The following is a 42,884-nucleotide window of genomic DNA, read 5'->3' as shown; positions in this document are numbered from 1 at the left end:
ACTGACACAAACTTAAATGCACAATTTAAAGTTGGTTCTGATACGACCAAAAGATTATTTGGTAAAAAAGCAAGAGGAGCTTGGCTTCCTGAGTGTGCGTATCGTCCGGCTTACAAATATATTGATAAAAACGGTAATGAGCAATGGCGCAGCGCTATTGAAGTTACCCTTCAAAATAATGATATAGAATATTTCTTTACAGAATCACATGTAATCGAAGGTGGAGTGTCAGTTGGGAACAGAAGAGTTATAGGGGTTTACGGAAACATCGAATATATTCCCCTTCCAGCACGTGCGGCAACTGGTTGTTCTACTTACGAAGCCTATTGGTTACCTGATGCTCAGGTAGCAGTGATGGGCAGAAATGACAGAGCAGGCTACCAAGTTTGGTCGGCGGCAGATGGATATCCGGGGGATGGATGTTTCCGTGAATTTCATAAAAAAGATGCGAATTCCGGCATGCATTACTGGAGAGTTACAAGCCCGACTACGGACTTAGGCGATAAAATGCTTTATGATCCTGTGCTTGCAATGTCAAAAATCAATGAAAATTCTGACCACTACACTACGCTGTTGTATCATTTGCTAAATGATTACAAAAATTCTACGGGTGAAGACGGTTTGGTAATGGTTTCATTCGATACCGAACTGTTCGGACACTGGTGGTTTGAAGGAATTGAATTTATTAAACAGGTAGTAAAAAAACTTGCAACTTATCAAGCTGATACTGTCGAAAGATATACTGCAAGTGAATATCTGGATAAACATCCGCCGAAAAAAGCTATTGCTATCCCTGAAAGTTCTTGGGGGCAAGGCGGACATTTCTGGGTATGGCAGAATCAACAGGTTGAATGGATGTGGCCCATTATCCATGCTTGCGAAAAACGCATCATAGAAATTGTTGCAAAATACGAAACACAACCTGAAGACAAGCTTCTTCTAAGAGCGTTAAATCAGCTTGCAAGAGAAAATCTGCTTATCCAAAGCAGCGATTGGCCGTTCCTTGTTACCACATGGCAAGCCAGAGACTATGCAAGAGATAGATTCAAAGAACACGTTGAAAGATTTGAAACTATCGCTGATATGATAGAATCAGGTCATATAGACAATGATAAATTAGTACAAATCGAAGCGGTAGATAATTGTTTCAGTGAAATAGATTACAGAATTTATTCACCTATTGAAGAAGGCAAAATTCCTCAACAAGAAGCAAAATTAGCGCCCCTGTACGTTGAATAATAAATTATTACATTATTATAGGAAGAGGCTGTTTTTATAAGCAGCCTCTTTTTTGAAATATTGAAATTTATCCAAATCGCTAAATTATTTTTCTACTGCAAACAAATGAGATTTTAAAAAAACCTGTAAAGTTTTGCCAAAAAATGCCGATTAATAATGCGTAGACTTATGGATAAGTCTAGTAAGAACGGACTCATACTCAACATTATCAAAAAGGAATTTGTAGTGAAGAATGTTTATGTCAAGGATGGCAGATTATTCATCGAGCCAAGAGGGAACTTTAACGCAGAAAAAACCGTTTACGAAATAGAGCAATTAGCGCAAGAAACCGAAAATTCAAATATTTCTTTGGATTTAAGAGGGTTTAACATGTTTGTTGCTTTGAGGATAGGAATTTTAGCATCGACTACAATTTTTATCAGCAGCATTAATTCAAGTTTTGAAATTATTGTAGATTCTATGGAAACTAAGAAATATCTGGATTCTTTAGCGCTTTCAAACTTACAAACAAAGTTCAGCATGCCCCAACAAAAACTGGCTTTAGCGTGCCGTTAGGTACTTTCGGTTGCTTTCAATGAATTTAACGGCAGTATCTACGGGTACAGCGAAGCCTATTCCAATATTAGATTTGTTATTATCAGGGTTATAGATTGACTGATTGATACCTATAACCTCGCCTTCGGTATTAAGCAAAGGACCGCCGGAGCTGCCGGGGTTAATAGCTGCATCTGTCTGAATTTTATTTCTGGCAGCGTCAACTCTGCTTACGATACCTGTAGTTAACGTATTATTGAACCCAAACGGGTTGCCCAGCGCCAAGACTTTTTGCCCTACTTTAACTTTGCTTGAAGAACCGAATGTAATAGGGGTCAGGGGTTTTTTAGCGTTGATTTTTAAAATCGCCAAATCATTGCCTTCGCCTACACTTTTTATAATTTTAGCATCCAAAACAGAACCGTCGCTTAAAGTTACTTTTATTTCATTAACGCCGTCAATAACATGTCTGCTTGTTAGGATATAACCTTCGGGGTTGATGATACAGCCTGTTCCGCTTGAAAACTCTTCTTCTGTAATAGCCCCGTCAACCGCTACAATGCAAGGGTTTATTTTTTCGTAGATAGAAATATTAACAATCTCATCGCCGCTAAAAGCTAATGCAGGACTTATCGGCGAAAAGGCTAAACTTACACTCAGAAGGCAAACGCTGAAAATGCCTTTAAAAACACTTGTTCTCAAATTACTCATAATCCACTCCTAATATGTTCTTGAAATTGTTATCAATAATTTAAACATTTTTCATTGTTTAATTAATTGCCCGAACAGTTAGTTAGAAGAATAATATGAAAAATTAAATCTAAAATGAATTTTTTTAAAAATTCATAGTTCGCCGTCCTTATCGAAGGTGAATAGCATCCTATTCTATAGCGTCAAGCCTGCTTTGATTTGTTTTTTACATTTGATTTTTGATTCTATATCCCATAAATTAATTAATTCATCTTTTTTAATTGCATTAAATATAATCTTGTATAAAATATATGCTTTTCAACTTGTAAACCGATTGTTAAATCCCCACAAAATTGCTAATATAAGCTTATGTTTTTAGAAAACCTTTCAAATTACATAGATTATCTTTATTTGGAACGGGGACTTGCTTCTAATACAGAAGAAGCTTATCGCCGTGACCTTGTTGAGTTTATTGATTTTTTAGACTCTAATCAAATTGCTTCGTTTGATGAAATTAAACGTACTGATATTAATTTGTATATAAGGGAATTGAGGAAAAAAGAGCTTGCTCCCGCTTCAATAACAAGAAAAATAGCTTCTTTAAGAAGCTGGTTTAAGTGGATGATGGGTCAGAACATAATCAAACATGACCCTACGGTTTCGCTTGAACATCCCAAATTAAGCAAGCGTTTGCCTAAGGTTATATCCGTTGCGGAAGTGGATTTGCTTTTGGAATCACCTTTGAATATTCTTGAGAAAACTATTTTTGAAGTATTATACGCTACAGGTTTAAGAGTAAGCGAAATCACGAGTTTAAGACTTGATAGTATTAACCTGAAACACAGCTACATCAAATGTTTTGGCAAAGGCTCAAAAGAACGGCTGGTTCCTATGGGAAAAGTCGCCAAAACGGTTTTGACAGCCTATCTTGAACATCGGGCGGAAATACTGGCTAAAACAAATAAAGAAACTTCGTTTATTTTTATCTCGGAAAAAGGCAAAAAAATAACCCGTCAGGATATTTATAATTTGATAATCGATGCAGGTCAAAGGATTTTGCAAAAGCATATTACACCTCATACTTTGAGGCATAGTTTTGCAACACATATGCTTGAAAACGGCGCTGATTTAAGAGTGGTACAGGAGCTGTTGGGGCATAGTGATGTTGCCACAACACAGCTTTACACCCATGTAAGCAAAAAACGGCTTAAAGAAGTTTATTTTTCTATTAATAAATAATTCGCTTCATTTCTTTACCTCTTAAACTCAATCTCAGCTTCTCAACTTCTTTCCTATGGATTGCTTCAAATGCTTGCGCATTTTCGCAATGACGGCAAAATAACCTCTTCACCTCTTAAACTCAATCTCAGCTTCTCAACTTCTTTCCTATGGATTGCTTCAAATGCTTGCGCATTTTCGCAATGACGGCAAAATAACCTCTTCACCTCTTAAACTCAATCCCAGACTCCCAGCTTCCCAGCTTCTTTCCTATGGATTGCTTCAAATGCTTGCGCATTTTCGCAATGACGGCAAAATGACCTCTTCACCACGTAAACCATTACATTTCAAGGAAGTTTTGCAAAATCAATTTCCCGTCTTGGGTCAGGATTGATTCGGGATGAAACTGCACCCCGTAAACAGGATATTCTTTATGCTTGATTGCCATATTGACCCCGTCTTTGGTTTGGGCAATGTTTTCCAAGACGTCGGGGATGTTTTCAACCGCAAGAGAATGGTATCTTGTTGCCTGAAAACCGTTTTGAAGTCCTTTAAAAAGTTTGTTTTCTTTGAAAAAAATCTCTGAAGTTTTACCATGCACAGGCGGGTGTGCTTTTGTAATTTTTGCTCCGAAAAATTGTGCGATACACTGATGCCCCAGGCAAACACCGAGGATTTTTTTTGTTTTATAAAATTCTTCCGCAACTTTTAAACTAATTCCTGCGGTGTCAGGATTTCCCGGTCCGGGAGAAATTATAATGCTTTTAAACCCGATTTTTTTTAGTTCGTTGGCTGTTATCTCGTCATTTTTAAACACCTTAGGCTCGCAGCCAAGCTCCAAAAGATATTGTACAATATTGTATGTAAAGGAATCATAATTGTCGATTAAAATCATATAAGTTTAACCTCCTTTAATCCTCTCACGGAATTTGCACAGTAAATTTTATCTGCTTTTAGCAAGTCTTCTCTGTACAATATTTTTTCTGCACATTTGTTTTCGTTGAGGAGTTTTTGGCGGTAAATCCCGTTTAAAAGTCCGCAATCCAGGGGCGGGGTGTATAAAATACCGTTAATTTCAAGAAAAATATTTGTTCTTGAACCTTCTGTAAGTTCGCGTTTTTCGTTAAAGTAAATTTCATCGTAAATTTGTGAATAATTAACGCTGTAATACGGTCTGAACGTTGTTTTGAAGTACAAAAACTCATCTTGAGAATTGACAGTTTTGTCAGAAATTTTTATTTTGTCGATACTGTTGTCTGTAATTTTTTTGTATTCTATTTTGACATATCCTTTTTGGCTTAGCAAAATCCTTGCCATACAGTCGTTTTCAAGGTTCAATTTTATCCGATTTCTATCAAAAGGCACGCTATAATATTTTGCCGCTGCTTCCATTCTTTGCAAATGTTCTTTTTCAAAAAGAGCCGTTTTGTTTTGTATGCGGATTGTTTCAAGAATTTCAAAATCGGGGGTTAAAAACTTAGCTTTTGTGATAGTTTCCTCCCATTCGTCTTTTGCGGTAGAGTCCCAAACAACAGCACCGCCAGAGCGATACCTGAAAATATTTTCGCCTGTGCTTTTTTGCAAAATTCTTATAGGAACATTAAATAAAGCTCCCTGAGGAGAAATCAGTCCTATAGCTCCGCAGTAAATATCTCGTTGACCGATTTCAAGCCTGTCAATAATATTCATTGTGCTGATTTTTGGCGCACCTGTAATAGACCCGCAGGGAAAAATAGCCTCGAATATTTCCAACAGAGAGGTGTCATCTTTTAAATCGGCTTCTACCTGCGAAATCATTTGGTGCAAAGTCGGATAAGTTTCAACCGCAAATAGTTTCGTTGCTTTAACGCTTCCTGCCACAGCTATTTTGCCGAGGTCATTTCTTAAAAGGTCTACAATCATTGTATTTTCGGCGCGATTTTTCTCATCATTCTGCAAAAATGTTTTCAACGCCAAGTCCTCTTTTTCGCTTAAACCTCTTTTAACCGTACCTTTCATGGGTTTTGTTATTATGTGGTTTTTATTATCCAGTTCAAAAAACAGCTCAGGCGAAAAACACAAAACTGTATCGTATTTATTCTTTAAAAAAGCGCAGTAGGGGGTTTTTTGCCTGTACAGAAGATGGTTGAACAGTTCAAAATCATCGCCCTGATACTTTACCGGAAAATCGTGGGTAAAATTAACCTCGTAAGTATTGCCTTCCTGAATTTCGTATTTTATTTTTTCAATTTTTTCTTTATATTCGCTAAAACCCATAACAGGCTTGGGGTTTATATAAATATTTTCCGCTTGTTTCGGGATAAAGTTTTCATACTTTTCAAAAACTTCAAAATAGAGCAGAGGCGCTTTGCTTTGCAATTGTTTTTTCAGAAAAATTTCTTTGGCTTCATATCTTATATATCCCAGCAAGAAATGTGTTTGGCGGTATTTTTCTATTTTTTTAAAAGCTTCCGCAAACTCTTCGTTATTAAAAGCTTCAATTGTTTCCGATTTATTTTTAAAAATTTTATCACCGAATATTTGCATAGTTATTTCAAATCTGTTAAAGCGGGAAAATCCTTCAACTCCAACTTAAAAACTGCCTCTGCGCCGAGGTCTTCAAATGCTATGACCTCTGATTTTGTAATACATTTTTGCAGCAGGCAGGCAGCTCCGCCCGTTACCGTAAAATACACTCCGCCATTGGCTTTTATAGCTGCGGCAGCTTCTTCGCTGCGCCCGCCTTTGCCTATTGTAGCCAAAACCCCTTTGCCGTAAAACACAGGAGCGTATTTATCCATTCTTGATGAAGTCGTAGGTCCAATCGGACCCGTGATTTCACCGGGTGCGCAAGGCGCAGGACCCGCATAAAAAATCACGGCATTTTTAAGCTCGAACGGTAATTCTTCGCCCTTATCCATCATTTCAAGAATTTTTTTATGCGCCGCATCTCTTGCTGTATAGACAGTTCCGCTAAGCAGTACATTCTGCCCTGCTTTTAAATTTTTAACAGCTTCTGTGTCTTGCAGATTAACGCTTACAAAATCCTTAGCGCTTAAATCAGGGAGGTTTTCAGCTTCAAAATCTTCATGCAAATAACTCACCGAATCGTCTTTGATTACAGCTGCCGCATGCCTTGCACTATGGCAGTTAACGCTTATTGCAACCGGCAAAGACGCCATATGGCAAGGAACGCTTAGAATATTAACCCCAAAACAGGTGCTGTTGCCGCCCAGCCCCATTGCACCGATGTTTGAAGCATTTACCTTGCTTAAAATTTCCCGCTCTAAGCTTTTGAAAGGTTCTTTTGCCTTTGATTGCAACGGCTCAAGCAAAGCAAGTTTTGATAAAATCATAGCTTTTTCGGATGTCCCACCAATTCCTATACCGAGCCTGATTGGCGGACAAGGCTGAGAGCCTGCTTTTTGGATTGTGTCCGCAACAAATTCTACTATCCCGTCTTTACCTTTGGCAGGTGAAAGCATACACAGCGCATTCATATTTTCGCTGCCTGCGCCTTTTACCATAACAGAGATTTTAAGCTCGTCAGAATAATCGTGGATAGTGTAAATAACAATAGGGGTGTTGGTTTTTGTATTTATTCTGTCAAAAACCGCATCCGATACGATGGATTTTCGGTAAAAGTTTTCCGTATAAGCTGCTGCAACTGCTTCATTAATAACTTTTTCCAAATCATCTTCAAAAATAATATTCTTTCCTATATGCAAAAATACGCTCACAATCCCCGTATCCTGACAAAGCGGACGGTTGGTGTCTTTTGCGATTTTTGCGTTTTGAAGAATTTGCAGGAGTGTGTTTTTTGCATTTTTATTTGTTTCGTTTTTATAAAGCGCCAAAAGAGCGTTGTAAACTTCCTTGCCAAGAGCAGTGTTAGCTGTTATGCAAAGGTCTTTAATAATTTTTTGCAATGTGGAAGTCTTTATAATATTCATTAAATTAGTCACCGATAATTCTTACGTAGTAACCTTGATTTCTGAGTGATTTGGCAAATTCGTTCGCAGTGTCGGGAGTTTTAAAAGACGCTACCTGCAAGGTAAATTTGTCATTGTACATTTTTATGAACGGAGGTTCGCTGAATTGATTTTTTATTTGTTCCAGCGCGGTTTGTGCTTCCTGTTTGGAATTATAACTGCCTATAACTACTTTTATGTTGAGGGGAGATTTTGAAACAGGCTCTTTCTTGAAAGGTATTTCTTCTGTTGGTTCCCCTTCAATGCTTGTAGTTTCTTCTTCTTGAGCATCTTTTTTCTTAAATTTTTCGTTATATTCCGTGAACTTTGAATTTTTTACTTCTTCGGGGGTATAAAAGAAGGATACTTCCATAGCAGGGTCAACATCTTCTATATTTGATGGAATATTGTTGATTTTGTCATTATCCTGCATTGCAATAAAGCGAAGTCTGTCGTCGACCGTTCCTTTTTCTTCTTCACCGGTTGTTTGGGTGTCATCTTCAAATTGAGGCACCTGTACAAACGAATCCAAAACCAAAGCCCCTATAGCGGTAAAAAGTACCATTAACAAGGCAAAAGTAATCAAAAACATGTTTGTTAACTTTCTTTTTTCTTCCGGACTTGGTTTTTTTTTGTTTTTGGGTTTTTCCACTCTAATAAACTCCTCTTACCTTGCAAGAAGCATCGATTATTTGTTCACATTCCAAGATATACTTGTTCATAACATCTTCGGCTATTTGTTTGATATTTTCCAATTGCATATCAGATATAAGGCTGGCAATTTTAACAGGGGCATTGCCTGATACTACATTTACACCTATATGCATTAAAACGGAAGTAATAGACTTGGTGCATATAGAAACGCTTAACTTGCCGCCGTTATAAAATAAATCATCACCGTTTCTTGTGATTTTATTATCTTTAGGCAAATAGGATAAAATCACATCCCGTAAAATACACATAAACAGACGCTGCCTCACCACTCCTTCAACAAGCGACATGTTAAAATGCTCTATTATGAAGTGCAGCATTCTGTCGCTATAAATCGGGCAGTTATTAAGATAGTCCTCAATATCTACCATTTCGTCTATTTTTACATCACAAGGACCTGTAAAAGAAACCATAGCATCGCCTTTAATCCAATAATTTTTATAAATCCATGACGGAACTAGTTGGCGGCCCGTGTATTCTATTTCTTTATCTAAAAAACGGCTTTTCATACTATTACTCCTTAGTTGAACAGTAAGTTAACAATATCAAATAAATTTTCTCTTTCAAGTCCCCTTTTTAAACGCAGACAGGATTCGCATTTTCCGCAGTGTAGAGGATTGGTGCTATAACAACTCCTGATAAGTTCAAACGGGAATTTTAATTCCTTTGCTTTTTGTATTATCTGATATTTTTCTAAATCGATTAAAGGCGCAACGACCTTTGGTTTACATAACGTTGATAACTCCAAACCTTTAGTCATTGCTGTTATAAAATCCTTTGAATTATCGCTGAAAGTTACGGCTTCTTCTTTATTCGCACCGAGTACAACGGCGCCGTAACCGAATGCATCACAATAGCAGCCTGCAATGTTTACAAAAAGCCCGTTTCTGTTCGGAACCCAAACGGCTTTTGCGCTTTTTCGTGCGGCTTCAAAATCATCCAGCTCTTCATTTTTTAATAACGGCAATTCACTATCCGCCGCAGTCAACGCATTGTTTGTTATTTTTTTCAGCCAATCAAGTTCTATGCATTGGAATTTTGCACCAAAATAATCTGCCAGTCTTTCAGATGAAAGTTTTTCGAACTCCGCTGATTTTTGTCCGTAGTCAAAAAACAAACACAAAATATCCGCGCCCGGATTGTCATTTCGTACCTGCGCTAAGCTTACAGCACTATCCAGCCCGCCTGATAAAAGTATTATAAACTTATTCATTCTCACCTGCGCTGTCTAATAATTCTGCCTCTTCTTCTTTTATGATGTTTTGAATTTCATCTTTGCAGCATTCCTGCAGGTGGGTTGAAGTGAGCAAAGACTTGATATAAGAACAACCTAAAAGTTCATACAGAGCAAAAATAGCTGTTCTTGCCACTTCTTCGTCTTTGTCTTCCAGCATATTTTCAATGAGAGGAATAACCCTGTCATCATCAATCTCAACCAATGCCTCGACCGCTCCGCACCTTATATATGAGGCATCATCCTCAAGCGCGTTTTTGAGCGCTTTTAATGACCGCTCATCACCATTGCTGCCCAGCCTGCCTAATGTTTCTATGATACGTTCTTTTAAAAATGTAAATTTATCAAACAACCCGTTTTTGTTCTCCAAAATATTTACAAGCGGGTCTACCGCCCGCATATCACCCAGCATTCCCAGCGCTTTGGCGGCGGATTCTCTTAAGTACATCGATTTTTCTTCGTCATCCGATACCAGGTTTATAAGCGGTGTAACAGCATAAGAACTTCCTATTTTGCCTAAAGCTTCGGCACACGCTAACCTTACTTTATAATGTTCATCTTTGCTGTTTAGTACGTACAAAAGCGGCAGCACCGCGTCGTTATTTTTAGAATTGCCTAAAGCATTGGCAATAGTGATTTTGAGTTGAATATACTTTTCATCGTTTTTGGATATATTTTTGCTCAAAAACAAATCTATCAGAATATCCATGGTTAAATCATTTCTGAACCTTGATGCCAGTTTGATAATATAGCTGAGTACCTCAGGATTTGTTTCCAAAGTCATAAAATAATTTAAAATAAGGATAAGTTTTTCTCTTTTGACTTTTTCAAGTTTTTGCAAAATCCTTATATGTTCGTGCGTAGGAAGCCCTTGAGCAATTTTAAATTGTTGCGCCAGTTCGTGAAGATTGTCATTTTTATTAGACATAGCAGACTTCTAGGTTAGGATACACCTATATGATTATATCAAAGATAAAGAAAATTCAACATATTTTTTATGTTTATGCTATTTTATTATTGTCTGATGTTATTCTGGCATGTGGCGAACGGTTAGAAGCAACAGCTGCCTTAGGGGTTGACCTTTTTGAGGGGTTGGTCTTTTTTAGGGGGTCAGGCTTTTTAAAGGGGGTCGGACTTTTTAAGAGGGTTAGGCTTTTTAGGGGTCAGGCTTTTTTATTAGGACACCGGTGTTTTGTTAAGATGTTGGTGTTTTATTAGGGGGTCGGACTTTTTAAGAAGGTTGGGCTTTTTAGGAGGTCAGGCTTTTTAAGAGGGTTAGGCTTTTTAAGAAGGTTGAACTTTTCATCAAAAAAGCGGACTTTTATCAAGATATTGGTACCTTATTAAGCCCCAAAGTTCCCAAAGGTTAACTGTTTCGTTTCATCTTATAACAACAGAACGTGTAATAATTATTTGAAAGGACAAATCATGCCAACAGCAACAATGGTAGAATTACTTGAAGCAGGTGCCCACTTCGGACACCAAACCCAAAGATGGAACCCCAAGATGAAAAAATATATCTATGGGGAAAGAAACGGTATTTACATTATTAACCTTGAAAAAACAACAGGTATGCTTGATAAAGCTTATGAAATCGTTAAAACCTATGCTTCAAAAGGTAAAAATGTAGTATTTGTAGGAACAAAAAAACAAGCGGTAGATGTTATAAAAGAAGAAGCACTGAGAGCAGGCGCTTTTTTCATTAACAGAAGATGGTTAGGCGGCACTCTAACAAACTTCGAAACTATCAGAACAAGAATCAACAAACTAAGAGAGTTAGAAGATTTAAAAGAACAAGGTTACTTTGAAAAATTGCCTAAAAAAGAAGCTGCTGCGCTAAACAAACAACTGGAAAAACTGCAGGCAACTTTAGGCGGTGTAAAAGAGATGAGAGGTATGCCCGACTTGCTTTTCGTTATCGACCAAAAGAAAGAACTCATAGCTATTAAAGAAGCTAATAAAATCAACATCCCGGTAGTATGCGTAGTTGATACAAATTCAGACCCTGACGGAATTGATTATGTTATCCCTGCAAATGATGATGCAATCAGAGCAATCAGATTAATTGCCTCAAAAATGGCAGATGCCGTATTGGAAGGCAAACAAATCAAAGAAGCAATGGGCGTAGATGCTATCTTGGAAAAACCTGAAAAGAAAACTAAAAAAGAAGTTAAAAAAATAGTTGAAACCACGGAAGAAATACAGGAAACTGTAGTTGAAACAGAATCTGAAACCGTAGTGATTGTTGAGGCAACAGAAACTACAGTTGAAGAAGTAACAGAAACACAAGAAGTTTAATAATAAAAAAGGATAAATAAAATGGAAATAACAGCATCATTAGTTAAAGAACTTAGAGAAAAAACAGGTGCAGGCATTATGGACGCTAAAAAAGCCTTAATCGAAAATAACGGCGATGTAGAAAAATCAGCCGAATATCTTCGTCAAAAGGGTATTGCATCTGCAGATAAAAAAATGAGCAGAATAGCAGCGGAAGGCTTGGTTGATTCATATATCGACGGTAGCGTAGGTGCTGTGGTTGAAGTTAACTGCGAAACAGACTTCGTAGCCAAAAACGATGACTTCAAGGCTCTTGTTAAAGACGTTGCAAAATTCGTAGCGTTAAATAATCCTGCTACAGTAGAAGAACTTTATGCCATCAAAACAGAAAACGGAACAGTGGAAGATTTAATAAAAGAAAAAATTGCTAAAATCGGAGAAAAAATTACCGTAAGAAGATTTGAAAGATACGAAGGCAACGTTGCAACATACGTTCACAACGGCAAAATCGGCGTTCTTTTAAATACAGACAAAACTGACAATGATTTAGCAAAAGATGTTTGTCTTCATATAGCAAGTAGTGCTCCCGAGTTCATCTCAAGAGAAGAAATCCCTTCATCAGTTATTGAAGAAGAAAAAAGAATTGAAATGGGTAAGGAAGACTTGGCGAAAAAACCTGAAGAAATCAGAGCAAAAATCGTTGAAGGCAGAGTTAATAAACTTATGGCTCAAAAATGTTTGCTTGAACAACCTTTTGTTAAAAATCCTGACGTAACTGTAGGACAATTAATCGAAGGTAAAATTAAACTTTTGAGCTTTGCAAGATTTGTACTTGGTGAAGGCTTGGAAAAAAGACAAGAAAATTTTGCTGATGAAGTGCAAGCACAATTAAGCAAATAATAATTGTTTAATAATAAAAAAGAGGGGTGTTTAGCCCCTCTTTTTGTGTAAGGAAGTTTGGAAGCTAAGAGGCTGGAAAGTTTAACTATACTGTCAGTAGGAGGCAAAGCCTCATGATGAGCCTTTCGGCTCATTTATAAATTAAGTTGCTAAAAACTGTCTTTGCGAGCGTAGCAAAGCAATCCAGTATTTTATAAATTGCCACAAAAATGCTACGCATTTTTTCGCAAAGACTTAATCTCTCTAAATATGAAAGGAACTGGTTGTGGGTTAAGATTGATCACCCAATTTTAGTTATCTATAAGGACATGATTGCCATTTATAGTTACCCAATGCCCATCATCACTACCTGAATTGTTGGAAGTATCATTAGACTTAGAGCCATTGGCATTAGATTTATCCTTCATTGGCATACCTTTGTCCTTTATTTGTTTCATAATTTCTTGTTTATGTAATTTGAATTCTTGTGAGGTCATTTTTTCAATCTCTTCTATTGTGTATATATGACCATTATAGTAACTATTCTCAAAAAGTCTTTTATCATTAAATGGATCTGTGATTAAGTCGCCTTTTTTCATTCTATTAACAACTTTTTGGGCAACAATGTCATCCATTTTATTATTCAATATTAAGTATTTTATTGTTATTGAATCTATTTCATTTTCTATTTCTTGAGCAATTTCACGTCCAATAGCATTATTCCATTTATCCATATTTTCTTCCTTAGGATTTTGTCCCGTTTTTCTTCCCTTGCTTTCATGCCAATCTCCCAAAAATTTACTTATTCCAGCCGTTGTCTTTAAAGCCAAGTCAGCCTGCATAAAAGTATGTTTAAATGCATCTGATTCATTGTTCCAAGTATCTTGTTTTCCTTTTCCTATTTTAAAACCATATTGTTTTTGATATTTTTTTGTTTTTTCATATATTTCATTTCCATATATTTTTGATGGGTTTAATTGATTAAAAAAATTTTTATTATTGTCCATATTTTCTCCATTTTATAGTATTATGAGTAAATGATAAATTTTAAAAAGTATATTTCACTAAATTTATTATCTTTATTAGGGCACTTATTTTTTATATTGTGCCTAGTAGTAGTCCTTTTCTTATTTCCACAAGCTTATAACTACGATGCTGCCAATTATCATTCTGAAGCATATACTCAATATGAGCTTTTTAATTATTTTTTTAAAATATATAATTTTACAGCACTTTTTGAATTATTTTTGTTATTAATTTTTATAACGGAATTTTTATTTTATAAATTAATCAAGAAGACTTATTTAAAAAGTTTTGAAAACAAAACTTTTGATAAAATTTATTCAGTTTTATTTTTTACGGGTATATTTTTTGCACTAATTCCTTTGTTATTATTTTTCCTACCGTTTTTCTAAACTACACCTCCTTCGAACATATAAATTTTTTAGCATATTTTAAAAAATCTACCAATAGGTTGGATTTAAAATGAACTTAATCATCTTGACAAAGTATAATGATAATATCACAATCTTAATGAGGAGGGATTATGAAAGTAGATATGACAACCCCAAAACATACACCGCTTTATCAAAAACATCTGGATTTAGGCGCAAGAATGGTAGAATTTGCCTCTTACTACATGCCTGTACAATACAGCGGCATTCTGGACGAACACAAATGCGTACGTGAAAATGCCGGAATTTTCGATGTATCTCATATGGGTGAAATATTTGTATCGGGCGAAGATGCGCTTGATTTACTGCAGCTTCTTGTCCCTCAGGATGTAGAAAAGTTATCGGCAAACAGAGCTGTATATGCGCAATTAACCAATGAAAACGGCGGGATTATCGATGATTTAATCATTTACAGGCTGGCAGATGAAATTTTCCTTCTTGTTGTTAATGCTTCAAGAATTAAAGAAGATTTAGCCTGGATTGAACAAAATGTTCAAAGAGAAAAATTTAAAGTAACCGTAGATAACCAATCAGAAAACTTTTCCCTGCTTGCTCTTCAAGGACCAAAAGCCGCGGAAATAGTGACGGAGTTGGGTTTGCCTGAAGAAGAACATCCCGAATATTTTTCATTTATTGAAAAAAACCTTTTCGGACATGACCTTTTTATCTCAAGAACGGGTTATACGGGAGAAGACGGCTTTGAAATCATGGTGAAAAATGATTTTGCACCGCAGCTTTGGGACAAAATCCTGGAAGCAGGCGGCAAATATAACATAAAACCGATAGGCTTGGGGGCAAGAGATACTTTAAGGCTGGAAGCCGCATTATTGCTCTACGGCAATGATATGGATGAAAGTGTTACCCCTATAGAGGCAGGGCTTGCCTGGTCTGTTTCAAAATCTAAAACTCATAACTACAACGGCAAACATGTTATTAAACAACACCTTGAAAACAAACCCGCAAAACGGCTGGTGGGTTTTGTAATGCTGGATAAAGCTATTGCAAGACACGGTTATGAAGTTTATAATAACGAGCGTCAAATAGGCGTGGTAACAAGCGGAGGGGTATCACCGACGTTAGGGGTAAATATAGGACTTGCATATATTGACGATTTGCTTAAAATAGATGATGAAATATCAATTAAAATACGAGATAAATTCTTTAAGGCGCATATTACAAAACGCCCGTTTATACAAAAAGTTAACAAGATAGTGAAATAAAGGAGAAAAAATTAATGAGTTTTGAAATTCCTGAAGGACTTTTATGTACAAAAACCCATGAATGTGTATACCAACAAGACGGTACTTATTTTATAACCATAACTGATTTTGCTGTAGAACAGCTCGGGGACGTTGTGTTCGTTGAATTGCCCGAAGCCGGCACTGAATTTGCGGCAGAGGAGGTCTTCGGTACTATTGAATCGGTAAAAGCAGCATCAGAACTATATGCACCTGTAGGGTTTAAAGTTCTTGAAGTAAATGACGGGCTTGTCGCGCAGCCTGAACTTTTAAACAAGGACCCTTATGCTGACGGCTGGTTATTAAAGGTTGAGCTTACTGATGTATCAGAACTTGACACACTGCTTGAGTATGACGATTATAAAACAGAAGTTCATTGATTATGGCGGGGTTTTTAGTACATAATGACGAAATTCGCAGACAAATGCTTGATGAAATCAATTGCAGCTCAATTGATGATTTATTTGCCGATGTTCATTCAGGCATAAGATTGAGGGAAAGCCTTGACCTGCCTAAACCGATAGGTGAAATTGAAGCAAAGCAGAAACTCCAAAGCTTAGCGAAGAAAAATGCTTCTTCAAGCGATTTTGTGTATTTCATGGGTGGAGGAATTTATAACAAATTTGTTCCCTCATGTGTATCAACTATCACAGGTCGAAGTGAATTTCAAACAGCGTACACCCCGTATCAGCCTGAAATTTCGCAAGGTACACTGCAATCGATATATGAATTTCAAACAATGATTTGTAATCTTACGGGGATGGATGTATCTAATGCGGGAGTATATGACGGCGCTGCAGCCTGCGCTGAGGCGCTATTAATGGCATGCAGGATTAAAAAAAGAACCAAGGTACTTGTCGCGGACTCAATAAATCCGCAATATGCCGCTGTTATAAAGACTTATGCTGCAGCGGGCGATATTGAGGCTGATTTCATTCCGCTGAATTCAACTAAAGTTAATACGGATTGCCTGGGTTGTCTGGATGATGATTATGCCTGCATATTGGTGCAATACCCGAATTATTTCGGCTCTGTAGAAGATATGCAAAAAATAAACGAAATAGCAAAAGAAAAGAACATTCTTTTCATTGTGTGCGCTGACCCTTCCATGCTTAGTATTTTGACCCCTCCGTCTGAACTGGGGGCGGATATAGCGGTGGGTGATATTCAAACGCTCGGGATTCCTATGAACCTTGGCGGACCGTCGGCAGGATTTATGGCTGTAAAGACCGAATATATGCGTCAATTGCCGGGTAGAATTGTCGGTATGACAAAAGATAAAGATGAAAAAAGAGCCTACACCCTTACCCAGCAGGCAAGAGAACAGCATATAAGACGTGATAAAGCAACCAGTAATATTTGCTCTAATCAAGCCCTGATGTGTCTTTCTGCTACGATTTACCTTTCTGTTGTAGGAGCTAAAGGGTTAAGGGAAATTTCTCAAAATGCCATAGAAAAGGCACATCTTTTAGCTAAAAAATTATCTCAAATTGAAGGGGTAGAAGTTCTTAACGAGGCGTTTTTGAATGAATTTACCTTTAAACTCCCTGATTATATTAATGCCAAAGAATTTTTGGCAATGCTTGAAACAAAAAATATATTTGGCGGGATTTATTTGGGCGATGAATTTGCGCAGTTTAAAAACTGTATTTTAGTTGCGCTAACCGAACTCAATACCGTTGACGATATTTACAAATACATCAGTGAATTAAAATCCGAATAACTTAAGGAGAAATATTATGCAAAGACTAAAAGCATTTAACATGACTGAATTAATGTTGGTTATGATGATACTTGGGGTTATTTTGGTGTTAACGCTGCCTCTTGCTATGAATATTAAAGATGACGATAAAATTTTTGCGGGTTATAAAGGTAAGGCAAATAAAGACATAGCCGATGCTTCTCAGTATGCGTTGCTGAAGAACAGAGCTAAAAGTTATAGCAATATTAAGATGAACGATAAAGATACAGGTTTACCTTTAACAAACGATAGCCAAATTTTAAGGGAATTTTTGTCTTCAACCATATCTTACAAATCAAAATGCCAAGGATTTGGCAATACAGAAGCTAATTGTTTAAAAATAGCGGTTGCTGATTTTGAAAATACTTATGGGTTAAAAATTCAAAATGGTGAAGTTATTATGTTTAATTATGATAACCCCGGCTGTGTAGAAACTGCCTGCGGCAGGATTTTAGTTGATATGAACGGGGATAAAAAACCTAATACAATAGGTCAAGACAGATATACTTTCACTTTATTCAGGGATAGAGCCGTTATAGATGACTAACTTGCGTCTTTGCTGCCCTCATCCCGGCAATGGCTGCTTCTCAACCTAAATATAAGAAGCTATCATATCACCCATTTCAGAGGTGCCGACGAGTTTTTTGCCTTCGCTCATAATATCTTCTGTCCTATAACCTTCTTGAAGCACTTTTTTCACTGCAGTTTCAATAGCAGCAGCTTCTTTGTTAAGCGTAAAGCTGTATTTAAGCATCATTGCAGCAGATAAGACGGTTGCTATAGGGTTTAAACGGTTTTGACCTTTAAAGTCAGGTGCGCTGCCGTGAATGGGTTCATACATTGCAACGCCCGTTTCAGACAGACTTGCACTCGGGAGCATTCCCAAAGAACCCGAAAGCATAGAAGCTTCATCAGACAGGATATCACCGAACAAATTACCTGTTACGATAACATCAAACTGTTTTGGATTGCGGATAAGCTGCATTGCCGCATTATCAACGTACATATGTGAAAGTTCGACTTCGGGATAATCTTTGCTTACTCTTATTACAACTTCTCGCCATAATCTTGAAACATCAAGCACATTAGCTTTATCAACAGAGCAAAGTTTTTTGCTGCGCTTCATCGCAACTTCAAAAGCCATTTTAGCAATACGCTCAACTTCTGATTCTGTATAAATCATGTTGTTGAAACCGATTTTTTCGCCGTTTCTAACTTCAATACCTTTAGGCTCGCCGAAGTAAACATCACCTACAAGTTCTCTTATAATCATAATATCAACGCCGCTTACGATTTCTTTTTTTAATGTGGAGCATTGTGCCAATTCTTCGTAAACAAAGGCAGGACGAAGATTTGCGTATAATTTTAAAGCTTTTCTTATGCCTAAAAGCGCCTTTTCGGGTCTGATTGAGGGATCAAGGTTGTCATACTTCCAATCGCCTACAGCGCCAAGATAAACCGCATCAGCGCATTGTGCAAGCTGTATTGTTTCATCAGGCAACGGAGTGCCTGTTTGTTCTATTGCCACGCCGCCTATTAAGGCTTCGTTGAATTCAAACTTATGACCGAATTTGTTTTCTATGGCTTTGAGCGATTTAATTCCCTGTTCTATAACCTCAGGACCGATACCATCGCCGGGTAGTACAGCTATTTTATAATTTCCCATAATTTTAGTTACTCCTGTTAATTAATTTTAGGTACTCTGAAAAATCCGTCTTCTTCTTCGGGGGCATTTTTCAAAAGTTCTTCCCTGGAAAAATCAACCACTACGGTGTCTTCTCTCATTACGTTGGTAATTTTAATAGAATGTTCCATAGGCGCTATGCCTGACGTGTCGACTTCATTAAGTTCGTTCATGTACTCCAAAATAGAGTTAAGCTGTTTTGCAAATTTTTGCTTTTCTTCTTCACTTAATGCTAAACGAGCCAGTTTTGCAACATGTTCTACGTCTTTTATCTCTATCATTTTTTTATCCTAATCAGATTACAATTATAATCATATAGAAAAAGCAAAGAAACTTCAACAGGGAAGCCGGGAAGTTAGGCAGCTGGGAAGCTGAGCTTATGCAGGTTGGGTTTTAACCCAACTTGTTTGGTAGTGAAGCAGTTTCGCTACCGCCCATAATGTCTTGAAGTACCTTGACAATTAGAGGGGGCTTGAAAATAAATTTGGTTTTACTTATTATATTCTTATAAATTAAAGATTAACGCATAAGTTTAATTTTTTATAAAAATCAGCCTTATGCAAAAATCTCAAACAGAAACGAGGTTCATCATGTCAAGAGAATGTGCAATTTGCGGCAAAGTTGCAAACAAAGCTCATAAAATATCTTTCTCACACAAAGCTAACGTTCACCGTCAGGTACCTAACCTGCAGCCTGTTAAAGCTGTTATAGACGGTCAAGTGAAGAAAGTTAAAGTTTGTACTTCATGCATTAAAGCTAACAAAGTTAAAAAGGTAGTATAACAGCTACTTTAAAAATTCTGAAAAACTGGTAAGATTATAATTATCTTACCGTTTTTTTTGGAGGTTATTATGAAAAAAGTTAAAATTTATACAACAAGTACATGCCCTTATTGCATTAAAGCCAAGAAGCTTTTGGATTATAAAAATATTCCTTATGAAGAAATTAATATAAATGATAATTATGACACTGCAATGTCAGCGTTATCTAAAACAACAGGATATGAAACCGTTCCTCAAATTTTTATAAATGAAGAATTTATCGGCGGTTGTGATGATTTGTATACACTGGAGCAGCATAAAAAATTGGATAAGCTTGTAGAATCTTAATTTTGCTTAATCCAATCTACGCACATATCCACAAAATAGGCTTTGTGTTCAAGATACAAATCTTCGGCATGGGTTCCGTCCTCAAAAATTTGCAATTTTTTGAGGCAGTCTGCTTTTTCATATAATTTTTTTGTGTGCCATACATAAACTGTAGGGTCGTGTTCTCCCGCGACAAACATTGTAGGTATTGTAATATCGTTAACAATATCAATCGGGGCGACCTTTTTATAAATTTTTAAATTCGGACGCACGGAGAAACAACGTTTGAGTTCAAATTTTTTCAAAGTAGGCAGCCAGGCAGCTTTTTTCCACATGTGGTTTTCTATTTTTTCAAAATTCGACGGCGGTGAAACAACTATCATACTGTTTACATCGTTGTTATTCGCCGAATAAATCAGGGCAGTAGCTGCTCCCAAAGAAAAACCTATTAAATATATTTTTTCATAATGCTGTTTGGCATAATGTACCACTGTATCTAAATCTTTTGTTTCTTTTGCGCTAAATGTATAGGTGCCGCTGCTGTTGCCATGCCCCCTAAAATCAAGCGTTATAACATCAAAATACTGTGCAAAATTCTCCGATAAATCACGAAAAGCCCCCGAATCTTTTGTCATAAACCATCCATGGGCAATGATAACAACCTCTTTATGTCCCGAATAGTAACAATTAACAGCTATTTTTATGTTATCTGAAGTATTTAAGAATTTTTCCTGCATTGGATTCTCCCGTCTGTAGACAGATAAACTGTCTGCTGCATAGGATCTGCAATTAATGCAAATCAAAAATAGTATAGCACAGTAAGAAAGAATTCTTTTCAAAAACTAATCCTCGTTTCAATAATAGTTTACCTCTTTTTTATACAAAAAAATGCCCCTCTGTAGGGGCATCTTTCTTAAGCATATTCGTAAAGTTTTTTGAGATATTCAACGTCGTTTGCAAACCAGACATCATCAACTTTGTATACATTGTCGTTGATATCTTTGTAAGAACCTTGCTGCAAGTGTTCAATCATACCGCCGGTGCTTTCAACAGTTTCATAATCCTGAACATTGATAGATTTAATATCGCCTAAGGCTTCAAGGAAGCTGTTGTTATCTCCGCTTATTAAGCCCAGAGAAGCGTTGGTTGTTAATTCAAGCGCTCTTTTTAATAGCTGTAAATCAACTTCACCGTTTACAAGGATTTTTAATCCTGAGCGAACTTCTGCTTCTAAAGCTATCATTCTTAAAGCTTCAAAACCGTTGGCTGCGTTTAATTTTTCACCTGTATAGGGATTGATTGTATGGTCGCCGAATACTTCTTTGCCTGTGATAACTCCGTCGCCGTCGATATCACCCATAGAGAGCATTCCGTCTCCGTCTATTGCAGCGCCGTCTGCTATACCATCGCCGTCAATATCAATACCCATATCATTTTTAGCGCTGACTTTACCGTCTTTATTTGCATCAAGTATAAGAGGGTCTCTGCTTGGAGGCGGTGGCGGTGGAGGAGGTACATAAACGCTTACACCAAGAGCTTTTGTTTGATGGGTAGTAACCAGTTTGTCTTCGGTATAATCAACTTCTGTCTTTGAATCAACAATATTGCCGGTAGTTGAGTCATAGTATTTTGTAGTAATAGTTGAATCAAAAACATCTTTTTGTTCTTCATTGTAGTTGATATTAGTTCCGCCGCTGTTAAGAACATAAGTTGTACTTGTTCCGCCGCTCACTGCGCCATATCTGCCATTGCTTAAGCGTGTAAATAAAGCACCGCCTATTATCAAAAATTTTGGTGTTTTATTAGCATTTAACCAATCGGTTGTGTATCCTGCTACTGAATCATCCGGATTTTTAGATTCCTTAAAATTTGATTTTATGTAAGCTTGATCTTTTGCTGAAAGTGAATTGAACTCACTTGTGGAAATAAATTGTTTTGAAGTGATTGATTCATTTTCTCTTTTTTCTTCAGTTTTAATCATGTATTTATCACTGGTCAGCATAAGCTTTAAATTAAATTGATCAGCATCCTGAGTATCTTTAATTTGAATATTTCTTTTATCAGTACTCGGATCAATGCCTAAGTTTGTAAAACTGCCGTTTTGCAATGCATACTGTTCGGTAAAAACATCCCATGTTTTGTTTTGGGTATAAGTGTCATAGCTATATTCTCGTTGTGATACATTTGCACCTGTGTTTGCATAGTTCGCAGCCAATACATATAGAGTATCTATGTTAGATTTTCCTTCATCTGTATCTACCACTGATTTATAAGTTTTTTCATCTTCATCATATTGGAATAACCTGAATGAACCGTCATTACCTTGAGCTATAATAAATACGGGCTTGTTAGTTTTTCTGCCATTTTCTATTACAAAATCACTTTTATATCTTTTAACGGCACCATTTGCAAAGGTATCCTGCAATAAATATTTTTGAGCCGCTGCTTTTTCTTCGCTTGATAACGCATCAATTTGGTCCGTGCTGAAAGTTTGATAAACAGTGCTTTCAGATTGTTCATCTGTTTTATTCATTTGAGCTATAAAATTAAAGTTGATTTTGCCGTTTTCTCCAACGTTCCAAACTCTCATAGCCCCGGGAGGACAAGCTGTTACCCCTGTAGGCGCGGTAATATCTCCGCTTCTTATAAGAGATGTAATAGTGTCATCATCTAATGGCTGGATAACGAGTTTTCCGTTTTCATTTACAACTTTATAAACGGCATTATTAATCGGACGTTGATCGGAGAATTCATCGCTCCTTGCGCCGTACTCCTGATAGATAATCGCTGTATTATCATCAAGGTATTGGACGTGAGAACCGCTAAAAGAACCATCATTTTTATAAGTTTCTTCGCCGAAGAAATCTTTTAGCGAAACATTGTTACCATGGTCATGCAGATAGCTGCCCCAAGCCGCATTGATGCTCTTCGTTTTACCGTTTCTTAAATCAAGCTCTTGAGTCACAACATTATTGGATGTGGTTTTGTTTTCGCCATCTTTTAAACCCGCAAAAGTATAGTTGGTAAAAGTAACATTATCAGTGTTAAAATTAATGTCATCATAGCTGCCTGCTTGAACATTTTTTAAATTAAGCAAAGCCTGAGTTGCTTCATTACCAGCCAAAACCTGACCTGTTTCTGCGTTAAAGTATATTACGGTACCGTCTTCGCATTCCATGAAAACCTGATTACCTTGGCTGTAATATCTGTCTGAAGATAAAAGGTTAGCTTTTTCGCCGTCGCCGTTTATACCGCCTTCGAGGAAATTTTCCATCATTTGGAACAAATCTGTTGAATTCATTCCGTTTGAACGACTTTGGGTGTAAGCTATGAAGTTCAAATTAGAGTTGAAGTTGTTATTTTGATACTGCTGGAAATATAACCCCATTTGTAATTTGAAATGGTCTAAATTTATATTTGTCATTGCCTTATACCTTTAACTTTCCTTTGTTTTTCCATAAATCACTGCGGAAGTTTGATTAAATTCCGCAGTGATTGACGTTAATTCTTAACCGAATGTTTTGAACGAAGTTTCAATATTTTTGTCGATAACTTTTTTCACTGCTTCGTATTCTGTTTCAACTGCTTTGTGTTGAGTTTCGATATTTTTAAGTTCAACTTCTAATCTTTTGTCTTGAGCTTGAACTTCTGCACTGTCAGCTTCGTATTGTGCTGCTACTGCTTCATCGTTTTCTGTATAGTATTTTTGTTTGAATGTGCTTGTTGTATCAGATCTCCAGTCAATGCCCCAGGCAGAATCGTCATATTTGCCTGTTTGCTCTTTGTAGGCTTCGATTGCTTCCGCTAAAGTCATTGTAGATGCCGGTTCTGAATTTCTATAAGTCATAAAAGCTGTTGTTAAAATTTGATATTTACCGCTTACCAAACCTGTTTGTAAATCAATACCATTGCCGTTGCCATATTGAGTAATGACATTTTGAGTTGTTTCCTCGTTTTTATTAGCGGCGGTGAATGTATTAACTTTTAAGTTATTAATAGCATCTTCATCTGTTACAATTTTATATGCGTTAGTTGTTGCATCCCAGGTATAGTAAGATATTTCGTCACCATCTTTTACAGTTTTACCAACAGGAGTTTCTTTATTTGTGCCTGTAGCATAAGTTGTTGTTGTAATTGGTTTTGATGTAGAACCGCTTGGCAGCCCTGTTGTAGTATCGTACATATCATCAACATATTTACCGTCAGCATCTGCTATCATAAAGCCTGCTTCTTTCATATCAGCCAGATTTAAACGCGACCATTCTTTTGTAGTGGCGTTTGTAATACCGCTTGCATTTTGAGCTGTTTGAGATTGCATGATTTGCATATCGTTCATACCATCTGAATACGCTCTTGCAATTTCTGCTGTTTTGTATGCCAGTTGTAAACGACGTGAGTTAATAACCTGTCCTTGATATTCAAGGTCACTTTTTCTTGCTACTAGTGATAATAATCTTGCTTGACTTGCTGCTAAACCCATTTTTATACTCCTTATTCTATTTTATTTTGCTTTCTTAATTTGTTTATCGGCATTGTTTGTTTTTTTCTTTAATTTTTTGTCGGTTTTTGTTAAGTTTTGTTTACAATGCTGATTGTTTTTGAGGTTGCCCTCTCCTTAATAAAAAAGAAAAGTATATATGGATTTCATATTTGATATATATTGTTACAATACTTCACATATATCCAGGGAATATTGTAATGATTGCTTTTCAGGAGGGGTAAATTTTACAAAAATAGAGTTTAGTTTCCATGCCATGAGCAATTTTTGTATAAAATTTGTTTTCCCATGCCGGCATGCTTATCCGTTTTTGGCATGCTCGAATACTGGCATGGAAGGGGTGAAAAGTTTAACTCTATGGTATGATTACCAAAAGAAGATATAACGGGGAGAAGTTATGCAAAGAGCAAATAACCGCGCCAATAAAGAATTAAGAGATATAAAATTTACACGAAATTTCACCAGGCATGCCCATGGTTCTGTTTTAACGGAATTTGGAGATACAAAAGTTATAGTAACGGCTACGATAGAAGAAAGGCAGCCCAGATGGTTAAAAGATAGCGGACAAGGCTGGCTAACCGCCGAATATTCGCTTTTGCCGAGTTCTACAAATACCAGGGTATCAAGAGACAGGGGAATGAACTTATCCGGAAGAACGCAGGAAATACAGCGTCTTATCGGCAGAAGTTTAAGAGGCTGTATAGACTTAACAAAAATCGGCGAAAGGACAATAACCATAGATGCGGATGTTATACAAGCCGACGGCGGTACACGAACCGCAAGTATAAGCGGCGGATTTGTAGCGTTGTGCGATGCAGTTCAATACCTTCTTGATAATAATTTAATACAAGAAAATCCTATCATAGGCAATATAGGAGCGATAAGCGCGGGTTTGGCGGATAATGAAGTCCTCTTAGACCTTGATTACAGCGAAGATTCAACCGCACAGGCAGATTGTAATGTGGTTATGAACAACAAGGGTGAAATTATTGAATTTCAATCCACGGCTGAAGGTGCGCCTTTTAGTAAAGAACAGCTTGTTGAGTTGTTAGATACGTGCGAAGCGGGGATTAAAAAAATCTTTGAAATTCAAAATGAAACTTTAAGAAATAATTAAGGTAGAGCTTATATTTGAAAAATTTGTGATAAACTCAAAATTAGAGGGAGAAATTTTTCATGATAAGTTTTTTACTAAAAATATTGGGCGACCCTAACGACAGAAAAATCAAAGCGGTAACGCCGATTGTTGAACATATAAATAAATTGGAACCTGAAATATCCGCACTTACAGACGAGCAGCTGCGGGCTAAAACAGATGAGTTCAAAGAAATTTTAAACAAAAGAAAAAAATCAGATGATAAATCACTGGATTATAAGCTGGAGCAGGAAGCGTTAGACGAACTTCTCCCCGAAGCTTTTGCGGTAGTCAGAGAGGCAGGCAAAAGAGTTCTTAATATGCGGCATTTTGATGTGCAGCTTATAGGCGGCTACTTTTTACACAAGGGTCAAATTTCAGAAATGAGAACCGGCGAAGGTAAAACTCTTGTGGCTACTTTGCCATGTTATTTGAACGCTTTAACAGGCAAAGGCGTGCATGTTGTTACCGTCAATGATTACCTTGCAAAAAGGGACAGTGAATGGATGGGAAGGATTTATAAATTCCTGGGGCTAAGCGTAGGGGTAATTCTTGCCAACAACCGCAGCGCCGATGATTTTGTGCAAAAGAAAAATGCTTATGCGTGTGATATTACATACGGAACTAATAATGAGTTCGGGTTTGATTATTTAAGGGATAATATGGCGGGAAGTTTGGAACAATGCGCCCAAAGACCATATTACTTTGCGATAATCGACGAAGTTGACAGTATTTTGATTGACGAGGCGAGAACACCGTTAATTATAAGCGGCAGGCTGGAAAAGTCCGCTGAAACATATAAAGTAATGGCAAAAATTGCACCCAAATTGTCCGCGCCCGTTGATTATGAAATTGAAGAAAAAAATAAAAATATTGTTTTGAACGAAGAAGGTATAGACAAAGCCTGCGAAATGCTTGGTGTTCAAGACCTTTATGACCCTTCTACCCAGTATGCCCATCACCTTATACAGGCTTTGCGTGCTAAAGAGTTATTCATAAGGAACACGGATTATATCGTAAAAGACGGCGACGTTATGATTGTAGATGAGTTTACCGGTCGTCTTATGGAAGGCAGACGCTGGTCAGACGGACTTCATCAGGCTATCGAAGCAAAAGAAGGGGTAAAAATTCAGGATGAAACGCAAACTCTTGCAAGTATTACTTTCCAAAATCTTTTCAGACTGTACCCTAAGCTGTCAGGCATGACAGGTACTGCTATTACGGAAGAAGCCGAATTCGGCAAGATTTATAATCTTGAAGTAACATCAATCCCGACCAACCAAAAAGACGTGAGAATAGACTTGCCCGATGCGATTTATAAAACGGAAAAGATTAAATACGATGCGGTTATCAACGAAATAACAGAAAACCATAAATTAAAAAGACCCATGTTAGTCGGTACAGTAAGTATTGAAAAATCCGAATATATATCAAAGCTTTTAAAAGCAAAGGGCTTGCCTCATAACGTGCTTAATGCGAAGCAGCACGACAAAGAAGCTGTCATTATCGCTCAGGCGGGAAGGGCAGGTGCTATAACTATTGCAACAAATATGGCAGGGAGAGGTACGGACATTTTACTTGGCGGAAACCCCGAGTTTTTGGCAAAAACTATACTTGATGAAAAGGGCATTACTACCGAAAGCGAAAATTATGAAGAAGAAAAAGAGCGAGTTTTGCAAGAAGCTTATGATATAACCCAAAAAGAACATGACGAAGTAGTAGCTGCAGGCGGATTGCATGTAATCGGTACGGAAAGACATGAATCACGTCGTATTGATAACCAGCTCCGGGGAAGAGCAGCCCGTCAGGGTGATAACGGTTCTACAAAATTCTACTTATCGCTTGAAGATACCCTGATGAGAATTTTTGGCGGTGAAAAAATTGCTATGATTATGGAAACTTTAAACATCCCTGATGATATGGCAATTGAAGCCGGAATTATTACAAAACAAATTCAATCGGCACAAAAGAAAGTGGAAACTTACCACTTTGACATAAGAAAACAGGTTATACAGTACGATGATGTAATGAATCGCCAGCGTGAAATTTTCTATAAGCAGCGCAGAAAAGTGCTTGAGGGTGAAAATCTTTATTCTGATATAAGTTTTATGATAGAAAAAGAAGCACAAAGAACATTATATAATTATATAGATAATAATCAGGCGCTTGCAAATATAGATAATGAAACTCTGGAACATCTTAAAAAAGCTTTGTTGAGCGTATTTCCGCCTATAGATTTGAGCTTTTTGCATGATTTAAGCGGGATGAAGCTTAATGAACTGGAAGAAAGAATTGTTGATGAGGCAAAAGAAGCTTACAAAGAACATGAAAAAGAAATTATAACCTTCTACAACAGTTTTATAAAATCAGATACCGATGAAGACCAGCAAGCCGGCACAAAAAATAATATGATGCGCTCTATAGAACGTGATATTTTGCTCAAGGTTATTGATGACAAGTGGGTAGACCATCTTCACAGCATTGATGCTTTAAAAGACGGCATAGGGCTGAGAGCGTACGGACAAAAAGACCCGCTTATTGAATATAAAAAAGAAGCCTTCTTATTGTTTAACAGTATGACGAGCGAAATTCAAAGAGAAACGGTTATGTTTTTATTCCGCACAAAGTTTGAAATGCAAATGCAGCAGCTTTTAGAGGCAGCGCCTATTGAAACTAAACTTGCAAAAGCAAGGGATGAATTTAATGCAAGCCAAAATTTAGGTGAAACCCTGAGTACGAAAAAAATCGGTAGAAATGACCCCTGTCCTTGCGGCAGCGGATTAAAATACAAAAAATGCTGCGGTGAAAATAAAAAATAGTTATTTCAAATAATGTGAAAGGAATTGCATAATAGCGTTTTTGCTGTGCAATCCGCTAAATTTTTTTACCGCTTCTCCGTCTTTAAAAATAATAAATGACGGAAAAGAAACAATATTATACTGGCGCACCAATGCCAAGTTTTTGTCTACATCAACCTGTCCTACGGTTATATTGTCATTGGCAAGCTCTTCAATCACAGTCTGTTGCTTTTGGCAATATCCGCACCAGGTTGCAAAAAATTCAACTAACGTTATTCCTGAAGCAATAAACCCGTCAAAATTCGTTTCATGAAGTTCTTTTATCATAAGATTTCTCCTAATTAGAGATAACTTGGTAACTTTACCCTGAAAAATATGATTTTTTATCCGCCCAAGCGGTTAATCCCGATTATTCAAACCATTGTTTGTTAAGTTTTTCGCTGATTTTTTTACCTGTTTTGGTGGTTGCAAGACCGCCTTGTGAGGTTTCTTTGAGCAAGGGCGACATTAAAATCCCTGTTTGAGCAAGTGCATCAACTACTTCATCAACAGGAATAACGCTTTTAATCCCTGACATAGCTAATTCGGCTGCTACACTTGCATGAACAGCCATAAAAGAATTTCTTTTTACGCAAGGTACTTCAACAAGCCCTGCCACAGGGTCACAAGTTAAGCCCAGTACGTTTTTTAATGCCAGAGCAGCAGCGTTCAGAATTTTGCTTAAGCTGCCGCCGAGCATTTGAACAATAGCCGCCGCTGCCATAGCCGCGGCGGCTCCGCATTCTGCCTGACAGCCGCCGCAGGCGCCTGCAAGGGCTGTTTTTTGTGCGATGATTTTTCCTACGGCTCCTGCAATAATCAGTCCTTCAATTTGTTTTTCTTCGTTTAAACCTAATTCCTCACCGTAAGCTGTCAGTACCGCAGGAACAATTCCGCAGGAGCCGGCTGTCGGACAGGCTGCAATTTTGCCCATCCTTGCGTTTTGTTCGGCGCTGCTCATTGCATAAACAATTATTTTATTATAAAGAGGGTTAAAATTAGAGCGCTTATCCAATTTTTTATTTAGCTGTTTTGCACCGCTTCCCGCCATTTTACTCTGCGTTTTTTCTTCGTTTTTAAGCCCGTCTTTAATAGCTTGCTTCATTATATAAAGAGTGCTTTTTAACGAATTGAAAAAGTCTTCTTTTGATATTTCGGTATTAACCAGCTCTATTTCAATAATCAGGTCTAAAAGCGACTTCTCCTGCTCTTCGCAAATGTTTTTCAGTTCTTCAAAACGGGTCGGATTAAGCATTTTATTTCCTTAATTTATCTATATTTCTTACTGTATAAATATCTTGTATTTTGGCTAATTTTTTCCCGACTATATTGTTGTCGAGCGGGGTATCAAGAGAAATAGTCATAGAAGCGGTTTCACCTTTGTTAGTACGGCTGCAGGACAAATTGGCTATATTAATTCCGTTTTCCTGAATTATGGAAGTTACTTTGGAAATCATGCCCGGTTTGTCCTTGTAGACCAAAAACAATGTAAAGTAATCTCCTTGCAAATTGGCTTCAAATCCGTCGATGGAAGTAATTCTTATCTCACCTGCCCCAAGGGAATCAGCGGTGATTTTCATGCGTTTTTTGCCGTCAAAGAATATTATATCGCAGGAATTCGGGTGGCGTTCAGGCGCTTGTAAATAATCAAAACTAACTTTTAAATTTTTTTGTTTTGCTGTTTGGAATGAATTTTTTATATTTTCATCATCCACACCAAGTCCTAAAATTCCTGCCAGAATACTTTTATCCGTGCCATGACCCTTACCTGTTTGGGCAAAGGAGTTGTAAAGGTTTATTTGTACGCTTTTAGGCAGTTCTTCATAAATTTTGCCCGCAAGAAAACCTATCCTTGCAGCACCTGCAGTGTGTGAACTTGACGGTCCGACCATCGCGGGACCTATTATGTCTAATAGAGAAATGTATTTCATTAATCTGACCCCATATTGCCAAAATGGTAGCACTTTTTCGGGGTTTTATCAAGCAGGCATGAGAAAGCGCGGGAGGAAAGAAACGGGAAGTTTGGCGGCAGATCGGAGGTTAAAGAAGCCTGCGGCAACGCAGGACCGATTTTAATAAAAAAAGGATATAATCGGGTAAAAACCCTATATATCCTATGCATGACGTATTAAAGTAATTAGTATTTGTATAAATACTTTACCGCATAATTATATATGTTTTAAAAATTAAATGCAAGAGGGGTAATCGTAAAGTATTTTTAAAAATTCTTTTTTTGAAATATCGATAAAAATCGTTTTTAATTTTCCCTGTTCTCCGTGCAAAATTTTCACCGAACTTTTAGGAACTTTGAACATTTTTGAGAGGATTAAAATAATTTCTTTGTTTGCTTTTCCTTCAACAGGCGGGGCGTAAAGCTTTATTTTTATGAACTCTTCGTTGATTTCGGTAATTTTGGAGCAGGAAGAATTAGGAACAGCTTTAATCTGAAAGACAATTCCGTTATTTTTTTCTGAAATTTTTAGCGTGTTTGTATTTTGCATAAGTTAAAAAAAGTTGTAAAATAAGAATACCATGTCAACAAATGTTTATAAACAACTGGAAACAATATTAAAAAAACAAGACAGAAGTCAGGAAGAAATTGACAGAATTCGCTTTGCGTTCGATTTTTCGTTTTCTCATCATGACGGTCAATACAGAGCAAGCGAAGAACCCTACATAATACACCCTGTCGAAGTAGCAAAAATTCTGGCGGAATTTAAGGCAGATGTCCAGACAATTACAGCAGCTCTTTTGCATGATATTTTAGAAGATACTGATGTAAAACCGCAGGAAATTCAAGAGAAATTCGGCGATGATGTTCTCAAGCTTGTAAATGGCGTAACAAAACTGGGAAAACTCGAGTTTAAATCTAACGAAGAGCGGCAGGCAGAGAACTTCAGAAAAATGTTTATTTCTATGGCGGATGATATGAGGGTCATTTTGCTCAAACTGGCAGATAGACTTCATAATATGCGCACGCTTAACCATATGCCGCAAGCTAAACAAAAGAAAATAGCGCAGGAAACGCTTGAAATTTTTGCCCCTCTTGCAAACAGATTAGGTATCGGCAGAATTAAAGCAGAGCTTGAAGATTTGTCTTTGCGCTATACAGAGCCGGAAAAATATTACGAAGTGGCAAAAAACGTTGCCCAAACAAAAGCCGAAAGAGATGAGATTGTCCAAACCATTGTAGATAAAATAAACAACGCGCTTTTGCAGGTGGATATAAAAGCAAAAATAAAAGGCAGGGCAAAGCATTATTATAGTATTTATAACAAAATGAAACGACAGCAGAAGGATTATCACGAGCTTTTTGATATTACGGCGGTAAGGGTAATAGTTGATAATATAAAAGAATGCTACGAAGTCTTAGGCATAATCCATTCGACCTTTAAACCGATTCCGGGCAGGTTTAAAGATTATATAGCTATGCCCAAAAGCAATCTCTACCGTTCTTTGCATACGTCCGTGATAGGACCGAGAGGCAAACCTGTTGAAATTCAGATAAGAACACAGCAAATGCACGAAGAAGCAGAGTTCGGTATTGCTGCGCACTGGAAGTACAAAGAATCGGGTTCAGTCAAAGTTTTAAGCAAAGAGAGTTCTTTTACCTGGCTGCGTAAGCTGGCGGAAGTTCAGGAAAATGCAAAAGATGCCAAAGAATATGTTGATTTGGTTAAGTTGGATTTATTTGCAGACCAGGTATTTGTGTTTACGCCGATGGGTGATGTTATAGACTTACCCAACGGTGCTACTCCGATTGATTTTGCGTACCGTGTACACACAGAAGTAGGACACAAAACCGTGGGGGCTAAAATTAACGGTAGGATTGTGCCGCTTGATACCAAACTTTTGACAGGCGATTTTGTGGAAATTATAACCTCCAAAACCTCTAACCCTAAACTTGATTGGATAAATTTTGCCTCGTCAAATAATGCCAAGTCAAAAATAAAACTTTGGTTTAAAAAGAACAAAAAAGAAGAGTATGAGGCGCTTGGCAGAGAAATTCTCGAACATGAGCTGACAAAAAATAAATTTGAAGAATACTTAAAGACTGACGAGTTCACAAAAGTAGCCAAAGAACTTAATTACACTTCCGCAGATGATTTATTTTCGGCTCTTGGTTATGGCGAAATTTCACTGCATAAAATAGCCAATAAGCTGCCAAAACTCGGCAAACAGGAAGATGAAGTTAAAATAAAAGCGCCAAGGAAGTTCAAAGATACCAAACGCGATATTATCGGTCTTGAAGGAATGCTGTATCATATTTCACGATGCTGTTCCCCTATTCCCGGAGAGCCTATAGTGGGAGCTGTTACAAGAAGCAGGGGGGTCAGCGTACACAGGATAGACTGCCCGGCGCTCAATTCTATACCGCCTGAAAGACTTATGAATATTAAATGGTCAGGGGTGGAAGTTAATAAAATATATACCGTTCCCATAAAGGTTGAAACTCATGACAAGGTTGGAGTGCTTCAAGAAGTACTGGGCAAAATAGCTGATAATAAAACCAATATTTTATACGCAAATGTTACAACCAAACAGCGTAAAATCGGTACAATAGATTTGGGCTTGGAAATAAAAGACATAGACAATCTTAATCGGATTATGAATGCGCTCAGCGCTCTGCCTGATGTGATTTCAGTAACACGAACACAATCACAAAATGCCAGAAAATACAAATAATTAAAATAAAACCCTGGTATCAACTATTTTTTGCTCTTTTAAAAAGCCTTTTTCAACCCAGCTTAATTTTTCAAAAAGCGCCAAGACCGCCGTACTTCTTGCCGTCATATCGTCAGACAAAACCTTGATGGCGGCACTTTGCCCGATTTCTGAATTAAAAGCCAAAAGCAGCCCTTCTGCTCCTGTTTTGGCAAATATTTTACCGTTTGAAGCCTCAATAATCAGGGTATCAAATCTTTGCATACCGCCAAAAAGGAACGGATATTTCAGGCAGGCTTCAAGAATTTTTTTGCCGTTTTTATCGTTATAAAGGTTTGATAAACCCGCTGCCATATTTTTAAGCGGCATTGCAAGCACAGGGGTTGAGCAGCCGTCTTTTGCCGTGATTTCTTCTTCAAATTCACATAATTCTAAAGTCTGTTTGATAATTTGCCTTTGGACAGGATGGTTAATATCCGTATAATTTTTTATATCCAAGCCCAAAACCCTGCAAACAGCGAGCATACCACAGTGCTTTCCGCTACAGTTATGTAGGATTTTTTGAGGTGCAACATCGTTTTTTATCATATTTAGATAAGCTGCTTTATCTAAAGGGTAACTTGCAGGACAAAGCAAATCCTCCGCGGTGCAGTTTATTTTGGCTAAAATTTCTTTCACTGTTCTTGAATGTGCTTCTGTACCTGAATGCGAACCGCTTATAACTGCCAGATGTTCTTCGTTTAAATCATAAGTATTAAAAGCTCCGCTTATTAGTATATTTAAAGCTTGAAATGGTTTTTGGGCAGAGCGGAAAATAAAATTGTCGTTTTGATTTGAAAATTCAAAGACCGTGTTTTTATTTTTGTCTATAACAACGATAGAACCCATATAGGCTTTTTCGACTATGTTATTTCTTGTATATTCAATAATAGTCTTATGCTGCACCATTATGATTTAGGCAAATTCAAAATTTTTCTAAGCTGGTCTTTGAGAATTTTATTTTCTTTTAAAATTCTTTCATTCAGAAGCTTAATTCGCATAAGTTCAGACTCTGTTTCACCTTCAATTTCTTCCGAAGTATATTTAGAGCTTTTCAGAATAAAGCGGCGTCTGCTTTCTTCTTTGAAGCGGATAAGAGCCTTTACTTCTTCTTCTCTGATATATTCAAGATTAACCAATATAGTAGCAACCCCGACTTTTTCACCTGTAGCTTTTTCGATTTTTTCCTGCTGGGTCAGAACTTCCTGCAGCTGTTCTATTGAGATACGTCCTGTTCTTACGAAATATTCGCCAAGACGTGTTTCTCCGCTGATGTAGCGTACCATTTCTATTATTTTCTCGGAAGCAGTTTTTTTAATCAGTTCTTTATCAAGACAGTTGGTAAATATTTCCGCCATTTCCTGCAATTTCCAGTAATTTTTAACCGCAATCTCTACAATAGTAAGCCCGTTAATAGAATCCTGCATAAATGTATAACATTTTTCATCTAATTTTAAAGTTCGTTGTTCAAATTCTTTTTTGCCGTTGTAAGTAAGTTCTGCTTTATGCAGTTGGAAAATATCTTCAATAGCAACATTATTGAGATATGCATCCGTGATTTCTTCCTCCAGCTTATATTTCAGGTAAACATACAGAGTTTGTTTAATCCAAATCGGCATGGTTAGAATATCCGTTATAAATTGGGTTAATTTTGTAGAGGGTTTTTCCATTTTATATTCCTTACTTACAATAAGTTATAAGTTCATTTTGCCAGCCGTGGGTTTTTTCTATATAAAAGTCTGCGCCGCGATTTTTGCAGTTAATCTTGTAATCAGATTTCGAAGAAGCGGTCATAACAACAATTTTTGTATCCAGCTTGCATAACAGGACTAATTTTTTTAGTTCATCAAGCAGTAAAAACCCTTCTTTTTCAGTAGGTAAAAATAAATCCATTATCACATAACCGAAATCTTTTTTCTTAAATTTCATAATACAGTCGCTTACTCTGTTAGAAGTAGTAACTTCAAACCCCATTTTTTTGAATAACAACTCAAGCTGGTAAACAATAACCCCTAAATCATCAACTATTAAAACAGAACGCGGACGAGTTTGTTCTACCCCGCCTTTTAGAAACTCATTTACAACTGTTGTATTTTGTTTGGAAGCAGCAGCATCCTGTGCAGGCTCCGCCGCAGCATTTGGCTGTGATTGAAGTTTAGTCATCTTGTCCTTCAATGTGTTTGCCATCTTCATAAGCTCTTCGTTGCTTATATTCTCAGGCACGGGAATACCCGCCAGCCCAAAAAGCGTCTTAATGGTGTTATCATCTATTTCAAGACCGGGTTTTTCTTCTTTTTCGTCGCTCATAGTCTTCCTACACTCTTCTTCTATAAACTCATTATATACGAGCCTCAACTTCAAGTCAAAGTAGATACATCTTTTATGCTATCTGCTTATTTAAATATATACCACCACTTTTTAGAGGATAAACACTTTTTGTGTTGTGAATTAAGAATTTGTATAATTTCAGCCAATTCTTTATCCGTTAAATCAAAGTGCAGTTTCAATTGCGATAAATAATTATTTATAGACTTAAGCACCCTGTCTTTTTTTAGAGCAGGGGTTTTAAAGATTTCATCCTTAAAATTCTGATTCTTACTCATCATAAACCTTCAAAATGCATAGTCCGTAAAAACAACTTAGTTGTTTTTTGTTTATTTTTCATTCATAAAAAGTTTAATCCGATAGAATAGTTTTTGAGATTTGCTCAAGCAGTTCTCTTGCAGGGAGATAGTGATTACTCAGGGCTAGTGCGGTTGACAGATAACGCTTGGCATCTTGTATTTCTCCTCTGTCAATACAGTAAAGCCCGTGCAAATAATAAATTTCGGGGTCTTTTTGGGTAAAGTCCAAAGCTCTTTGCAAAAACTCGAATGCCAAGTCAGGATAATTATTGTACAAAAAAGCTTTTGCAAAAATTTTATAGGATTCGGGGTTAATGTCAAAAAACAGTTCATTATAGTCTAAAAGCTTCTGAATATAGTCAATCAGCCCTAATTTTATAAAAAGCGATAAATCTTTTTCCAAAAAACATTTTATCTGCATATAGCCCGGTATGGTTTTAATTTCGGAGGTAAATAATTCGCACATTGTTTTTTGCCAAAGTGCGGCGCCTGATACGTCAGCCAGCTGGATTATTTCATAAGCTTTTTGCGGGTCATGATTTAGCAGCAGTGCATAAGAAGCATGGTAAAATTTTTTCACCCGGTAAAACAAATCCGCTGCTTTGTCATACTCTTTTAGCCCGAAGAAGATATGTGCTTTAAATTCTAAAAAATCATTTTCACCGGAAAAAGCAGATTCCTCTATAAAATCCATGGCATGTAAGAAATCTTTTTCTTTAAAAATTAACGTTTGCAAAAAATTGATTTGCTCTTGTTTATTCATCTTTCGGCTTTTTTACGGTAATTTTGTTTAATTTATCAGACATTGAATCATTAATTTTCAAGCCCGTTTTAAGCATATCGATTGCCACTGAGATATCATCAAGGCTTGTTTGATTGGCAGTTTTGAGGTTTTCCTGCTTAATTTCTTCATAAATTTCATGTCTGTATATAGTAACATTGCGCGGAGCTTCGATGCCAAGCTTGACGGTGTCGCCTTTTACTTCAAGTACAACAACTTCTATATCGTCATTTATTATAATTTTTTGTCCTGTTTTTCTACTTAATACAAGCATTTTTACTCCTTTGAAGCAAAAAGTTTATGCTTTACCGAGAAATCCGTATTGCTAAGTACCAGTTGCATAGCTTTTTTATTATTAATGTTTACTACTATAGGCGCTACTAAATTAACAGTGGCTTCTTGGGGCTGACCTTTCGGAATATTTGTTATATTTAAAGATAAAATATCATCAGCATTTCCTGCCTGAAGCAATGCTACTTTTTCATCGGGGATTGTGAACTGATAATTAATTCCGAAAAAAGCAGGGATAGTAACAGGCAATGCCAGTTCAAGGTTTTCAATTGATTGAAGCCATTTGAACGGGGAATCATTGTCATAATCCACCAGCGCAAACTTCTTTAAATCTTCATATCCTAAAATAGGCTCTACAAAATCAAATATATAATCTTCGTTAACTTCGACCTCGCCGAATTTTGTTGTATTTAAAATCATAATTTTAACCATAAAAATAAAGTCTTTAACTATTAAAACATAAGTTTGGGGATTTGGCTTACTTTAAGCGTATGATTTTACAAAAAATAATTTTAAGACACCTGCTACATGTCGGATTAATTAAGTTGCATGAATTGTAAAATATTGTTAATAAACAGGCAAAAAATTTTATGTTATTATTTAATATAAATGTAACTAAAAAAGAGTAATGAAAAATGGCTAAGCGTAATTTTAAATACGTAAAAAATATAAATAGTTCAAGCGCTAAATACAAGCTGTTCTTGTATTCAGGGATTAAAGACTACTCAAATAAATCAAAATATATTGACTTGATTTGTGAAGAACCTGAAAATAAAGTATCTGCAACGGAACAGCTGAATACCATTATTGAAGAAGCTTTGGTTAAAGAATTCTCACCTTCAATTAAAAATTCGCCGAACTTCCAATTGCTTGTTGATGCAGTGGCCTACAAACTTAAAAAGAATTCCTTAAAAGCTTAATACTGATGTCTTACGTGAAATAATTGTGTTATGCTTGATAATATGAGCAATATTTTTTCGCAAAAAAACATCAAGATTATTTTGGGTGCAAATAACCAAAACCCAAAAAGAATAAAAAAAACCGTAAAGGTCTACGCTCTTGCGGGAGTGAGGGTATTTGATACTGGTGCGGATAAAAAAATAATTAAAAAGACTAAAAAAATCCTGGAAAAGATTTATCCTGATAAAGATTTTCATATATGCGCAAGCATAACACTAAGCGATGATGTGCATAGCAAAACCGCCCATATTAATAAAGATAAATGCGTTCAATGCAAAAAATGTGTCAAAAAATGCCCGCATAAAGCTATAACACACAATATTAAGGTAGATGAAAAAAGCTGCATCGGCTGCGGAGTTTGCGTTAAAGTCTGCCCTAAAAACGCAATTAAATTAAAGGACAATGCAAAAACCTTTGAAGAACAGTTCAAAGAAATACCGACAAAAAGCGTTAATTACATTGAAATCCATACTAACGGCAAAAACGCCGATTTGGCGGAATGTTTTGAGTTTTTAAAGGACAATTTTGACGGTGAAATCGGAATTTGTATAAGTTCTTCTCAAACTCCTGCGGAAAAAATTGAAATAATAGAAAAAGTAAAACAAATAATTGCCCCCCAAAAGTTGATAGTACAAGCTGACGGCAGCTCAATGAGCGGATTTGACAATAGAGAAGAAACAACGCAAAAGGCAATTGAAGAATGCAAAAACTTTCAAAATATATCAGATATTATACTTATCGCTTCAGGCGGCACAAACAGCAAAACAATGAAACTTGCCGGGCAGCAAGGGCTGAAACTTGACGGTATAGCGTTAGGCACTTATGCAAGATTATTGATAAAAGATTATGTACTAGCGGGCAAATCCAAGCCCAAGCTATTGCCTGCCGTTGAAATTGCCAAAAACCTGGTTAAAGAATTGGAGAAGTAAAATTATTCTTCTTTTTCGAATTTTATTTTATATCCCAAAATATCTGCAATTAAAGCAACCTGATTATATGGAATAGAACCGTTTCTTAATTTTTTAGATAAGTTATCAAGCGTATAACTTTTATTGAGTGCTTTACCCAACTCAATAGCAAGTTCTTTCATCATTAAATCTTCTTGCGCAAGTAATGATTTTATTTGTTCTCTGGCTTTTAAATTCATGTCTATAATTATAATTATTAAGCTATCAATTGACAAATAAAGCTATTTAATATATTATTAAAGCTTAATAAGACTAATAATAGCGATATTAAGCTATTTTCGGAAATATAACTTAACAAAAGGAAGTATAAGAATGAATAGAAAAAATTTTCTTGTAAAAACAAACCAATTAATATCAGAAAAAATTCTTGAAGTAAATGCTGTTTTAAATGCTTTATCTTACTTAGAACAAAGTTCTTACCCCTCAAATGTATTATTGGAAATAGCAACGAAAAAACTTACCGGTATATTCAATAAAATTGAAAGAACAAGGAAATTTTTAAAGTAATAACTAATGTATGTTATATTTCTATTCAAAAACTTCTTTAAAAGCTTTAATCGCAAAGTCTATTTCGTCTTTTGTAATCACTAAAGGAGGGGCTATACGAATGATGTTTTCGTGGGTTTCTTTGACCAAAATCCCGTATTCTTTAAACAGTCTTTCGCAGTAAGGACGGGCTAAAGTATTTAACTCTATCGCTATAAAAAGCCCTCTGCCTCTGATTTCTTTAATGGCATCGGAGCGTATTTCTTTAAGTTTGCTTATAAAGTATTCACCGAGTTCTTTGGATTTTTCAATCAGATTTTCTTCCACAACAACATCTAATGCCGCCATAGCAATAGCTGCAGCCAAAGGATTTCCGCCAAAGGTTGAACCATGTTCGCCGGGTTTGTAGATATCCAAAACATCTTTGTCGGCTAAAACCGCTGAAATCGGATAAAATCCGCCTGATAACGCTTTGCCGACCGTTACCATATCAGGTCTTATACCTTCATGTTCAAATGCAAACATTTTGCCTGTTCTGCCAAATCCGGTTTGAATTTCATCCAAAATCATAAGAATATTATTCTTGCTGCAAAGTTCTCTGATACTTTTTAAATACCCTTCCGGCGGGATTTTTATACCGGCTTCGCCCTGGATAGGTTCAAGCATAACAGCTGCGGTGTTTTCGTTTATAAGGTTTTCTATTGCTTTTAAGTCGCCGTACTGTGCGATTTTAAACCCCGGCATGAAAGGTCCGAATTCTTTTCTTGCCCCTTCATCAGTAGAAAAACTCACTATAGTACTTGTTCTGCCGTGGAAATTTTCTGAACATACTATGATTTCAGCGTTGTTTTCGCTTATTCCTTTTTTTTGATATCCCCATTTTCGGGCGGTTTTGATTGCCGTTTCAACAGCTTCCGCACCGCTGTTCATAGGAAGAATTTTCTCAAAGCCTGTCAGTTTAGAGATTTTTTCGTAATATTCCGGCAATTTATTGTTTCTAAAGGCTCTTGAGGTTAAAGTAACTTTTTGCGCCTGCTCTGTCATCGCCTGCATGATTTTGGGGTGGCAATGTCCCTGATTAACAGCTGAATAAGCACTCAGGCAGTCTAAGTATTTTTTGCCTTCGACGTCATAAACCCAAACTCCTGAAGCCTTTTCTACAACAACATCAAGCGGTTTATAATTGCTTACACCGTAGTGTTTTTCTAACTCTATATAATCCTGCGCCTTCATTTTATCTCTCCGGTAACTTTGCAACCTGATTATAGCACATCTTTGGCAAAAGCTTGAACTTATCGTTTCAATATGATACGATAATACAATAACAATGATACGATAATACAAGGCATTTTCTATGCAACTTACTAAACGTCAGTCTAAAATTTTTGATTTCATAAACGAAAATCAATCTGTTAAAAGAGCAGAAGTTGAAAATTATATTAACTCTGTTGATGAAAAAATCTCCAAAGTTACAATAATCAGAGATTTAGAAGCACTGTTAAAAAACAATTTAATAAAAAAATCGGGAAAAGCAAGAAGCATTGCATATCACCCTGCCCAATCAAATGAGCTTTTAAGAAAATATAACGTTACCGATTATTTTAACGAAGATACAGATACAAGAAAAATAAAATATACACGATTCAACTTTGATATATTTACAAAATTAAAGAAGATATTTAATTCACAAGAAATTTTACAACTGGAAAAAATTAACGGTATTTACAGGGAAAAAATTGGTAAATTAAGCCCTGCTGTTTTAAGAAAAGAGTTTGAGAGGATTCTTATTGAATTGAGCTGGAAATCTTCTCAAATCGAAGGCAATACTTACTCTCTTTTAGATACAGAAGTTTTAGTTAAAGACAATATTGAAGCGGAAGGGCACAAAAAAGAGGAAGCTTTTATGATACTAAATCATAAGAAGGCATTAGAATATATTTTCGAAAACAGCGGGTATTATAAGACACTCACATTAAAAAAAATTGAAGAATTGCACATTATTTTAACCGCCGATTTAAATGTTAATAAGGGGTTAAGAACTTCGCCCGTGGGAATTGTGGGTACTAATTATAAGCCATTGGATAATAAACACCAAATAAAAGAAGCTATGGAAAAACTTATCAAAAAAATAAACGAAACCGAAAATATTATAGCAAAAGCACTAATAACGGTTTTAATGATTTCTTATATACAGCCTTTTGAAGACGGCAATAAAAGAACAGGAAGGATTTTGGCAAATGCAATACTGTTTGCAAATGAGTATTGTCCTCTTTCATACAGAAGCATAAAAGAAAGCGAATACAAAAAAGCCGTTATCCTCTTTTATGAAAATAATAGTCTTGAATATTTCAAAAATTTGTTTATGGAACAGTTTAAATTTGCCGTGGATAAATATTTTTAAGCTGAAGATATTAAAACTTTATCCTTTATAAAAACTCTGCTAAAATAAAAACTATGAATAAAGGAGAAAATACAAAAGCATTTACATTAGCAGAAGTTTTGATAACATTGCTGGTTATAGGTGTACTTGCTATGACAACTATTCCGAGCCTTTTGCAATCTTGGGAAGAAAGAGAAACCATAACTAAATTAAAAAAAACTTATTCTATTTTGCAACAAGCATATCAACTTGCTGTGGTTGAAAACGGCTCACCAAGCACTTGGACAAATAATACTTATTATTTAAGAGAATTAAGACCTTTTTTAAAATTAGCGGATACTGGTGGAGTATTTCAGCATTGTTGCTTTTATGATGGAAATTACAAATATCTGGACGGACGAGAAATCTCTACTTGGGGGTCATTATATAAAATAAATTGGGATAAATTATTATTAATAGATGGCGTTGCCCTTTTGACCTTTAGTACAGATGCAACTTGTTCGTTAGACTCTTATATTTCAAATCCTTCAACTTGTGCAATAATTATGGCGGATATAAATGGTGCTAAACCGCCTAACCAAAATGGAAAAGATTGTTTTTATTTTGGATTAACCGAAAAAGGTATTATACCTCTTGGCGGAAATTCTCCGGGAATGTTATTTTCACATAACAGTTATTGCAGAAGTATATCTTCAAGTGGTTTTAGCTGCGCAAGATGGGTAATTGAACGCGGGAATATGGAGTATCTGCATAAAATGAGAAGCTTAGAAGCTGAGATGGTTAAATAGCTGTCTTTGCGAGTGCCAAAGGCACCTTTATTGTTGTCGCTTATGTATTTAATTTGCAAAACTGTCATTACGAGCGGTAGCGAAGCAATCCAGGGTGTAGATTTGGTTAAAATTAAATCTCAATGTAGTAGAAAATTTCCAATCTAAATATAAGTATAAAGAATTTGTTAATAAACTTTTTTAAAACGGTTTTAGCCCGTATAATAAAAACAGAAGAGAGGTAAATTATGCAAAAAACATTGAAATTGAGAGGACATATTATTGATTCGTTGGTACTATCAAAGCTATTAGATCAAATTAACGCACTTGGAATAGAATGTTATGCCACAAAAGTAGAAGTTGGCAGAAAAAGAGAAGATATTTCTTCTGCAGATTTTGTAATCGAAACAGATGACGAAGCAAAAATGAAAGAAGCATTAGAACTAGCGACAAAACAAGGTGCAACGGAAAACTAATTATGGCAGAAAAAATATTAATGTGTTCACCCGAACACTA

General features: G+C 36.4%; 48 protein-coding genes. 21 read left to right on the top strand and 27 right to left on the bottom strand.

Annotation, left to right across the window (positions count from 1 at the left end):
- Together PHX18_08480 and PHX18_08475 are read left to right on the top strand one after the other, a co-directional pair.
- Window positions 1-1,239: DUF1957 domain-containing protein (locus tag PHX18_08480; GenBank protein ID MDD3594648.1), on the top strand; the 1,239-nt coding region annotated here is incomplete at its 5' end.
- 225 nt (window positions 1,240-1,464) lie between these two features.
- Window positions 1,465-1,794, top strand: a complete 330-nt coding sequence (locus PHX18_08475) for a hypothetical protein (protein MDD3594647.1) — start codon at window positions 1,465-1,467, stop codon at window positions 1,792-1,794.
- On the opposite strand, the gene PHX18_08470 is transcribed toward PHX18_08475, so the two are convergent.
- Entirely contained in the window at window positions 1,780-2,484 is a 705-nt protein-coding gene (locus PHX18_08470) for a trypsin-like peptidase domain-containing protein (protein ID MDD3594646.1), read from the bottom strand. The two genes, PHX18_08475 and PHX18_08470, sit on opposite strands and share 15 nt — an antisense overlap.
- A 348-nt stretch (window positions 2,485-2,832) precedes the next feature.
- On the opposite strand from PHX18_08470, the gene PHX18_08465 reads away from it, so the two are divergent.
- Complete coding sequence (locus PHX18_08465) at window positions 2,833-3,702, top strand: tyrosine recombinase XerD (GenBank protein MDD3594645.1); 870 nt, start codon at window positions 2,833-2,835, stop codon at window positions 3,700-3,702.
- A 319-nt stretch (window positions 3,703-4,021) separates the two neighbouring features.
- Here the strand turns inward: PHX18_08465 and PHX18_08460 are convergent, their stop codons facing one another.
- The 7 genes from PHX18_08460 to PHX18_08430 are packed head-to-tail and all read right to left on the bottom strand — an operon-like array spanning window position 4,022 to window position 10,504.
- The gene (locus PHX18_08460) at window positions 4,022-4,576 is read right to left on the bottom strand and encodes an aminodeoxychorismate/anthranilate synthase component II (GenBank protein ID MDD3594644.1); all 555 of its coding nucleotides are present in this window, start codon (window positions 4,574-4,576) and stop codon (window positions 4,022-4,024) included.
- On the bottom strand, window positions 4,573-6,207 hold the full coding sequence (pabB, locus tag PHX18_08455) for an aminodeoxychorismate synthase component I (GenBank protein ID MDD3594643.1): 1,635 nt from the start codon (window positions 6,205-6,207) through the stop codon (window positions 4,573-4,575). Before pabB ends, PHX18_08460 begins: the two co-directional genes overlap by 4 nt.
- A gap of 2 nt (window positions 6,208-6,209) precedes the next feature.
- Entirely contained in the window at window positions 6,210-7,613 is a 1,404-nt protein-coding gene (locus tag PHX18_08450; GenBank protein ID MDD3594642.1) for a fumarate hydratase, read from the bottom strand.
- 4 nt (window positions 7,614-7,617) lie between these two features.
- Entirely contained in the window at window positions 7,618-8,283 is a 666-nt protein-coding gene (locus PHX18_08445) for an SPOR domain-containing protein (GenBank protein ID MDD3594641.1), read from the bottom strand.
- 1 nt (window position 8,284) lies between these two features.
- The gene (locus PHX18_08440; protein ID MDD3594640.1) at window positions 8,285-8,851 is read right to left on the bottom strand and encodes a DUF366 family protein; all 567 of its coding nucleotides are present in this window, start codon (window positions 8,849-8,851) and stop codon (window positions 8,285-8,287) included.
- Between the two features lie 11 nt (window positions 8,852-8,862).
- On the bottom strand, window positions 8,863-9,555 hold the full coding sequence (gene queC, locus PHX18_08435) for a 7-cyano-7-deazaguanine synthase QueC (GenBank protein MDD3594639.1): 693 nt from the start codon (window positions 9,553-9,555) through the stop codon (window positions 8,863-8,865).
- On the bottom strand, window positions 9,548-10,504 hold the full coding sequence (locus PHX18_08430; protein MDD3594638.1) for a HEAT repeat domain-containing protein: 957 nt from the start codon (window positions 10,502-10,504) through the stop codon (window positions 9,548-9,550). Before PHX18_08430 ends, queC begins: the two co-directional genes overlap by 8 nt.
- A gap of 500 nt (window positions 10,505-11,004) precedes the next feature.
- Between PHX18_08430 and rpsB the strand changes: the two genes are divergently transcribed.
- Both rpsB and tsf read left to right on the top strand, forming a co-directional pair.
- Complete coding sequence (gene rpsB, locus PHX18_08425) at window positions 11,005-11,874, top strand: 30S ribosomal protein S2 (protein ID MDD3594637.1); 870 nt, start codon at window positions 11,005-11,007, stop codon at window positions 11,872-11,874.
- Between the two features lie 21 nt (window positions 11,875-11,895).
- Window positions 11,896-12,753, top strand: a complete 858-nt coding sequence (tsf, locus tag PHX18_08420; GenBank protein MDD3594636.1) for a translation elongation factor Ts — start codon at window positions 11,896-11,898, stop codon at window positions 12,751-12,753.
- Window positions 12,754-13,043: 290 nt separating this feature from the next.
- Here tsf and PHX18_08415 read toward each other — a convergent pair whose 3' ends face one another.
- Window positions 13,044-13,739 (bottom strand): hypothetical protein, encoded by a 696-nt coding sequence (locus PHX18_08415; protein MDD3594635.1) that lies wholly within the window; start codon window positions 13,737-13,739, stop codon window positions 13,044-13,046.
- A 30-nt stretch (window positions 13,740-13,769) separates the two neighbouring features.
- On the opposite strand from PHX18_08415, the gene PHX18_08410 reads away from it, so the two are divergent.
- The 5 genes from PHX18_08410 (at window position 13,770) to PHX18_08390 (ending at window position 17,712) form a co-directional block, all read left to right on the top strand.
- Window positions 13,770-14,147: a hypothetical protein gene (locus tag PHX18_08410; protein ID MDD3594634.1), complete on the top strand. Its 378-nt coding sequence runs from the start codon at window positions 13,770-13,772 to the stop codon at window positions 14,145-14,147.
- 131 nt (window positions 14,148-14,278) lie between these two features.
- Window positions 14,279-15,406: a glycine cleavage system aminomethyltransferase GcvT gene (gene gcvT, locus PHX18_08405; GenBank protein ID MDD3594633.1), complete on the top strand. Its 1,128-nt coding sequence runs from the start codon at window positions 14,279-14,281 to the stop codon at window positions 15,404-15,406.
- A 14-nt stretch (window positions 15,407-15,420) separates the two neighbouring features.
- On the top strand, window positions 15,421-15,804 hold the full coding sequence (gcvH, locus tag PHX18_08400) for a glycine cleavage system protein GcvH (protein MDD3594632.1): 384 nt from the start codon (window positions 15,421-15,423) through the stop codon (window positions 15,802-15,804).
- Window positions 15,805-15,806: 2 nt separating this feature from the next.
- Complete coding sequence (gcvPA, locus tag PHX18_08395) at window positions 15,807-17,147, top strand: aminomethyl-transferring glycine dehydrogenase subunit GcvPA (GenBank protein MDD3594631.1); 1,341 nt, start codon at window positions 15,807-15,809, stop codon at window positions 17,145-17,147.
- A 16-nt stretch (window positions 17,148-17,163) separates the two neighbouring features.
- Window positions 17,164-17,712, top strand: a complete 549-nt coding sequence (locus tag PHX18_08390; protein MDD3594630.1) for a type II secretion system protein — start codon at window positions 17,164-17,166, stop codon at window positions 17,710-17,712.
- Window positions 17,713-17,757: 45 nt separating this feature from the next.
- On the opposite strand, the gene leuB is transcribed toward PHX18_08390, so the two are convergent.
- Both leuB and gatC read right to left on the bottom strand, forming a co-directional pair.
- Window positions 17,758-18,831, bottom strand: a complete 1,074-nt coding sequence (gene leuB, locus PHX18_08385) for a 3-isopropylmalate dehydrogenase (GenBank protein ID MDD3594629.1) — start codon at window positions 18,829-18,831, stop codon at window positions 17,758-17,760.
- A gap of 17 nt (window positions 18,832-18,848) precedes the next feature.
- A complete protein-coding gene (gene gatC, locus PHX18_08380; GenBank protein ID MDD3594628.1) occupies window positions 18,849-19,130 on the bottom strand; it encodes an Asp-tRNA(Asn)/Glu-tRNA(Gln) amidotransferase subunit GatC in 282 nt (93 codons plus the stop codon).
- A 276-nt stretch (window positions 19,131-19,406) separates the two neighbouring features.
- Between gatC and rpmB the strand changes: the two genes are divergently transcribed.
- Both rpmB and grxC read left to right on the top strand, forming a co-directional pair.
- Window positions 19,407-19,631, top strand: coding sequence for a 50S ribosomal protein L28 (gene rpmB, locus PHX18_08375; protein ID MDD3594627.1), 225 nt, complete (start codon window positions 19,407-19,409; stop codon window positions 19,629-19,631).
- A gap of 69 nt (window positions 19,632-19,700) precedes the next feature.
- Window positions 19,701-19,958: a glutaredoxin 3 gene (gene grxC / locus PHX18_08370; GenBank protein MDD3594626.1), complete on the top strand. Its 258-nt coding sequence runs from the start codon at window positions 19,701-19,703 to the stop codon at window positions 19,956-19,958.
- Here grxC and PHX18_08365 read toward each other — a convergent pair.
- From PHX18_08365 to PHX18_08355, 3 genes are all read right to left on the bottom strand, one after another.
- The gene (locus tag PHX18_08365) at window positions 19,955-20,674 is read right to left on the bottom strand and encodes an alpha/beta hydrolase (protein MDD3594625.1); all 720 of its coding nucleotides are present in this window, start codon (window positions 20,672-20,674) and stop codon (window positions 19,955-19,957) included. The genes grxC and PHX18_08365 overlap by 4 nt on opposite strands.
- 176 nt (window positions 20,675-20,850) lie before the next feature.
- On the bottom strand, window positions 20,851-23,361 hold the full coding sequence (locus tag PHX18_08360) for a hypothetical protein (GenBank protein MDD3594624.1): 2,511 nt from the start codon (window positions 23,359-23,361) through the stop codon (window positions 20,851-20,853).
- A gap of 84 nt (window positions 23,362-23,445) precedes the next feature.
- The gene (locus PHX18_08355; protein ID MDD3594623.1) at window positions 23,446-24,417 is read right to left on the bottom strand and encodes a hypothetical protein; all 972 of its coding nucleotides are present in this window, start codon (window positions 24,415-24,417) and stop codon (window positions 23,446-23,448) included.
- Between the two features lie 415 nt (window positions 24,418-24,832).
- Between PHX18_08355 and rph the strand changes: the two genes are divergently transcribed.
- Entirely contained in the window at window positions 24,833-25,552 is a 720-nt protein-coding gene (gene rph, locus PHX18_08350; GenBank protein ID MDD3594622.1) for a ribonuclease PH, read from the top strand.
- Window positions 25,553-25,611: 59 nt separating this feature from the next.
- Window positions 25,612-28,389 (top strand): preprotein translocase subunit SecA, encoded by a 2,778-nt coding sequence (gene secA, locus PHX18_08345; GenBank protein MDD3594621.1) that lies wholly within the window; start codon window positions 25,612-25,614, stop codon window positions 28,387-28,389.
- Here the strand turns inward: secA and PHX18_08340 are convergent, their stop codons facing one another.
- The 4 genes from PHX18_08340 to PHX18_08325 form a co-directional block, all read right to left on the bottom strand.
- Window positions 28,390-28,695 carry a thioredoxin family protein gene (locus tag PHX18_08340; GenBank protein MDD3594620.1) on the bottom strand — a complete coding sequence of 102 codons (306 nt, stop codon included), beginning with the start codon at window positions 28,693-28,695 and terminating at the stop codon, window positions 28,390-28,392.
- An 82-nt stretch (window positions 28,696-28,777) separates the two neighbouring features.
- Window positions 28,778-29,662, bottom strand: a complete 885-nt coding sequence (sdaAA, locus tag PHX18_08335; GenBank protein ID MDD3594619.1) for an L-serine ammonia-lyase, iron-sulfur-dependent, subunit alpha — start codon at window positions 29,660-29,662, stop codon at window positions 28,778-28,780.
- Between the two features lies 1 nt (window position 29,663).
- Complete coding sequence (gene sdaAB / locus PHX18_08330) at window positions 29,664-30,338, bottom strand: L-serine ammonia-lyase, iron-sulfur-dependent subunit beta (protein MDD3594618.1); 675 nt, start codon at window positions 30,336-30,338, stop codon at window positions 29,664-29,666.
- 255 nt (window positions 30,339-30,593) lie between these two features.
- Window positions 30,594-30,908 carry a DUF167 domain-containing protein gene (locus PHX18_08325; GenBank protein MDD3594617.1) on the bottom strand — a complete coding sequence of 105 codons (315 nt, stop codon included), beginning with the start codon at window positions 30,906-30,908 and terminating at the stop codon, window positions 30,594-30,596.
- 31 nt (window positions 30,909-30,939) lie between these two features.
- On the opposite strand from PHX18_08325, the gene PHX18_08320 reads away from it, so the two are divergent.
- On the top strand, window positions 30,940-33,093 hold the full coding sequence (locus tag PHX18_08320; GenBank protein ID MDD3594616.1) for a bifunctional (p)ppGpp synthetase/guanosine-3',5'-bis(diphosphate) 3'-pyrophosphohydrolase: 2,154 nt from the start codon (window positions 30,940-30,942) through the stop codon (window positions 33,091-33,093).
- On the opposite strand, the gene PHX18_08315 is transcribed toward PHX18_08320, so the two are convergent.
- The 7 genes from PHX18_08315 to fliW all read right to left on the bottom strand — a co-directional run bounded on the left by PHX18_08315 (window position 33,094) and on the right by fliW (window position 37,227).
- A complete protein-coding gene (locus PHX18_08315; protein MDD3594615.1) occupies window positions 33,094-34,020 on the bottom strand; it encodes an asparaginase in 927 nt (308 codons plus the stop codon).
- A complete protein-coding gene (locus PHX18_08310; GenBank protein MDD3594614.1) occupies window positions 34,020-34,781 on the bottom strand; it encodes a hypothetical protein in 762 nt (253 codons plus the stop codon). The genes PHX18_08315 and PHX18_08310 overlap by 1 nt, the downstream gene beginning before the upstream one ends.
- 10 nt (window positions 34,782-34,791) lie before the next feature.
- A complete protein-coding gene (locus tag PHX18_08305; protein ID MDD3594613.1) occupies window positions 34,792-35,418 on the bottom strand; it encodes a response regulator in 627 nt (208 codons plus the stop codon).
- A gap of 86 nt (window positions 35,419-35,504) precedes the next feature.
- On the bottom strand, window positions 35,505-35,717 hold the full coding sequence (locus tag PHX18_08300; GenBank protein MDD3594612.1) for a hypothetical protein: 213 nt from the start codon (window positions 35,715-35,717) through the stop codon (window positions 35,505-35,507).
- A gap of 70 nt (window positions 35,718-35,787) precedes the next feature.
- Window positions 35,788-36,498: a hypothetical protein gene (locus PHX18_08295; GenBank protein MDD3594611.1), complete on the bottom strand. Its 711-nt coding sequence runs from the start codon at window positions 36,496-36,498 to the stop codon at window positions 35,788-35,790.
- Complete coding sequence (gene csrA, locus PHX18_08290) at window positions 36,491-36,790, bottom strand: carbon storage regulator CsrA (GenBank protein ID MDD3594610.1); 300 nt, start codon at window positions 36,788-36,790, stop codon at window positions 36,491-36,493. The genes PHX18_08295 and csrA overlap by 8 nt, the downstream gene beginning before the upstream one ends.
- A gap of 2 nt (window positions 36,791-36,792) precedes the next feature.
- Window positions 36,793-37,227 carry a flagellar assembly protein FliW gene (gene fliW, locus PHX18_08285; GenBank protein MDD3594609.1) on the bottom strand — a complete coding sequence of 145 codons (435 nt, stop codon included), beginning with the start codon at window positions 37,225-37,227 and terminating at the stop codon, window positions 36,793-36,795.
- Between the two features lie 215 nt (window positions 37,228-37,442).
- Between fliW and PHX18_08280 the strand changes: the two genes are divergently transcribed.
- Both PHX18_08280 and PHX18_08275 read left to right on the top strand, forming a co-directional pair.
- The gene (locus PHX18_08280; GenBank protein MDD3594608.1) at window positions 37,443-37,727 is read left to right on the top strand and encodes a hypothetical protein; all 285 of its coding nucleotides are present in this window, start codon (window positions 37,443-37,445) and stop codon (window positions 37,725-37,727) included.
- A gap of 30 nt (window positions 37,728-37,757) precedes the next feature.
- Entirely contained in the window at window positions 37,758-38,696 is a 939-nt protein-coding gene (locus PHX18_08275; GenBank protein MDD3594607.1) for a 4Fe-4S binding protein, read from the top strand.
- Window positions 38,697-38,698: 2 nt separating this feature from the next.
- On the opposite strand, the gene PHX18_08270 is transcribed toward PHX18_08275, so the two are convergent.
- Window positions 38,699-38,914, bottom strand: a complete 216-nt coding sequence (locus PHX18_08270) for a hypothetical protein (protein MDD3594606.1) — start codon at window positions 38,912-38,914, stop codon at window positions 38,699-38,701.
- Window positions 38,915-39,047: 133 nt separating this feature from the next.
- Here PHX18_08270 and PHX18_08265 point away from each other — a divergent pair, with 133 nt between their 5' ends.
- Complete coding sequence (locus PHX18_08265; GenBank protein ID MDD3594605.1) at window positions 39,048-39,242, top strand: hypothetical protein; 195 nt, start codon at window positions 39,048-39,050, stop codon at window positions 39,240-39,242.
- A 21-nt stretch (window positions 39,243-39,263) separates the two neighbouring features.
- On the opposite strand, the gene rocD is transcribed toward PHX18_08265, so the two are convergent.
- Window positions 39,264-40,454, bottom strand: coding sequence for an ornithine--oxo-acid transaminase (rocD, locus tag PHX18_08260; GenBank protein MDD3594604.1), 1,191 nt, complete (start codon window positions 40,452-40,454; stop codon window positions 39,264-39,266).
- Between the two features lie 121 nt (window positions 40,455-40,575).
- Between rocD and PHX18_08255 the strand changes: the two genes are divergently transcribed.
- The 3 genes from PHX18_08255 to PHX18_08245 all read left to right on the top strand — a co-directional run bounded on the left by PHX18_08255 (window position 40,576) and on the right by PHX18_08245 (window position 42,844).
- The gene (locus tag PHX18_08255) at window positions 40,576-41,622 is read left to right on the top strand and encodes a Fic family protein (protein ID MDD3594603.1); all 1,047 of its coding nucleotides are present in this window, start codon (window positions 40,576-40,578) and stop codon (window positions 41,620-41,622) included.
- 53 nt (window positions 41,623-41,675) lie between these two features.
- The gene (locus PHX18_08250) at window positions 41,676-42,389 is read left to right on the top strand and encodes a type II secretion system protein (protein ID MDD3594602.1); all 714 of its coding nucleotides are present in this window, start codon (window positions 41,676-41,678) and stop codon (window positions 42,387-42,389) included.
- Window positions 42,390-42,616: 227 nt separating this feature from the next.
- Window positions 42,617-42,844 (top strand): hypothetical protein, encoded by a 228-nt coding sequence (locus tag PHX18_08245; GenBank protein MDD3594601.1) that lies wholly within the window; start codon window positions 42,617-42,619, stop codon window positions 42,842-42,844.
- The last annotated feature ends 40 nt before the right edge of the window (window positions 42,845-42,884 follow it).

Source organism: Candidatus Gastranaerophilales bacterium, from assembly GCA_028696075.1.
In the GTDB taxonomy this organism is placed as follows: domain Bacteria; phylum Cyanobacteriota; class Vampirovibrionia; order Gastranaerophilales; family JAILCC01; genus JAQVHS01.
This window is presented reverse-complemented; position numbering and strand designations above follow the sequence as displayed.

Bases quoted from the DNA above. Each gene is read 5' to 3' on its own strand.
- PHX18_08470 (MDD3594646.1), bottom strand. From the start codon at position 2,484: ATGAGTAATTTGAGAACAAGTGTTTTTAAAGGCATTTTCAGCGTTTGC.
- PHX18_08465 (MDD3594645.1), top strand. From the start codon at position 2,833: ATGTTTTTAGAAAACCTTTCAAATTACATAGATTATCTTTATTTGGAA.
- PHX18_08460 (MDD3594644.1), bottom strand. From the start codon at position 4,576: ATGATTTTAATCGACAATTATGATTCCTTTACATACAATATTGTACAA.
- pabB (MDD3594643.1), bottom strand. From the start codon at position 6,207: ATGCAAATATTCGGTGATAAAATTTTTAAAAATAAATCGGAAACAATT.
- PHX18_08450 (MDD3594642.1), bottom strand. From the start codon at position 7,613: ATGAATATTATAAAGACTTCCACATTGCAAAAAATTATTAAAGACCTT.
- PHX18_08440 (MDD3594640.1), bottom strand. From the start codon at position 8,851: ATGAAAAGCCGTTTTTTAGATAAAGAAATAGAATACACGGGCCGCCAA.
- queC (MDD3594639.1), bottom strand. From the start codon at position 9,555: ATGAATAAGTTTATAATACTTTTATCAGGCGGGCTGGATAGTGCTGTA.
- PHX18_08430 (MDD3594638.1), bottom strand. From the start codon at position 10,504: ATGTCTAATAAAAATGACAATCTTCACGAACTGGCGCAACAATTTAAA.
- rpsB (MDD3594637.1), top strand. From the start codon at position 11,005: ATGCCAACAGCAACAATGGTAGAATTACTTGAAGCAGGTGCCCACTTC.
- tsf (MDD3594636.1), top strand. From the start codon at position 11,896: ATGGAAATAACAGCATCATTAGTTAAAGAACTTAGAGAAAAAACAGGT.
- PHX18_08415 (MDD3594635.1), bottom strand. From the start codon at position 13,739: ATGGACAATAATAAAAATTTTTTTAATCAATTAAACCCATCAAAAATA.
- PHX18_08410 (MDD3594634.1), top strand. From the start codon at position 13,770: ATGATAAATTTTAAAAAGTATATTTCACTAAATTTATTATCTTTATTA.
- gcvT (MDD3594633.1), top strand. From the start codon at position 14,279: ATGAAAGTAGATATGACAACCCCAAAACATACACCGCTTTATCAAAAA.
- gcvH (MDD3594632.1), top strand. From the start codon at position 15,421: ATGAGTTTTGAAATTCCTGAAGGACTTTTATGTACAAAAACCCATGAA.
- gcvPA (MDD3594631.1), top strand. From the start codon at position 15,807: ATGGCGGGGTTTTTAGTACATAATGACGAAATTCGCAGACAAATGCTT.
- PHX18_08390 (MDD3594630.1), top strand. From the start codon at position 17,164: ATGCAAAGACTAAAAGCATTTAACATGACTGAATTAATGTTGGTTATG.
- leuB (MDD3594629.1), bottom strand. From the start codon at position 18,831: ATGGGAAATTATAAAATAGCTGTACTACCCGGCGATGGTATCGGTCCT.
- gatC (MDD3594628.1), bottom strand. From the start codon at position 19,130: ATGATAGAGATAAAAGACGTAGAACATGTTGCAAAACTGGCTCGTTTA.
- rpmB (MDD3594627.1), top strand. From the start codon at position 19,407: ATGCAAAAATCTCAAACAGAAACGAGGTTCATCATGTCAAGAGAATGT.
- grxC (MDD3594626.1), top strand. From the start codon at position 19,701: ATGAAAAAAGTTAAAATTTATACAACAAGTACATGCCCTTATTGCATT.
- PHX18_08365 (MDD3594625.1), bottom strand. From the start codon at position 20,674: ATGCAGGAAAAATTCTTAAATACTTCAGATAACATAAAAATAGCTGTT.
- PHX18_08360 (MDD3594624.1), bottom strand. From the start codon at position 23,361: ATGACAAATATAAATTTAGACCATTTCAAATTACAAATGGGGTTATAT.
- PHX18_08355 (MDD3594623.1), bottom strand. From the start codon at position 24,417: ATGGGTTTAGCAGCAAGTCAAGCAAGATTATTATCACTAGTAGCAAGA.
- rph (MDD3594622.1), top strand. From the start codon at position 24,833: ATGCAAAGAGCAAATAACCGCGCCAATAAAGAATTAAGAGATATAAAA.
- secA (MDD3594621.1), top strand. From the start codon at position 25,612: ATGATAAGTTTTTTACTAAAAATATTGGGCGACCCTAACGACAGAAAA.
- PHX18_08340 (MDD3594620.1), bottom strand. From the start codon at position 28,695: ATGATAAAAGAACTTCATGAAACGAATTTTGACGGGTTTATTGCTTCA.
- sdaAA (MDD3594619.1), bottom strand. From the start codon at position 29,662: ATGCTTAATCCGACCCGTTTTGAAGAACTGAAAAACATTTGCGAAGAG.
- sdaAB (MDD3594618.1), bottom strand. From the start codon at position 30,338: ATGAAATACATTTCTCTATTAGACATAATAGGTCCCGCGATGGTCGGA.
- PHX18_08325 (MDD3594617.1), bottom strand. From the start codon at position 30,908: ATGCAAAATACAAACACGCTAAAAATTTCAGAAAAAAATAACGGAATT.
- PHX18_08320 (MDD3594616.1), top strand. From the start codon at position 30,940: ATGTCAACAAATGTTTATAAACAACTGGAAACAATATTAAAAAAACAA.
- PHX18_08315 (MDD3594615.1), bottom strand. From the start codon at position 34,020: ATGGTGCAGCATAAGACTATTATTGAATATACAAGAAATAACATAGTC.
- PHX18_08310 (MDD3594614.1), bottom strand. From the start codon at position 34,781: ATGGAAAAACCCTCTACAAAATTAACCCAATTTATAACGGATATTCTA.
- PHX18_08305 (MDD3594613.1), bottom strand. From the start codon at position 35,418: ATGAGCGACGAAAAAGAAGAAAAACCCGGTCTTGAAATAGATGATAAC.
- PHX18_08300 (MDD3594612.1), bottom strand. From the start codon at position 35,717: ATGATGAGTAAGAATCAGAATTTTAAGGATGAAATCTTTAAAACCCCT.
- PHX18_08295 (MDD3594611.1), bottom strand. From the start codon at position 36,498: ATGAATAAACAAGAGCAAATCAATTTTTTGCAAACGTTAATTTTTAAA.
- csrA (MDD3594610.1), bottom strand. From the start codon at position 36,790: ATGCTTGTATTAAGTAGAAAAACAGGACAAAAAATTATAATAAATGAC.
- fliW (MDD3594609.1), bottom strand. From the start codon at position 37,227: ATGATTTTAAATACAACAAAATTCGGCGAGGTCGAAGTTAACGAAGAT.
- PHX18_08280 (MDD3594608.1), top strand. From the start codon at position 37,443: ATGGCTAAGCGTAATTTTAAATACGTAAAAAATATAAATAGTTCAAGC.
- PHX18_08275 (MDD3594607.1), top strand. From the start codon at position 37,758: ATGCTTGATAATATGAGCAATATTTTTTCGCAAAAAAACATCAAGATT.
- PHX18_08270 (MDD3594606.1), bottom strand. From the start codon at position 38,914: ATGAATTTAAAAGCCAGAGAACAAATAAAATCATTACTTGCGCAAGAA.
- PHX18_08265 (MDD3594605.1), top strand. From the start codon at position 39,048: ATGAATAGAAAAAATTTTCTTGTAAAAACAAACCAATTAATATCAGAA.
- rocD (MDD3594604.1), bottom strand. From the start codon at position 40,454: ATGAAGGCGCAGGATTATATAGAGTTAGAAAAACACTACGGTGTAAGC.
- PHX18_08255 (MDD3594603.1), top strand. From the start codon at position 40,576: ATGCAACTTACTAAACGTCAGTCTAAAATTTTTGATTTCATAAACGAA.
- PHX18_08250 (MDD3594602.1), top strand. From the start codon at position 41,676: ATGAATAAAGGAGAAAATACAAAAGCATTTACATTAGCAGAAGTTTTG.
- PHX18_08245 (MDD3594601.1), top strand. From the start codon at position 42,617: ATGCAAAAAACATTGAAATTGAGAGGACATATTATTGATTCGTTGGTA.